Raw genomic sequence first — 56,913 nt, 5'->3', positions numbered from 1 at the left:
GCATTCCGTTCGTGATCAACACCAAGCTGGTGCGTGGCCTGGACTACTACAGCAAGACCGTTTTCGAATGGGTCACCGACAAGCTCGGCTCCCAGGGCACCGTGTGTGCCGGTGGCCGCTACGACGGCCTGGTCGAGCAGATGGGCGGCAAGCCGACCCCGGGCGTTGGTTTCGCCATGGGTATCGAGCGTCTGATCCTGCTGCTGGAAACCCTTGAGCAGGTGCCTGAGTCGATCAACCGTCAGGTTGACGTCTACCTGTGCGCCTTTGGCGAGCGGGCCGAGCTTGCCGGGCTGGCCCTGAGCGAGCGCCTGCGTGACCGTCTGCCGAACCTGCGCCTGCAGGTCAACGCCGGTGCTGGCAGCTTCAAGAGCCAGTTCAAGAAAGCCGACAAGAGCAACGCGCTGTTCGCCTTGATCCTGGGGGACGACGAGCTGGCGCAACAAGTGGTAGGTTTCAAACCCCTGCGCGGTCAGGGCGAACAACAAAACATTGCCTGGGATGCTCTGGCAGAGCACCTGGAAGCCTCGTTCGCGCAGGCGTGAGGCGAGTCAACAGCCGATTTGGTGAAAAGGAGTATTGGGGTGTCGAGTACCGATGATGAACAACTGGTCGCGATGAAGGACTGGTGGGACCGCAATGGCAAGCCGCTGGTAACCGGTGGCCTGCTGGCGCTGGTCGTGGTGTTCGGCTGGCAAGCCTGGCAGAAATACCAGACCAACCAGTCGCAAGGCGCCTCGAACCTTTACCAGGCCCTGCTGGAGACTACCCTGACGCCAAGCGGCGAGCCTGACGCGGCCAAGGTCGCCGAGCTGTCCGGCAAACTGAAGAACGAATTCGGCGGCTCGGCCTACGCCCAGTACGCCAGCCTGTTCGTGGCCAAGGTGGCGGTCGAGAGCGGCAAGCTCGATGACGCCGCTGCCGAGCTCAAGCTGGTAATGGACAAGCCGGCCGATGCGACCCTGGGCGAAATCGCCCGTCAGCGCCTGGCCCGTGTCCTGGCCGCGCAGAAGAAGGTCGACGAAGCGCTGAAGCTGCTTGAAGGCGATGCCGACAAGGCGTTCCTGGCCAGCCGCGAAGAGCTCAAGGGCGACCTGCTGGTGCAACTGGGCCGCGCTGGCGATGCCCATGCCGCTTACGAAAAAGCCAAGGCTGCGCTGTCTGACGACGCCGCGATCGGTGGCCTGCAACTCAAGCTCGACGACCTGGCCAAAGGGGATGCGTGACGTGATCGGTTGGAAACATGCAGCAGTGCTGACCCTGGCCCTTTTGGCCGTGGGTTGCAGCAGCAACAGCAAAAAGGAATTGCCACCGGCCGAACTCACCAAGTTCACCGAAGAAGTGGTCCTGAAGAAGCAGTGGAGCCGCTCGATCGGTGACGGTCAGGGCGAAACCTTCAACATGCTGGTCCCGGCGATCGAAAACGACCGCATCTACGCTGCCGATGTAACTGGCGTGGTGATGGCACTGGATCGCAGCAACGGCGACGTGGCCTGGAAGAAGGACCTCGAACTGCCGGTTTCCGGCGCCGTTGGCGTGGGTTACGGCATGGTCATGCTCGGTACCCTCAAGGGCGAAGTGATCGCCCTGGATGCCAGCACCGGTGAAGAACGCTGGCGCTCGCGCGTTACCAGTGAAGTGCTGGCGCCGCCAGCCACCAACGGTGACGTGGTAGTCGTGCAGACCCAGGACGACCGCGTGATTGGCCTGGACGCCAGCACCGGCGACCGTCGCTGGATCTACGAAAGCACCCCGGCGGTACTGACCCTGCGTGGTACCGGCGCACCGATCGTGACCAACCGTCTGGCCATTGCTGGTCTGTCGACCGGTAAGGTGGTTGCCCTCGACACCCAGAACGGCGTGCCGGTCTGGGAGCAGCGTGTGGCCATCCCGCAAGGTCGCTCGGAACTTGACCGGGTTGTGGATATCGACGGCGGCCTGCTGCTGTCCGGCGGTACCCTGTACGTTTCCAGCTACCAGGGCCGCGTTGCCGGCCTGGACCTGGAGAGCGGCCGGGTACTGTGGCAGCGTGATGCTTCCAGCTACACCGGTGTGGCCCAGGGCTTCGGTAACGTCTACGTGAGCCTGGCTTCGGGCACCGTGGAAGGCATCGACGAGCGCTCGTCCAGCGCCCTGTGGAGCAACGACTCGCTGGCACGCCGCCAGTTGTCGGCGCCGGAAGTGTTCTCCAGCTACGTAGCGGTGGGTGACCTGGAAGGCTACCTGCACCTGCTCAGCCAGGTCGATGGTCGTTTCGTCGGTCGTGAGCGTATCGACAGCGATGGCCTGCGCGCCCGTCCGCTGGTGGTGGGTGACACCATCTATGTGTACGGCAACAGCGGCAAGCTCGAGGCGCTGACCATCCGCTGAGGCTATGCTTGAGGCCATGCCGGCCTCGGGCTGCGGCACTTCGGGTGCCGCTCGAACTCCGGCCGCTGCAGTGCAGCGGCCTTTGTATTTTCTGAATTTATGAAGTGGAGAGCCGAATGGTTCCCGTAATCGCCCTGGTGGGCCGACCGAACGTCGGTAAATCCACCATGTTCAACCGCCTGACCAGGACTCGCGACGCTATCGTCGGCGACCTGTCCGGGCTGACCCGAGACCGCCAGTACGGTGAAGCGCGCTGGCAAGGCCGTTCGTACATCCTGATCGACACCGGTGGTATTTCCGGTGACGAACAAGGCATGGACGAGAAAATGGCCGAGCAGTCGCTGCTGGCCATCGAAGAAGCCGATGTGGTCTTGTTCCTGGTAGATGCCCGTGCCGGCCTGACCGCCGCCGACCAGATGATTTCCGAGCACCTGCGCAAGCGCAACAAACGCTCGTTCCTGGTCGCCAACAAGATCGACAACATCGATCCGCTGGCCGCCATCGCCGAATTCTCGCCACTGGGCATGGGTAACGCCATTGGTGTTGCCGGCGCCCAGGGCCGTGGCGTCAACAACCTGCTGGAAGCTGTGCTCAGCGACTTCCCGCGGGACAAGGACGAGGAAGAGATCGACACCGACGTCGCCGAAGGCGAGGAAGCGGTGCGCATCCCTGGCCCGAGCGAAAAAGACGGGATCAAGATCGCCATCATCGGCCGGCCGAACGTCGGCAAGTCGACCCTGGTCAACCGCATGCTCGGTGAAGAGCGGGTCATCGTCTACGACCAGCCCGGCACCACCCGCGACAGTATCTACATTCCCTTCGAGCGTAACGAAGAGAAGTACACCCTGATCGACACCGCCGGGGTGCGCAAGCGCGGCAAGATCCACGAAGAAGTCGAGAAGTTCTCCGTGGTCAAGACCCTGCAGGCGATCAAGGACGCCAACGTGGTGATCTTCGTCATGGATGCCCGCGAAGGCGTGGTCGACCATGACCTGAACCTGCTGGGCTTTGCCCTGGAAGCCGGTCGCGCCATCGTCATCGCCCTGAATAAGTGGGATGGCATGCAGCCGGGCGAGCGCGACTACGTGAAGACCGAGCTGGAACGCCGGCTGTTCTTCGTCGATTTCGCCGACATCCACTTCATTTCGGCGCTGCACGGCACTGGCGTGGGCAACCTGTACCAGTCGGTGCAGAACTCGTTCAAGTCGGCTGTCACCCGCTGGCCGACCAGCCGCCTGACCCAGATCCTCGAAGACGCGGTCAGCGAGCACCAGCCGCCGATGGTCAACAGCCGTCGGATCAAGCTGCGCTATGCCCACCTGGGTGGTGCCAACCCGCCGATCATCGTGATCCACGGCAACCAGGTCGAGAAGGTACCCAAGTCCTACTCGCGCTACCTGGAAAACACCTACCGCCGCGTACTCAAGCTGGTCGGTACGCCGATCCGTATCGAGTACAAGGGCAGTGACAACCCGTACGAAGGCAACAAGAACACCTTGACCGACCGCCAGGTCAACAAGAAGCGTCGCTTGATGTCGCACCACAAGAAAGCCGAGAAGAAGCGTAAAGACAAACGCTAACAAGGCTTGATGGCCTGATCGCAGGCAAGCCCAATCCCACCCGGTGGGAGCGGGCTTGCCCCGCGATTGGCCTGCGACCGTTACAACCTTTTTCCTGACCGATCAATCCGCTATGCTCGGTCACAGACCGCGCCGCCTCGAGCCGGATAGTGCTGCAGGAAAGAGGGCTCCATGATCAGTAGCAAGTTGCCGAACGTCGGCACGACCATCTTTACCACCATGTCCCAGCTCGCCGCGCAAACCGGCGCCTTGAACCTGTCCCAGGGTTTCCCCGATTTCAACGGCCCGCAAGAACTGCTCGATGCGGTCGGCCGGCATGTCAGTGCCGGGCACAACCAGTACAGCCCCATGACCGGCTTGCCAGCCTTGCGCCAGCAGGTGGCGAACAAGATCGCCCGCAGCTATGGCGTCAGCGTCGATGCCGAGCATGAAGTCACTATCACTCCCGGTGCCACCGAGGCGATCTTCTGTGCTATCCACGCGGTGATCCGTGCAGGCGATGAGGTCATCGTCTTCGACCCCAGTTACGACAGCTATGAGCCTTCGGTGGAGTTGGCCGGTGGGCGCTGCGTGCATGTGCAACTGACTGATGGCGAGTTTGCCATCGACTGGCAGAAGCTCACCGATGCCCTCAGCCCGCGTACGCGGATGATCATCCTCAACTCGCCGCACAACCCCAGCGGCGCCTTGATCAGCCGCGATGACCTGGACAAGCTGGCGCTGCTGGTCGCCGACCGCGATATCTACCTGATCAGCGACGAAGTCTATGAGCACCTGGTGTTCGACGGCGTACAGCACGCCAGCGTCCTGGCCCATGAAGCGCTGTATCAGCGCGCTTTCGTGGTCAGCTCGTTCGGCAAGACCTACCACGTCACCGGCTGGAAAACCGGTTATGTGGTCGCGCCACCAGCCCTGAGCGCCGAGCTGCGCAAGGTCCACCAGTACGTCAACTTCTGCGGCGTAACGCCGCTGCAATGGGCACTGGCCGATTTCATGGCGGCCCACCCGGAGCATGTCGAAGAGCTGCCTGCTTTCTATCAGGCCAAACGCGACCTGTTTTGCGAATTGCTGACGTCGTCGCGTTTTCAGTTCAAACCCACGCCGGGGACTTATTTCCAGTTGGTGGACTATTCGCAGATTCGCCCGGACCTTAACGACGTCGACATGTCGCTGTGGCTGACCCGTGAACATGGTGTGGCGACTATCCCGGTGTCGGTGTTCTACCAGCAACCCATCCCCGAGCAGCGCCTGGTGCGCCTGTGCTTTGCCAAACGCGAGGAGACGCTGCGTCAGGCAGCGGAGAAGCTATGCGCGATCTGAGTGAACTGCCCAACCTGAAAGTGGCCCTAGTACAAACCAGCCTGGCCTGGCAGGACCGCCTGGCCAACTACGAACATTTCGAAGCCCTGCTGGAGCAGGCCCGTGGCGCCGACCTGATCATCCTCCCGGAGATGTTCACCACCGGTTTTTCCATGGACTCCGAAAGCCTGGCCGAGCCCGAGAACGGCCCGACCTACAAGTGGCTCAAGAGCCAGGCCAAGAAGCTTGATGCCGTGGTGACCGGCAGCGTGATCATCCAGGCCGCCGACGGCAGCCACCGCAACCGTCTGCTGTGGGCGCGGCCCGATGGCGAGATTCTGTTCTACGACAAGCGCCACCTGTTTCGCATGGCCGGCGAGCACAAGCATTACACCCCGGGCGAGCGCCAGGTGCAGTTCGAGCTCAAGGGCTGGCGGGTACGGCCGTTGATCTGCTACGACCTGCGCTTCCCGGTGTGGAGCCGCGATGCCCAGGACACCGACCTGCTGCTGTACACCGCCAACTGGCCAGCGGCGCGCCGCCAGCACTGGAACCGGCTGTTGCCGGCGCGGGGTATCGAGAACCTGTGTTATGTGGCGGCAGTGAACCGCGTGGGCACTGACGGCAAGGGCTTTGCCTATACCGGTGACAGCCAGGTGCTGGACTTCCAGGGCGAGAGCCTGCTCAGCGCAGGAGAGGCGGACGGGGTGTTTACCGTGGTGCTGAGTGCGGCGGACCTTGCAGCCTATCGCACACGGTTCCCGGCCAATCTGGATGCTGATACCTTCGATCTGCATTGACCGCAATCGCTGGCAAACCCGTTCCCACACCAGACTTAATGGGAGCGGGCTTGACCCGCGATGAGGCCCTGAAGGCTAGTACACATCCCTCCGGTAACGCCCCAGCTCGATCAGCCGCTCAACGTGCGCAGCCCCCAGTACCTCGTTCAGCACTTCATCGACGCCACTGGCCATGCCCTGCAAGCTGCCGCAGATATAGATCGAGGCACCCTGGTCCAGCCAGCGTCGAAGCTCCCCCGCCTGTTCGCGCAAACGGTCCTGCACATAGACCTTGTGGCTCTGATCGCGAGAAAAAGCCAGGTCCAGTCGCGCCAGATCACCGCTGCGCTGCCAGCCCTGCAGCTCATCGGCGCAGAGGAAGTCATAGGCCTGGTTGCGTTCGCCGAACAACAACCAGTTAGGCTGCTCACCGGCCACGATCCGGCCTTTGAGCAGGCTGCGCAGGCCGGCAAGCCCGGTGCCGTTGCCGATCAGGATCATCGGCGTTGCCGGCGCCGGCAGGTGGAAACCACTGTTGCGACGCAGGCGCAGGCTGACGCTGTTATCCATAGCGAGGTATTCGGTCAGCCAGCCTGAACCCAGGCCCAGGCTGCCATCGGGGTGGCGTTCCTGGCGCACGATCAGTTCCAGCACGCCATCGCTGGCGATCGAGGCAATCGAGTATTCCCGAGCAGCCAGCGGAATCAGCGCATCGACCAGGGCCTGGGCGTGGAGGCCGACCAGGTGCTCGCGGCTCTTGGGCAGTTGGCGGCTGGCCAGGGCTTGCAACAGGCTCTCCTGCAGGCCGTCGACCTGCACGAGCGTTTCGCCATCAAGGCCCAGGCCTTTCAGGAACAGCGCAAGGCTCTGGGAGCTATTGCGCGGGAGTATCTCCACCAGGTCTCCGGCTTCCCACTGTGCAGGTTGCTCAGGGGTGAGGCCGAGCAGATAGACTGCCGAGCCCTGGCTGCCCGGGTTCATCAGTTGGCGATTGACCAGGGTCCAGTTGCCGAACTCGGGGGCCTGCCAGGCCGCTGGCGGTGCGCTGCCGGTCAGTTGTGCCAGTTGTTGTTGCCAGTGTTGCAGTGCTGCCGGGTCGGCGCTGTCGACTTCCACCGGAGCGAATGCGCTAGTCGCACCGCGCTCGCCAAGCCAGGCCTGCAAGCGCCGGGCAAAACCGCAGAAGTGCGGGTACTGACGGTCGCCCAGGGCGAGCAGGGCATAGTTCAGGTTACCCAGCGCCCAAGGCTGGCCAAGCACCTTGCGCTCGAACCCGCGGGCGCTGTCGGGGGCTTCGCCGTCGCCGAAGGTACTGACCACGAACAGGGCTTTTTGCGCCTGGTTCAGGTCCTGCTCGGTGAGCTCGGCCAAGGGCCGTACTTGCACCGGCAAACCTGCAGCCTGCAGTTGCCCGGCGCTTTGCCAGGCCAGTTGCTCAGCAAAACCGCTCTGGCTGGCAAAGCCCACCAGCCAACCGCCATCCTGCTCATTCGAAGGCGCGAAATTGCCCCGTGCAGCGCGAACCTGGCGTTTTTTGCGGCGCCGGTCCAAGTACAACAGCCAGCCGGTGACGAAGAACAGCGGCATGGTCAAACTGGCGATGGTCACCACGATCCGCCCGGTCAGGCCGAAGTAGCTGCCCACATGCAGGGCATAGACACTGGCCAGCAACTGCGCCTTGAACGATTTGTCGGCGTAGCGATCGTTTTTCTTTACCTGTCCGCTGGCCGGGTCGATGCTCAGGGTGTTGAGCGCGCGTTCGTGTTCGGCGCCTTCAAGCAGATAGAAGATCATCGCCGGTTGCCCGCCAGCCGGCGGCAGGCGCAGGTTGTAGCTGGTCATGCCGGGGCCTGCGGCCGATTGCAGGCTGGCCCAGACCGCGTCGTAATCGACCACCAGGGGGGGGGCGTCTCTACCCGCAGCACCACCGGGGCGCCCGCCGCGGCCTTCACCACGCTTGTGTTGCTGGCCCGCGGCCGGGCTGCCGGCCAGCAGTTTGTTCAGGCCTTCGCGGTACCACTCATAGCTCCAGAACAAGCCGGTCAGGGCAAACAGCAGATAGAACAGCAGGCACCAGGTACCGGCCACGGCATGCAGGTCCCAGTTGAACGCACGACCTTTTTTGGCCCAGTCCAGAGTCAGCCAGGTCCGCCAGTTCAGCGCCTTGCGCGGCCAGCGCAGGTACAGCCCAGACAGGCAGAAGAAAATCAGCATCAAGGTACAGGCACCGGTGATCTGCCGGCCGGTATCGCCCATGGCCAGGAAGCGGTGCAGTTGCAGCATCAGGTCGAAAAAGCCCTGGCCGGCCACCTCGCCCTGCAGCTTGCCGGTGTAGGGGTCGGCATAGCGCAGCAAGCCGCGACGCTCGCCGGGAGGAGGGGTGAAGAATACCCGCGCGGCCCGGTCGCTACGCGGCTGGACCCAAAGCATGGCGACCTTGTCGCCCTGTTCGGCTTCGACCCTGCGCACCAGCTCCGGCATCGGCAGCACGCCTTCCTGGCGCACTTGGACGGTGAGCACGTCAGGATTGGACAATTCCAGCAGCTCATCCTGGAACGACCAGATGGCACCGGTAATGCCCATCAACGCCAGCACCAGGCCTGCGGTAATACCGAAGAACCAGTGCAGTTGAAACAGGGATTTCTTCAACACATCAATCACCTTGTCGTGTCGCAAATGCGAATGCGACGCACATTATGCCTTGATACACAAAAGCCCCGTTCACCTAAATGAACGGGGCTTGCTACACGCACGTATCAGAAGTGGAAGTTCGCACTCATCAGAGCAGTACGTCCGGGGGCAACGTGCGCATAGTGAGTTTGGAACACCTGATCGAAGTAACGTTTGTCTGTCAGGTTTTGCAGGTTCAGTTGCAGATCCACATTTTTGCTCAGGCGGTAGGTAGCCATTGCGTCGTACCGCCAGTACGAGGGCACCTCGACCGAGTTGGCTTCATCGCCGAAGCGCGAATCAACAAAGGTCGCGCCAGCACCAACGGTCAGCTGTGGCACGACATCGTAGGTCGACCAGAAGGTGAAGTTGTTCCGTGGGGTGCTCGGCATGTGGTTGCCTTTGTTGGCTGCGGTGGTGGTCTTGACGATCTCGCTTTCCATGTAGGTGTAGCCGCCGTAGACCTTCCACTTCTGGGTCAGGTTGCCAGAGTAGGTCAGTTCCAGGCCCTGGACGCGTTGCTCACCCTCGAGCACCTGGTAGGTCGCGTTGTCCGGGTCGGTGACCCGTGCATTGGTTTTGTCGGTGCGAAACAGCGCGGCGGTCAACGACAGGTTTTCGTCGAAGAAGTCCCACTTGGTGCCCAGTTCGTAGTTGCGATTGCGCTCCGGCTCAAGGTCGGCGTTGTTCAGCGCAAGTTCCAGCCCGCCGTTACCGCTGGTTTCACCCGTCGGGTTGCTGGACGTCGACCAGGCCGCATAGATACTGCCGTTTGCAGCAGGCTTGTAGACGATACCCAACTGATAGTTCCAAAGGTGGGCATTGTTCTCACGCGAGAAGCTACCTGCCGGAGCCCCGCGTCCGCCGGTGCTGTAACCGCTGGATTTGGTCTGGTAATCGTCATAACGCAGGCCCAGGTTAAGCGACCACTGATCATTGAGTGTCAGAGTGTCAAAGACGTAAGCAGCACTGGTTTTGGTATCGGTATCGGTAAATGCCGGGCTGTCCGTGATCGAGCCTGACCAGTTGTCGTCCGGCGATGGGTCGTAGAGGCTGGTGCAGTCGCCGGAGGCCAGCAGGGCAGGGTTGCAGGTAGTACCGGTGCCGGCATCCGACGTCACTACATAACCACGGTTGTGAGTATCGGCGTAGGTGAACTCAAGGCCTGTCACCAGGCGGTGTTCAATGAAGCCGGTGTTGAATTTGGCACTCAGGTCGGTCTGGTTGACCCAGCCCTTGGTGGTCGAGTTGCGGTTTTTGGTCGATCGATAGACTTGCCCATTGGCAACGTTGCCCTTGCTGTCGTCAGGGTTGGTGACGATGTAATCCAGCGTGGAGCGCGACATACGGAAACTGTTGGACAGGGTCAGGTTATCGTTGAGGTCGTGCTCGATGCTGATGGTGCCGCTGTCGTTGGTAGTCTTGCGGTAGTCACGCCCGTTCAAACCGTAGAAGTTGTCACGGCCAACATGTGCGGGTTTGTCGACATTGTATTTGCTGCGGTTTGCGCTGCGAGTCAGCGGTATTCCGTAGTCCGGCATGTCATCGGTGTTCAGGTGGTAGTAGCCAACGGTTACCCGGGTGTCGGTGCCCAGGCCGAAGGCAAAGGAGGGCGCCACACCCCAACGGCTGACATCCACATCGTCGCGGCCGGCGACATTGGCCTCATGCTTCATCAGGTTCAGGCGAAATGCCGATGTGTCGGTCAGTTGCTTGTTCACATCCAGGGTTGTGCGCTTGGTCTGGTCCGAACCCCAAGTGAAACCCCCGTTGTAGGCGTCACCGAGCTTGGCGGTTTTACTCACCAGGTTGAGGCTGCCACCTGTGGATCCTGCACCGGTGAAGGCAGAGCCTGGGCCTTTGCTCACTTCCACCGACTCAACGTTGAAAATCTCCCGGCTCTGCGAAGCAACGTCGCGCATGCCGTCGACGAAAACATCACTTTCGGCGTTGAAGCCGCGAATGATTGGGCGGTCACCTGCAGGGTTACCGCCTTCACCGGCGCCGAAGGTAATGCCCGGGGTGGTACGCAAGGCATCTACCAAGCTGGTTGCGCCAGTATCACGAATGACCTGCTGAGGAATGACAGTCACGCTCTTGGGCGTTTCACGCAGCGGGGCGGTGTATTTTTTCGAAGTCGCGCTGTCGGTTTTGTAACTGGTTTCGTCCTGGACGCCTTCAATACTGGTAGCGTCCAAGGAAATGACGTTGTCGTTGGCCGGGGCGGAATCTGCTGCGAGAGCCATTTGCGGCGCAGAAGTTGCCGTAATCGCGACACCAATGGCGCAGGTGAGCAAGCGTGGTGAACTGACAGCGGTTGGCACGTAGTGACGCGGCATTGTGGTCCCCTTCCCCAGGTTTTTAGGCCGCGAAATATAATGTAAACAAATATGAGTAACAATTGAGAAGGATTGCTATTCATGCTGAATTTACAATCTTTACAATTTGTTTCTGGCGGTTTTTTTCTGCTGAAACGTCCCACCCGCCGAAAGGGCTTGTAGAGAGTCAATGGGAATCAATACCATTGACGTCTTTTCGCCTTCAGGTGCCCGCGCCATGCTGCTACATATTTCCGGCCTGTTCTCCACCGAGGAGGTCCAACGCATTCGCGAGGCGCTGGAGCAAACCGAATGGGCCGACGGCAAGCTCACCGCGGGCTACCAGTCGGCCAAGGCCAAGCACAACCTGCAATTGCCCGAAGGCCACCCGCTGGCCAAGGAGATCGGCACGGCGCTGATCGAGCGCCTATGGCAGCATCCGCAGTTCATGTCGGCGGCGCTTCCACACAAGGTTTTCCCGCCGCTGATCAACTGCTACCGCGAGGGCGGCAATTTCGGCTTCCATATCGATAACGCCTTGCGCCAGCCCCGCGGCAGCCACGAGCGGGTGCGTACCGACCTGTCCTCGACGCTGTTCCTGAGCAACCCCGAGGACTACGACGGTGGCGAGCTGGTGATCCAGGACACCTTCGGCGTGCAGCAGGTGAAGCTGGCGGCGGGGGATCTGGTGTTGTACCCGGGTACCAGCCTGCACAAGGTCAACCCGGTGACCCGTGGTGCACGTTATGCGGCGTTCTTCTGGACTCAGAGTCTGGTGCGCGAAGACAGCCAGCGTGCGTTGCTGTTCGAGATGGACAATGCCATCCAGCAACTGGGCGCCGATGTGCCTGATCATCCGGCGCTGATCCAGCTGACCGGCACCTACCATAACCTGCTGCGCCGCTGGGTCGAGGTCTGAGCCATGACCTTTGCGTTACGCAATCGCCAGGAACTGGACAGCGAACAGTTCGCCCAGATGCTCCAACACAGCCCGGCCAAGGCTGCCCAGGCATTGTTGGCCGCCGCAGGGCAGGACATCGTTGAGGCGCAGTTGCTGCTCGGGCAGATTCTCCTCGACGGTCGCGGTATCGAGCAGGATCCGGCCCTGGCCCGGCGTTGGTTCAGCATTGCCGCCAGCCGTGGCAGTGCCATGGCGCACAACATGCTCGGGCGTTGTCTGGAGCATGGCTGGGGTGGGGCAGAGGATCTTACGGCGGCAGCTGATCGTTATCGTCAGGCGGCCCGCGCCGGCCTCGATTGGGGGATGTACAACTTCGCCAATCTGCTTGCCACTGGTCGCGGCGTGACAGAGGACAGTGCTGCAGCCCTGGTTCTATATCGCCAGGCGGCCGAACTCGGTCATGCCAAGTCGATGAACCTTTTGGGGCGTTATCTGGAAGAAGGGTTGCATTGCCCGCGTGATGAAGGCGGCGCGCAAGGTTGGTATCAGCGCTCGGCAGAGGCTGGGGATTTCCGCGGGCAGTTCAGCCATGCCGGGGTGCTGGCCGCCAAAGGGCAGACGCACGAGGCCCTGGTTTGGCTGGAGCAGGCATTGGCCATTGGTAACGTGAACTTCCTGAGGGTTGCAGGACCTGCGCTGGAGCAGGCCGGGCAAGCCGAAATCCGCGCCCTGGCGCCGGCCTACCGGGCCCGTTTGCTGCAACTGCAAACGGGCCCCGAAGGGGCTGCCGGGCAGCCTGATACGACGCTTACAGGTAGTAAGCCTTCAGCGGCGGGAAGCCGTTGAATTCCACCGCGCTGTAGCTGGTGGTGTAGGCGCCGGTCGACAGCCAGTACAGGCGGTCACCGATGGCCAGGTTCAGCGGCAGGCCGTACTTGTAGTGCTCGTACATGATGTCGGCGCTGTCGCAGGTCGGGCCGGCAATCACCACTTCTTCCATCTCGCCTTTTTTCTCGGTCCAGATCGGGAACTTGATGGACTCGTCCATGGTTTCGATCAGGCCGGAGAATTTGCCCACATCGGTGTACACCCAGCGCTCGACGGCGGTACGCGACTTGCGCGCCACCAGCACCACTTCGCTGACCAGGATGCCGGCGTTGGCGATCAGCGAACGGCCTGGCTCGAGGATGATTTCCGGCAGGTCATCGCCGAAGTCTTCCTTGAGGAAGCGGATGATCTCTTCGGCATAGGTTTCCAGGCTGTTGGTGCGGGTGATGTAGTTGGCCGGGAAGCCGCCACCCATGTTGATCAGCTTGAGCTCGATGCCGTCTTCTTCTTTCAGGCGTTCGAAGATCACCTTCACTTTGGCAATCGCCGCATCCCAGACGCTGATGTCGCGCTGTTGCGAGCCCACGTGGAACGACACGCCGTAAGGCACCAGGCCCAGGTCGCGGGCGAGGATCAAAAGGTCCATGGCCATGTCGGTCTGGCAGCCGAACTTGCGCGACAGTGGCCAGTCGGCGGTGGTCGAGCCTTCGGTGAGGATGCGTACATAGACCTTCGAGCCTGGGGCGGCCTTGGCGATGTTGCGCAGGTCGGCTTCAGAGTCGGTGGCGTACAGGCGCACGCCCTTCTCGTAGAAGTAGCGGATGTCCTTGGACTTCTTGATGGTGTTGCCGTAGCTGATGCGATCGGCGCTGACACCGCGGCCCATCACTTTGTCCAGCTCGTAGATCGAGGCGATGTCGAAGCTCGAGCCCTTTTCCTTGAGCAGGTCGATGATCTCCACGGCCGGGTTGGCCTTGACCGCGTAGTAGACCTTGGCGAATTCGAAACCGGCGCGCAGGTCGTCATAGGCCTGGCTGATCATCTGGGTGTCGATGAGCACGAACGGGGTTTCTTGCTTGTCGGCGAAGGCCTTCATTTTCTGGAAGGTATCGCGCGCGAAGTAGTCTTCGACCTGAATCGACATGCTTAGGGACTCCATGGGCAAACTGAAAAAATAAGTGGCTGCAACTGAACGTCCTCCGTATCCCCACTTTGGTTCGCCTACTTCCCAAGGCATGTCGCCGAAAGCAAAAAGGTCAACCGTGCGTGATGAAGCGAGCTACGGGTGACCTTGCTGTCTCGTCGTCAGTACTTGAGCCGGATGGATCGTTTCCAGCATGGACGTTCGGCGCGAACTTTAGGACCTGAGGGGCTTGAGATCAACAAAAAATGTCGCGTTTTTGCACACGTCCGTCGCCCTGAATTGGCTAGCCACTTTTTAACCGACCCAGGTAAACAGTAGATGTTCAATTTGATGACAAAAGCGTTAAAAATACCCGTATACGCCGGGATCTTTCGTAGAACACGCAAATGGATGCAATCGTCGAAGTTGGTGGCGAAAGTGCGGTAAATGTCGGGAATTTTGAGGCGCAATGAGGTTACGTCTGAATGTGAGATTGGAGGGCGACCGTTCATATTTTTTTCCGCTCTGACCGCCGGTCATCGACATGTTTTTTTGCGGATTTTTTTCCCTTCAGGCGCTTCGTCGGCAGGGATGATCTTCGATTGCCGGCCTTAATAAGAAACATTACTATTCGCGCCATTCATTATCGCCTGTGAAGACCCGCCCCGTGTCGCGACACAAAGGCTTCCTTGACCACTACCACGAGCTGATCGGCACTTGGACGCGCAAACTGCGTAGTCGTCAACAGGCCGAGGACCTGGCGCATGACGCATTTGTGCGGGTCCTGGAAAACGACCAGGCCGGGGTCGAGCAGCCGCGGGCCTATTTGCACCAGATCGCACGCAACATTGCCGTGGACGGCTATCGCCGCGAAGACCGCCGCCAGGCCTTGGAGCAGGACGCTTTCGAGCTTGGCAGTGACGCCAGTGGCGATCCGGAGGCCTATATGAATGCCGTGGAACTGGCCGACAGCGTCGAGCGTGCCCTGGCCGAGTTGCCGCTTAATTGCCGGCGGGTGTTCATCTGGCAGAAGCTCGAAGGCTTGACCCAGGCCGAGATCGCCGCGCGCATGGGCTTGACCAAGAACATGGTCGAAAAGTATATGATCCGCACGCTCCGGCATCTGCGTGAGCACCTGGATGTGTCGACGAGATGAGTCAGGCGAATGTATTCATGAATCAGCACGCATGCCGTTGCGGCAGCGAGACCGTGCGCGAGCAGGCGGCCCAGTGGTTTGCCCGCAGCCGCGATGGCGCCCTGGCGCCGGCGCAACAGGGCGAGCTGCAGCGCTGGCTGGCCGAGCACCCGCAGCATCAATACGAATTCGATCTGCTTGGCACGCTCTGGGGTGCTGCCGGGCAGGTGCCGCGCGCGCGTCTTGAGGCCCTGTGTCAGCCTGATCCGGTCAGCCAGTTGCCCCGTCGGCGTTTTGTTCGCCAGGCGCTGGCGGCCGGCATCGCGACCCTGGCGCTGGGCTTGGGCTTGGGCTGGTCTGGCTGGCAGCAGCATCAGCTCAATTACCAGGGCCAGGTGCAGACCGCCCTGGGCGAGCGTCGCCAGCTCGACTTGCCGGATGGCTCACAGCTTGAAGTCAATGGTCGTACGCAACTGGTCGTACAGTTCAGCGCCGGTCAGCGGCGTATCGAATTGCGTGAGGGCGAGGTGATGTTCAGCGTCGCCCACGACAGCGAGCGGCCCTTTGTGGTCAGCACCGGCAACGGCACGGTGACTGTGACCGGTACCCGTTTCGATGTACGTCAGGACCCTGAGCAAACCCGCGTGGCGGTCGAGAACGGCTCGGTGCGGGTTGAAGGCCGCGATGCTTCCAGGGCGTTGCTGACAGCCGGGCTGGGTTCGTACATTGATGCCCGCGGCCAGGTGGCGGCGCCCTACGCGGTGGATGCCGCAGCAGTGACCGCCTGGCGCAAGGGCAAGCTGGTGTTCAACGATGCGCCGCTCAGCGAGGTGGTCAAGGAAGTCTCGCGCTACCGCGAGCAGCCGTTGCGTGTGGCCCCCGGCAAGATCGCCGCGCTGCGCCTGAGCAGCACCTTCAATGCCGACGATACCGACGCCTTGCTGCGGGCGCTGCCAAGCATCCTGCCGGTGGCGATCAAGGCCCATGCCGATGGCTCCCGCGAAATAATCGCAAAATAAATTCAGGTTTTTTTTCAGTTGTTCGTCTTCCTGCCCAACTGCAACTGCCAAGCATTTCCATTTGCATGGCATTGACATCTATTTGGACCCTCAGGACCTCTCGACGACGTGAACAACAACAAAGTTTCCCCGCGTTCTTCTCGCTGGTTGCCCCTGGCCTTGGCCCTGGCTGTCAGCGGCGGTATCGCCAGCAGCTATGCCGCCCCGGCGCCTGCGAGCATCCAGATCCAGGCCCAGCCCCTGGCTTCGGCGTTGAGCCAGCTGGGTCAGCAGACTTCGCTGCAACTGTTCTTCAGCCCGGAACTGGTGGCGGGCAAGCAGGCGCCAGCGGTGTCCGGCAACCTGCAACCGGAAGAGGCCCTGCGCGCGTTGCTTGAAGGCAGTGGCCTGACCTACGAAATTTCCCAGGGAACCGTCGTCCTGCACCCTGCGCAGACGGCCGGCACTCTGAGCTCCGGCAGCCTTGAATTGGCGCCCACCGACGTCAAGGTCGTCGGTGACTGGCTTGGCAGCGCCGAAGAAACCGTGGTCCATAACCATCCCGGTGCGCGCACCGTGGTACGCCGCGAAGCGATGGTCGAGCAGGGCGCATTGAACGTGCGCGATGTGCTGCGCGGTGTGCCAGGTGTCCAGGTGCAGGATTCCAACGGCACCGGCGGCAGCGACATCGCCTTGAACGTCGGTGTGCGCGGCCTGACCTCGCGGTTGTCGCCACGCTCCACGGTGTTGATCGATGGCATCCCGGCGGCGTTTGCGCCCTATGGCCAGCCACAACTGTCGATGGCGCCGATTTCCTCCGGCAACCTCGACAGCATCGACGTGGTCCGTGGCGCCGGCTCCGTGCGCTATGGCCCGCAGAACGTCGGCGGGGTGATCAACTTCGTTACCCGGGCGATCCCCGAGAAAGCCACCGGCGAACTGTCGACCACTATGGAAACTTCCCGCCACGGCGGTTGGAAGCACATCGAGTCGGCGTTTCTCGGCGGCACTGCCGACAATGGCCTGGGTGCGGCCTTGCTCTACTCCGGGGTCAACGGCAATGGCTATCGCAGCAGCAACAACGACAACGATATCGATGACGTGTTGCTCAAGACCCATTGGGCGGTCACCGACAGCGACGAGTTCTGGCTCAACTTCCACTACTATGACGCCAAGGCCGACATGCCCGGTGGCCTGACCCAGGCCCAGTTCGACGACGACCCGTACCAGTCCGACCGCGACTACGACACCTTCAGCGGACGGCGCAAGGATGTGTCCTTCAAGTACCTGCGCCAGATCGACGACGTCACCCAGTTCGAAGTGCAGACCTACTACACCGACAGCTTCCGCGGCAGCAGCATTGCGGCCCGCGACCAGAAAACCCTGTCGTCGTACCCGCGCAGCTACCGCACCTTCGCCATTGAGCCGCGGGTTTCGCGGATCTTCTTCGCCGGCCCCACCACTCAGGAAGTCAGCGTCGGTTACCGCTACCTGAAAGAAGCGATGCACGAGCAGTCGACCCGCCTGGCGCTGATCAACAACGTGCCGACCGTGACCCCGAGTTCCGATGGCCATGTATTCCAGGACCGCACCGGCGGTACCGAAGCCAGCGCTTACTACATCGATGACAAGATCGATGTCGGCAACTGGACCATCACCCCGGGAATCCGCTTCGAGCACATCAACACCGACTGGCATGAGCGCCCGGTGCGCGGTACCAACGGCGTGCCGGTGCAGGAAAAGAACCGCAGCGTGACCAGCAACGAACCGTTGCCGGCGCTGAGCGTGATGTATCACCTGTCTGATGAGTGGAAGCTGTTCGCCAACTACGAGACCTCGTTCGGCAGCCTGCAGTACTTCCAGCTTGGCCAGGGCGGCAGCGGCGACCAGACCGCCAACGGCCTGCAGGCCGAAAAGGCCAAGACCTACGAAGTGGGTACCCGCTTCAACAACGGTACCTGGGGGGGCGAGCTGACCGCGTTCTACATCGACTTCGATGACGAGCTGCAGTACATCAGCAACGACATCGGCTGGACCAACCTCGGTGCGACCAAACACCAGGGCATCGAAGCCTCGATGCATTACGACCTGTCGGGGCTCGATCCGCGTCTGCAGGGCCTGAGTGCCAATGCCGGGTTCACCTACACCCGCGCCACCTATGAAGGTGAGATCCCGGGATTCAAGGGTCGTGACTTGCCGTTTTACTCGCGGCAGATCGTCAACGCCGGGCTGCGTTATGAGATCAATCGCTGGACCTGGAACCTGGATGCCTACGCCCAATCGAAACAGCGCGCACCGGGTACCGGCATGAATGCCGATGGCAGTTTCAACGGCAACTACATCACCGAGCCGAGCGCCGATGGCCAGTACGGTGATATTCCGGGCTACGTGACCTGGGCGGCACGCGGTGGCTATGACTTCGGCAAGGAACTGTCGAACCTCAAGCTCGCGGCCGGGGTGAAGAACATCTTCGACAAGCAGTACTTCACCCGCTCCAGCGATAACAACTCGGGGATCTACCTGGGTGAACCGCGCACCTTCTATGTGCAGGCCAGTGTAGGCTTCTGAGGCCTGATCGCGGGGCAAGCCCGCTCCCACATGTAGGAGCGGGCTTGCCCCGCGATGCTTTTCAGCGTTACGCGACCGCTTCTGCCGGCGACACAATGCTGGTCTTGCCCCCACGCGAACGCCCCGAACTCAGGTAGGCGGCAATCGATTCCTGGGTCACTTCGCCGAGGAACACCTGCTCGGCATCCAGCACCGGCAGCCACGAGCGATTGAACTCGTACATCCGCGACAGGAGGATGCGCAGGTGTTCATCGTGCGATGCGGTGGCGTTGAAGGTGCGCAGAAAATCAGCGCAGCTGCCGTGCTGGCGATGCAGGTCGCGACGGCGCACATACCCCATGGCCTTGTTCTGCCCGTCGGTGACTACCACATACCGGCGATCATGTTCGTCCATCAGTTCCACGGCCTCGTTGGCCGGCGTTTCCGGGCTCACCGACGGCGCGTTGTCGGCGGCGTCTTCGGCTCGCACCAGCAACAGGCGCTTGAGGGTGCTGTCCTGGCCAACGAAGTTGCTGACAAAGTCGTCGGCAGGATGGGCCAGCAGGGTGTCCGGGTGGTCGATCTGGATCAGCTTGCCGGCGCGGAAAATCGCAATCTTGTCACCCAGCTTGATCGCTTCGTCGATGTCGTGGCTGACCATGATCACGGTCTTGTTCAGCGCCCGCTGCATCTCGAAGAATTCGTTCTGGATCATCTCGCGGTTGATCGGGTCGACCGCACCGAACGGCTCGTCCATCAGCAGCAATGGTGCATCGGCGGCCAGGGCGCGGATCACGCCGATGCGCTGTTGCTGGCCCCCGGACAGTTCACGCGGGTAGCGTTGCAGGTACTGCTTGGGCTCAAGCTTGATCATGCTCATCAACTCGCGGGCACGCTCGTGGCATTTCTGTTTATCCCAGCCGAGCAGGCGCGGGACCACGGTGATGTTCTCCTCGATGGTCATGTTCGGGAACAGACCGATCTGCTGGATCACATAGCCGATGCGCCGACGCAGGGTCACTTCATCAAGGCCGGTGGTGTCTTCGCCGTTGATCAGCACCTTGCCCGAGGTGGGCGTGATCAGGCGGTTGATCATTTTCAGCGTGGTGCTCTTGCCGCAACCGGACGGGCCGAGGAACACGCAGATCTCGCCTTCGTTGACGGTCAGGCTGACGGAGTCGACGGCTTTGACGTCTTTACCGTTGGCGTGAAAGGTCTTGCTGAGGTTCTGAAGTTCGATCATGGGCGCAGTCCTTTTGGAGTCAGGGAGCGTTGCAGGGCTTGCAGCAGCAGGTCGGCGAAGATGGCCAGCAGGCTCACCAGCACGGCACCGACCAGCAGCATCGACATGTCGCTGCGGCTGATGGAGGTGAGGATGAGCACGCCCAGGCCACCGGCGCCGATGGTCGCGGCGATGGTCATGACGCCGATGTTCATGACCACGGCGGTACGCACGCCAGCGAGGATCACCGGCACGGCGATAGGCAGCTCGACCATGCGCAGGCGCTGGCCGAAGGTCATGCCGATGCCGCGGGCAGCTTCACGGATGCCCGGCTCGACGTTGGTCAGGGCCAGGTAGGTGTTGCGCAGGATCGGCAACAGCGAATAGAGGAATACCGCGGTGATCGCCGGCAGCGGCCCCAGGCCCTGGCCGAACTTGGAATAGAACGGCAGCAACAGGCCGAACAGGGCGATCGAGGGAATGGTCAGCAGCACCGTGGCGCTGGCCTGCAAGGGGCCTGCGAGGGCCGGGAAGCGGGTCATGAGGATGCCCAGCGGCACGCCGAACAGAATTGCCAGGCTGACGGCGATGCCGACCAGGGTGATGTGCTGCCAGGTCAGGTGCAGTACCTGGGCCCAGTCGAGGTGGGTAAAGGTATCGAGCATGTTATGGCTGCTCCTGTGCAGGTGGATGCTGGCGCAGGTACTCGGCGGCGACTTTGCCCGGGCTCTGGTGTTCGACATCGACCTTGGCGTTGAGCTGACGCATGGTCTCGTCGTCGAGTTGCTCGGCCAGCGGTTTGAGCAGGCTGGCCAGTTGTGGGTTGGCGTCGAGCACGGCCTTGCGCACCACCGGGGCGGCGGTGTAGTCGGGGAAGTAGTGCTTGTCGTCTTCCAGCAGCTTGAGGTCGAACGCGCTCAGGCGCCCGTCGGTGGTGTACACCAGGCCACTGAACACCTGGCCGTTGCGCAGCGCGGTGTAGACCAGGCCAGCGTCCATCTGGCGGATGTCGCGGCGGGTCAGTTGCAGGTCGTAGGTTTCGGTCAGGCCCACCAGGCCATCGGGACGGTTGGCGAACTCGGTGTCCAGGGCCACCACGTGGGTGCGGTCCTTTTCATCGCGCAGCACCTGGTTCAGTTCGCTGATGCTGTTCACCTGCGGGTACTGATCGGCGACCTTGCGCGGCAGGGCCAGGGCGTAGGTGTTGCTGAACTTCGACGGCGTCAGCCAGATCAGGTCTTTCCTGGCATCCAGTTCCTTGACCCTGGCGTAGGTCGCGGCGGCGCTGGGCATGCGCTCGTCGATATGGTTGTAGGACACCAGCGAGACGCCGGTGTATTCCCAGACCATGTCCAGCTGGCCGGTTTCGTGGGCGCTGCGGGCCAGGTTACTGCCCAGGCCGCCGGTGATGCGCACGTCAAAACCATGCTGGTTGAGGTACTGAGCGGTGATTTCCGCCAGCACCGTTTGTTCGGTAAAGACCCGCGCGCCAAGGCGGATCACAGGTTTGCTCGCGGCCTGGGCAAATCCTGCGAACAGCAGGGCCGCGCCCAGCAACAAGGCGATTCTTTTCATTGGAGTTCCTTCGCTTAGTGAGCCAGGCCGCGTTCAAGCCAACGGCGGCTGGACTGCGCCACCAGGGCGTCGAGCAGCAGGGCGAGCAGGGCGGTGCAGGCAGCGCCGAGCAGCAGTTGCGGCTGATTGTTCAGGGCGATGCCGGGGAAAATCAGGCTGCCCAGACTGTTGGCGCCGATCAGGAACGACAGTGGTGCGGTACCGACGTTGATCGCCAGGGCCACCCGCACACCGCCGATGATAATCGGCACGGCGTTGGGCAGCTCGACCCGCCAGAGTGTCTGGCGCGGGGTCATGCCGATGCCGGTAGCGGCTTCCTTGAGCGAGGCGGGAACGTTTTTAAGGCCTTCGTAGGTGTTGCGTACGATCGGCAGGAGGGAGGCGAGGAACAGCGCGAAGATCGCGGGACCGGCGCCAATGCCCAGGAAACTCAGGGCAATGGTCAGAACGGCCAGAGGGGGGATGGTGTTGCCAATGTTGAAAAACTGCATGAAACGTTCGGCGCGGTCGACCCGATGCGGTCGACTCAAGGCAATCCCAGCGGGTATGCCCACGGCTAACGCCGCCACCATCGACAGCAACACCAGCATCAGGTGCGCTTGCAGGTAGAACCACAGATCGGCGCGGTAGTGCGCGATCGTATCGATGCCGATCCAGTGGATCAGCAGGGCCAGGATGACGAGCACGAAGGCACATCCCATCAGCCCCTTGCCATAGCTTTTAGCCACAGGCGGACTCCTTTTGTTGTCGGCGAACACACTCCCGTGGCGGCCACCATTCCAGGCGGCAGGCAGTGTGATCGCGATAAGCAGCGCGTTGTCCGAAATCGGAGCTGAACACGCCATAAGCGAAGCCTCGTCAGGCTCGTAGTGCCGGTGAAACCAACCCTGACGAACGGTCATGACCGATTGCATATCAGGGGAGTGGACGCCTCCACAGCCGTAAAGGTTCCCATCTGAAGCGGCATTTGGCCAGCGCCGATTAACCCAACGGTTCAGTTTGGGGGTAAATTTGGGCTATAATCGCCGCCCTTTTTTGAATCACCTGCCAGGCGATTTCCCATGACCAACCAGGCCGCCGAAGTCGCGAAACGCCGCACCTTCGCCATTATTTCCCACCCCGATGCGGGTAAGACCACCATCACCGAGAAGCTGTTGCTGATGGGCAAGGCGATTGCCGTTGCCGGTACGGTGAAATCGCGAAAGTCCGACCGCCATGCCACCTCCGACTGGATGGAAATGGAGAAGCAGCGTGGTATCTCCATCACGACCTCGGTGATGCAGTTCCCCTATCGCGAGCACATGATCAACCTGCTCGACACCCCGGGCCACGAAGACTTCTCGGAAGATACCTACCGTACCCTCACCGCCGTCGACTCGGCGCTGATGGTGCTCGACGGCGGTAAGGGCGTCGAGCCACGGACCATCGCCCTGATGGACGTCTGCCGCCTGCGTGATACGCCGATCGTCAGCTTCATCAACAAACTCGACCGTGACATCCGCGACCCGATCGAACTGCTCGACGAAATCGAAGCGGTACTGAAGATCAAGGCCGCGCCGATCACCTGGCCGATCGGTTGCTACCGCGATTTCAAGGGCGTGTACCACCTGGCGGGCGACTACATCATCGTCTACACCCCAGGCCACGGCCACGAGCGCACCGAGGTGAAGATCATCGAGAAGCTCGACTCCGATGAAGCCCGCGCCCACCTGGGTGACGAGTACGAGCGCTTCCTCGAGCAGTTGGAGCTGGTGCAGGGTGCCTGCCACGAGTTCGACCAGGGCGAGTTCATGCGCGGCGAGCTGACCCCGGTGTTCTTCGGTACCGCACTGGGCAACTTCGGTGTCGACCATGTGCTCGATGCCGTTGTCGACTGGGCGCCACGCCCGCTGCCGCGCGAGGCCAACGAGCGCGCCGTCGAGCCGACCGAAGAGAAGTTCAGCGGTTTCGTGTTCAAGATCCAGGCGAACATGGACCCCAAGCACCGCGACCGTATCGCCTTCATGCGTATCTGCTCCGGCCGATACGAGAAGGGCATGAAAATGCGCCACGTGCGTACCGGCAAGGACCTGCGTATCGGTGACGCGCTGACGTTCTTCTCCTCCGAACGCGAGCAACTGGAAGAGGCCTGGGCCGGCGACATCATCGGCTTGCACAACCACGGCACCATCCAGATCGGCGATACCTTCACCGAAGGTGAGGCCCTGGGCTTCACCGGTATTCCGCACTTCGCCCCGGAGCTGTTCCGCCGCGTTCGCCTGAAAGACCCGCTCAAGTCCAAGCAACTGCGCCAGGGCCTGCAGCAGCTGGCCGAAGAGGGCGCGACCCAGGTGTTCTTCCCCGAGCGCAGCAACGACATCATCCTCGGCGCCGTCGGTGTGCTGCAGTTCGATGTGGTCGCCAGCCGCCTGAAGGAAGAGTACAAGGTCGAATGCGCCTACGAGCCGATCACCGTCTGGTCGGCCCGCTGGATCAGCTGCGACGACAAGAAGAAGCTCGAGGAATTCAAGAACAAGGCGGTGGAAAACCTGGCCATCGACGGCGGTGGTCACCTGACCTACCTGGCCCCGACCCGGGTCAACCTGGCATTGATGGAAGAGCGCTGGCCGGATGTGAAATTCCGCGCTACCCGCGAGCATCACTGATTTAAGCCGCAAGCTGTAAGCTTCTAGCGGCAAGAAAGAGCAGACCGCACACACTCCGCTCTTTCTTGCCGCTAAAAACTTGCAGCTTACAGCTGGCCGAAGGCCTAGTTCCCCGCTTTGATACTGGTCCAGATCCGCGTGCGAATGCGGTCGATCTTGGCCGGCATCGCCTCCAGCGCATACAGATTGCCGAGCATCTCGTCACTCGGGTAGATCATGGTGTTGGCCTTGAGCGCCGGGTCGACCAGGGTGTCGGCCTTGAGGTTGCCGTTGGCGTACTGCACATGGTTGCTGATGTTGGCCATCACCTCAGGCTGCAGCAGGTAGTTCATGTAGGCGTAGCCGGCTTTTTCGTTCGGCGCATCAGCTGGCATGGCGACCATGTCGAACCACATCGGCGCACCTTCCTTGGGAATCGAGTAACCCACCTTCACGCCGTTGTTGGCTTCTTCGGCGCGGTTCCTGGCCTGCAGCACGTCGCCGGAAAAGCCCACCACCACACAGATATCGCCATTGGCCAGGTCACCGGTGTACTTGGAGGAATGGAAGTAGCTGATGTACGGGCGCACCTTCATCAGCAGTTCCTTGGCCCTGTCGTAATCCTCGGGCTTTTGGCTGTGGTGCGGCAGGCCCAGGTAGTTGAGGGCAATTGGCAACAGTTCCGGGCCGTTGTCGAGCACCGCCACGCCGCAGCTTTTCAGCTTGCTGATGTACTCGGGCTTGAAGATCAGGTCCCAGGAGTCCACCGGCGCGTTGTCGCCCAGTACCGCCTTGACCTTGTCGATGTTGTAGCCGATCCCGGTGCTGCCCCACAGGTAGGGGAAGCCGTATTGGTTGCCCGGGTCGTTGACCTCCAGAGCCTTGAGCAGCACCGGGTTGAGGTTCTTCCAGTTGGGCAACTGGCGCTTGTCCAGTTGCTTGAGCGCCTTGCCCTGGATCTGCCGGGCCATGAAGTGGTTGGACGGGAACACCACGTCATAGCCGGAGTTGCCGGTCATCAGCTTGCCGTCGAGGGTTTCGTTACTGTCGAACACGTCGTAGGTCGGCACGATACCGCTGGCCTGTTGGAAGTTCTTCAGGGTGTCGGGGGCGATATAGCTGGACCAGTTGTAGATTTTCACCGAATCGGCCGCCTGGGCGATGGAGGCGGCGAGCAACAAGGGTGCGAAGAGCAATGGGCGCATGTCTGGATTCCTTGCTTGGTCTGTTTTTTATCGAAGGAGGCAGGCGATCAAATGATCAGAAAATCAGCACATAGGTCTTGCGCACGGTCTCCTGGATATCCCAGATGCCGGTGCTGTTGGCCGGCAGCATGATGGCGTCGCCGGCTTCGATGGTCAGCGGTTCGCCGCCATCGGGAGTGAAGGTGCAGCGGCCCTTGATGAAGTGGCAGAACTCCTGCTGGACGATCTGCCGGCGCCAGCGCCCCGGGGTGCATTCCCAGATGCCGGTTTCAACGCCATCGCTGCGCTCGACGCTGGTTACCGAGGCGATCGAGACCGGCTCGCCGAGCGGTACGGCCACTGGGTTGGATTCGGCCAGGGTGACGCTGTCGGTGTTCTTGAACTGGGTAATGCTCATCGCGGTGAATCCTGTGCAGGGGGAACGAAAAGTCAGCGCATGAAACCTTCCATGAAGTCCGCTACGCCGCTGGCCAGGCGTCGGCGCCAGGGGGCGCTGGCCGGGTTGGCGAGGGTCTGGTCTTCATGGACGAAACTCTTGATGATCGCGTTGTAGCCCAGCCAGCGGCAGGGTTCCGGCTCCCAGCCGGGCAGACTGTGCAGGGCCCGGTCGTGACTGGCCCAGGGTTGTTCGGTGAGTACGCCGCGCCGCTCAAGGATCAGTTCGGCCAGGGTCCTCCCGCCCAGGTTGCTGGCGCCAACGCCTTCGCCGCCGTAGCCGCCGGCCAGGGCGATGCCCTGTTTGCGGTCGCAGAACATGTGCGGCGCAAAGCGCCGGGCCATGCCCAGGTTGCCGCCCCAGGCGTGGGTGATGTTGACGTTCTTCAGTTGCGGGAAGAGTTCGCCGAACAAGTAGCGGCGCAGCTCGATTTCGCTGTTGGTGAGGTCGAAGTTCTCGCGCAGGCGTCCGCCGAATCGGTACCCTCCGCGCGCGCCAAACACCAGGCGGTTGTCAGCGCTGCGCTGGCCGTAAGTCACCTGGCGACTGTTCTCGCTGAATGCCTGGCCATGGCTCAGGCCAATCTGCGCCCAGGTGTCGTCAGACAGCGGTTCGGTGGCCACCAACAGGCTTTGCACCGGCATTTGGTAGCGGCCCAGCGGCGGCAGGTTGACCGAATAACCCTCGACCGCTGGTACCAGCCACTGGCATTTGACCCGTGCCTGTAGCGTGCGAACTTCACCGCTACGCCACGCGGTGACCGGGCTGTTCTCGTAAAGGTTGACGCCCATGGCCTCGACCGCACGGGCCAGGCCGCGCACCAGTTTGGCCGGTTGGATGGTGGCGACATTGGGATTGAAAATTGCGCCATAGGGGCGGTTGATACGCAGCTGGGATTCCAGCTCATTGGGGCTCAGCCAGCGATAGTCGGCTTCGTTCAGGCCCTGTTTGTAGAGTTTGTTCAGGTACGCGCGCAGGCTGGTTTCCTGTTCGGGGTAGCGCGCTGCGCAATACAGCACGCCGCTTTTGCGGTAGTCGCAATCGATGCCTTCGCGTTCGAGCACCTGGGCAACTTCATCGGGGATGCCGTGCAGCAGGTCGTAGGCGGCGCGCCGCTGTTCGGGCGTGCAGCCGGCGAGCAGGCGGTCTTCGCCCAGCAGGTTGCCCATCAGCCAGCCGCCATTGCGCCCGGAGGCGCCAAAGCCGGCTATCTGCGCTTCGACGATGGCGATGTTCAGCGTTGGCGCCAGGCGCTTGAGGTAGTAGGCGGTCCACAGCCCGGTGTAGCCGGCGCCGATGATACAGACGTCGACGTCCAGGTCCTGTTGCAGCGCGGGGCGTGCGCTCAACGGCTCATCGAGTTGGTCCATCCACAGGCTGATACTGCGCCATGCCAGCATTGTTCGGCTCCACATCGGTAACGGTCTGTGGCGATCCTAGAAGCTTGCGGGGCGCTGTGTCTTACGTGCGTGCACGCAGAGAATTCTGTTTCACATAGGCCTTGGGCGACAGGCCGGTGTGCTGGCGAAAACACTTGTAGAACGCCGACAGCGAGTTGAAGCCGGCGGCAAAGGCCAGCTCGTCGATGCGCGCAACCGTGGAGGTGGCCCCCAGGCTGGTCAGCAAGTGCTGCAGGCGCGCCTGGTTGACGTAGCGGTAGAAGCTCTGGCCGAGCACCTGGTTGAGCAGGTAGGAGATCTGGTTGCGACTGTAGCCGCTTTCGCGGGCTACCCGTTGCAGGTCCAGCTCCGGGTCGAGGTAGGGTTGCTGGCGCTGGAAGTACTGCTCCAGGTCCTGGGCCATGAAGCTCAGCTGGCGCGGTGACAGGCCCAGGCGGCTGACGGCCGGGCGCAGGTCGTTGTGGCCGGTGTCCTGGCTGGGGGCACGGACCAGCGAGGCGTACTCGTTGACCCGCCAGATCAGCCCGTCGCGCACGGTAATCGCTTCGCTGGCCTGAAACGCCACCAGGCCCTCGCCACCGCGCAGGGTGACCTGGTACTGAATGAAGGCGGTGCAGCCGTCGACCCGGATGCGATCGCTGTGGACGATATCTTCATCGGCTTCGCGGGGCATGCTCACGCGCACGTATTCGCGCAGCTCATCGAGGTGCAGGACACGGTTCTGGAAGTAGTCGTTGTACTGGATATCGGGGTGATACAAGGCCATGACCCCGTCGAGGTCGCGATGCTTCCAGCACAGGTGATAGCGCAGGACGGTGGCGGCGGTTTCCGGGGTTTGTTCCGGGCCGTCGGGGATTGGGTCTGGGGTCATTGCGCGATAGTGATGGAGGGGCCAATCGCGGGTCAAGCCCGCTCCCACAGGGTGGACTGTGGGAGCGGGCTTGACCCGCGATGCGGTTAAAGGAACTGCTCGGCGTAATGGCACGCTACCTGCCGCGTCCCCACCTGCCTGAACGCCGGTTCCTCGCAAGCGCAACGTTCAGTGGCATACGGGCAACGCTTGTGGAAAGCGCAGCCAGGCGGCGGGTTCAGCGGGTTGGGCAACTCGCCGGAAATCTTGATCTTCGGCTTGAGCGGGTCCGGATGAATGGTTGGTGTGGCCGACAGCAAGGCCTGGGTATATGGGTGCAACGGCTTGCTGTAGATATCCTCCTTGGGCCCCATTTCCGCTGGCCGCCCCAGGTACATCACCAGCACCTGGTCCGCCACGTGGCGCACCACCGCCAGGTTGTGGGAGATGAACACGTAGGCGGTGTTGAACTCCTTCTGCAGGTCCATGAACAGGTTCAGCACCTGGGCCTGGATCGATACGTCGAGGGCCGAAGTCGGCTCATCGGCCACCAGCACTTTCGGTTGCAGCATCATTGCCCGGGCCAGGGCGATACGCTGGCGCTGACCACCGGAGAACATGTGCGGGTAGCGCTGGTAATGCTCGGGGCGCAGGCCGACCTGCTGCATCATCGCCTGGACCTTCGCGCGGCGTTCGGCCTTGGACAGGTTGGTGTTGATCAGTAGCGGTTCGCCCAACTGGTCGCCGATCTTCTGCCGCGGATTGAGCGAGGCGTAGGGGCTCTGGAACACCATCTGCACGTCCTTGCGCAGTTGCTTGCGCTCGGCCTTGTTGGCCCCGGCAACTTCCTGGCCGGCAATTTTCAGCGAGCCGGACGAGGGCTCTTCGATCAGGGTCAGGGCGCGGGCCAGGGTCGACTTGCCACAGCCGGACTCGCCAACCACGGCCAGGGTCTTGCCGGCTTCCAGTTCAAAGGACACACCGTTGAGTGCGCGCACCAGGGCATGGCCTTTGAACAGGCCACGGGAAACTTCGTAGTGACGGGTCAGTTCACGGGCGGTAAGGACGACGGTCATTACGCCACCTCCTGGTTCAGCGGGTAGAAACAACGCACCTGGCTATGGGCCTGAGGATCGAGGGTTGGTCGCTGCCGGCGGCAGCTTTCCTGCACATACGGACAGCGTGGCGATAGCAGGCAGCCTTCAGGGCGGTCGTAGCGGCCGGGGACGATACCCGGCAGGGTCGCCAGGCGCTCGGCACCTTCACTGTGTTCGGGGATCGCCGCCAGCAGCGCTTCGCTGTAGGGGTGTGCCGGCACGTCGAACAGTTCCGGTACCTGGCCGACTTCCACGGCTTGGCCTGCGTACATCACGCACACGCGCTTGGCGGTTTCGGCGACCACGGCGAGGTCGTGGGTGATCAGGATCAGGGCCATGTTCTGCTCTTTTTGCAGGTTGAGCAGCAGCTCCATGATCTGCGCCTGGATGGTCACATCGAGGGCGGTGGTCGGTTCGTCGGCGATCAGCAGCTTGGGTTCGCCGGCAATGGCCATGGCGATCGCCACCCGCTGGCTCATGCCACCGGAAAGCTGATGCGGGTAGGCATCCAGGCGGCTTTCGGCGCCGGGGATTTCTACCTTCTTGAGCAGTTCCAGGGCACGCTGGCGGGCAGCCTTGCCGCGCAGACCCAGGTGCTGGCGCAGCACTTCCTCGATCTGGAAGCCCACGGTGTAGCTGGGGTTGAGGGCGGTCATTGGGTCCTGGAAGACCATGGCCATATCCTTGCCCACCACCTTGCGCCGTTGCCGGCCGCTGAGCTTGAGCATGTTGGTGCCGTCGAAGGTCAGGGCATCGGCGGTGATCCGCCCCGGGGCGTCGATCAGGCCCATCAGCGCCATCATGGTCACCGATTTGCCCGAGCCCGACTCGCCGACGATGGCCAGGACTTCACCTTCATCGACCGAGAGGTCCAGGCCGTCGACCACCGGTACCGCGTTGGCGTCGCCAAAGCGCACATTCAGATTGTTGATTTGCAGAAGTGACATGGCGATCTCCTCAGGCGGCATTCTTGAGTTTGGGGTCCAGCGCATCGCGCAGTCCGTCACCCATCAGGTTGATTGCCAGCACGCTGAGCAAAATGGTCAGGCCAGGCAGGCTCACTACCCACCAGGCGCGTTCGATGTAGTCGCGGGCCGAGGCCAGCATGGTGCCCCACTCGGGGGTTGGCGGCTGTACGCCGAGGCCAAGGAAGCCCAGGGCGGCAGCGTCGAGGATCGCCGAAGAGAAGCTCAAGGTGGCCTGGACGATCAGTGGCGCCATGCAGTTGGGCAGCACGGTGACGAACATCAGCCGTGGCAGGCCGGCACCGGCCAGGCGCGCAGCGGTGACGTAGTCGCGGTTCAGTTCACCCATGACTGCGGCGCGGGTCAGGCGCACATAGGACGGCAGCGAGACGATGGCGATGGCGATCACCGTATTGATCAGGCCAGGGCCGAGGATGGCGACAATCGCCACGGCCAGCAGTAGCGAGGGCAGGGCCAGCATTACGTCCATCAGGCGCATGATCGACGGTCCGAGGATGCGCGGGAAGAACCCGGCCAGCAGACCGAGGAAGATCCCCGGGATCAGCGAGATTACCACCGACGACAAGCCGATCAGCAGCGACAGGCGTGAGCCCTGGATCAGCCGCGAGAGCAGGTCGCGACCCAGTTCGTCGGTGCCGAGGATGAACTGCCAGTTGCCGCCTTCAAGCCACACCGGCGGGGTCAGCAGAAAATCACGGTACTGCTCGCTGGGGCTGTGCGGTGCGACCCAGGGCGCGAACAGCGCGCAGAACACGATCAGGCTCATGAACATCAGCCCGGCGACCGCGCCTTTGTTGCGCGAGAAGGCCTGCCAGAATTCCTTGTATGGCGAAGGGTAGAGCAGGCTCTGGTCGACGGCGGTGGCTGGAGTGGTAACAGCTTTCGGAAGTGGGGTAGTCATGACGAGGCCCTCAGCGCTGATGACGGATGCGTGGGTTGGCCAGGCCGTAGAGGATGTCCACGACGAAGTTGACCAGGATCACCAGGCAGGCAATCAACAGGATGCCGTTCTGTACCACGGGGTAGTCACGGGCGCCGATGGCTTCGATCAGCCACTTGCCGATGCCCGGCCAGGAAAAGATGGTTTCGGTCAGTACGGCACCGGCGAGCAAGGTGCCGACCTGCAGGCCGAACACCGTCAGCACCGGGATCAGTGCGTTGCGCAGGCCATGCACGAACACCACACGGGCTGGCGACAGGCCCTTGGCGCGGGCGGTGCGGATGTAGTCTTCGCGCAGCACTTCGAGCATCGAGGAACGGGTCATCCGCGCGATCACCGCCAGCGGAATGGTGCCCAGGACGATGGCCGGCAGAATCAGGTGCATCAGTGCGTCCTTGAAGGCGCCTTCTTCATCGCTGAGCAGGGTGTCGATGAGCATGAAGCCGGTTTTCGGCTCGATGTCGTAGAGCAGGTCGATACGTCCGGAAACCGGGGTCCAGCCCAGGCTCACGGAGAAGAACATGATCAGGATCAGGCCCCACCAGAAGATCGGCATCGAGTAGCCGGCCAGCGAGATGCCCATGACCCCATGATCGAACAGCGAACCGCGCTTGAGCGCGGCGATTACCCCGGCCAGCAAGCCGATCACCCCGGCGAAAAACAGGGCCGCCATGGCCAGTTCCAGGGTGGCCGGGAACAGCGCGAGGAACTCGGTCCAGACGCTTTCGCGAGTGCGTAGCGACTCGCCGAGGTCACCCTGGGCGAGCTTGCTGACGTAGTCCAGGTACTGTTCGGGCAGTGGTTTGTTCAGGCCAAGGCGCTCCATGGCCTGGGCGTGCATTTCCGGGTCGACCCGGCGCTCGCCCATCATGACCTCCACCGGATCACCGGGTATCAGCCGTATGAGCGCAAACGTCAGCAAGGTGATGCCGAAGAAGGTCGGGATCAGCAATCCCAGTCGCCGGGCAATAAAACTAAACATCTTCTGGAGTACCTCATCAGCCGGTAAGGCATGCCCACCGGCACCCGTCTAGGGCGCCGGCGGTCGTTCTTGTTCTACTTCACCTGGGTAGTGGCGAAGTTGTTATTGGTGAGGGGGTTGATGTGGTACCCCTCAACGTTGTCGCGCATGGCGGTGAACATCTGCGGATGGGCCATGCTGATCCACGGTTGATCTTCATCGTACACCGCCAGAGCCTTTACATAGAGCGCTGCGCGCTCATTGTTGTCGGTGACTTCGCGGGCCTTGCTGATCAACTGCTGGAAGGTTTGATTGCACCAGCGGGCATAGTTCTCGCCACTTTTCACCGCATCGCAGCTGAGCAGCGGGCTGAGGAAATTGTCCGGGTCGCCGTTGTCGCTGGCCCAGCCGGTTGAAACCATATCGGCTTCACCCTTCTTGGCCCGGCGCAGCATTTCGGCCCACTCCATCACGCGGATATCGACGGTCAGGCCGATCTTGGCCAGGTCCGCCTGGAGCATTTCGGCGCTCAGGCGCGGGTTGGGGTTGGTCGGGCCGCCGCCATTGCGGGTGAACAAGGTCAGCACGGTGCCTTCGGGCACGCCGGCTTCCTTGAGCAGGGCGCGGGCCTTGTCGAGATCGCGGGGCGGGTTCTTGTTGTCGGTGTTGTAGCCAATCATGCTCGGCGGGTAAGGGTTGACGGCGACGAGCGCGTTGCCCTTGCCGAACAGTTGATCGACGTGGGTCTGGCGGTCGAAGGCGATGTTGATCGCTTTACGCACGCGCACATCGCTCAGGTACTTGTGTTCGGTGTTGAGCGAGATGTAGCCGGTGGTCAGGGCTTCCATCTCGGCCACTTTCAACTTGGGGTCGGCCTTGATGCTGGGGATGTCATCGGGCTTGGGATACAGCGCCACCTGGCATTCGTTGGCCCTGAGCTTTTGCAGGCGCACGTTGTTGTCGTTGGCGATGGCGAAGATCAGTGCATCGGCTGGTGGCTTGCCGCGGAAATAGTCCGGGTTGGCCTTGTAGCGCACCTGCGCGTCCTTGTTGTAGCGCTGGAAGATGAACGGGCCGGTGCCGATCGGCTTGCTGTTGAGCTCTGCGGTCTTGTCGGCCTTGAGCAACTGGTCACCGTACTCGGCGGAATAGATCGAGGTGAAGGCCATGGCCAGGTCACGCAGGAAGGGCGCTTCGGGGCGGGTCAGGGTGAAGACCACGGTGTGCTCGTCGGTCTTCTCGACGCTTTTGAGCAGGTCCTTGAAGCCCATGCTTTCGAAATAGGGGAAGCCGATGCTGGTCTTGTTGTGCCACGGGTGATTGGGGTCCAGCTGTCGTTGGAAACTCCACAGCACGTCGTCGGCATTCATCTCTCGGGTGGGGGTGAAATAGTCGGTGGTGTGGAACTTGACCCCCGGGCGCAGATGGAAAGTGTAGGTCAGGCCGTCATCGCTGATGTCCCAGCGCTCGGCCAGGGCCGGCTGGATATCAGTGGTGCCCGGCTTGAAGTCGACCAGGCGGTTGAAGATGGCCTCGGCCGAGGCGTCGGCGGTCACGGCGGTGGTGTACTGGACGATATCGAAGCCTTCCGGGCTGGCCTCGGTACACACCACCAGCGGCTTGGCCGCCAGGCCCGCCGCGGTACTCAACAGGACGGCTGCCAGGGCAGCCTGTAGTGGTAACAGTTTCATGAAACCTCCTGCAATCGATTAACCAGAGTAGCCGTCCCGGTCGATTCGGCGAACCGACCGGGAGACCGCGTTCTAGAGGAAATTGAAAGGAATGGTGGTGACAATCCGCAGCTCGTCCAGGCTACCGTCGGCCTGGGCCTTGCTGGCCCGGTGCGCGGTGTAGGTCGCGCGGATGGTGGTGTCCTTGAGGGTGCCGCTCTGCACCGCGTAGGTGGTGCCGATACCCCACTCGTAGTGGTTCTCGCCGTCCAGGCCGCGGACGTCGTAACCGGTGCTCTTGTAGTGGGTGCCGTCGATGTCCCAGCCGCGAGCGTTGTACAGGTTGAACTTCAGGCCAGGCACGCCGTACTGGGCCATGTTCAGCACGTAGGCGATCTGCATCGACTTCTCGTTCGGGCCGTTGAAGTCCGAGAGCAGGGAGTTGGCCAGGAAGATCGCGTTGGTGTCGTGCAGGTAGTCGAAGTACTCGTTGCCGTTGACCTGCTGGTAGGAGAAGGTCAGGTTGTGCGCCTGGTGGGTCAGGCCGAGCGACAGACTGTAAGTGTCGTTGTCGATGTCGCCGAGTTTGCTTTTGCCTTCATCCTTGGTCTTGTAGTAGTTCAGGCCGGTGGTCAGGCTCAGTACCGCGCTGTCGCCCAGTTCATGGCTGGCGCCGAAGTAGTACTGGTTCCACAGGTCTTCGACGTTGGACACGTAGAAGCTGGTTTTCAGGCTCTTCAGTGGCTGGTAGTTCACACCGGCGATGTTGACGTGGTCGGCTTCAAAGGCGCGATCGCCGTACTCGGCAACGAATTTGCTGGTGCCCTGTTCGGTCCGGGTCGAGAGCCGGTCGAAGGTGCCGATGTCAAAGGACAGGTTGTCGAACTCTTCGCTGTGCAGGCTCACACCCTCGAAGCTCGAGGGCAAGGCCCGGTTGCCGATATAGGCAAGCACCGGGGTGTCCATCGATTGGCGGCCGGCAGTCAGGGTGGTGTTGGAGACCCGTGCCTTGACGTTGGCCAGGCCCATCTTGCTCCACTGGCCGATGACGTCGCCATCGCTGTGGGTCAGGGTCCGGTTGTTCGGCCCGGCGACTGCGGCGCGTCCCCGCTCCAGGGCAATGGCGTTGTAGGCAGCGACTTCGGTGGCGAAGCCGATGGTGCCTTCAGTGAAGCCCGAGCTGTAGTTGAGGATGGTGCCCTGCACCCAGTTGTCACGGCTGTGGGTGTCGTGTTGGGTACCGTCGCTCTTGTAGTACTTCCACATCGGCGCACGGGTGGCGCGTTCGCGGGCATACCAGTTGCGGGTCGAGCCGGACAGGCTCTGGCCTTCAATGAAACCCTTGGCTTCACTCTGGGCGTTGGTGGATTTGACGCTGACCGGAACGAAGTCCTGGCTGGCAGGTTCGGCTTGGGCCATGACTGGCAGACCACTGAGGGACAATGCCAGTACTGCGGTTTTGGTTCGTCTCAAGGTAAAGCTCCCTTTTCTTTTCTTTTTTTTAGTTACCGCCTGGCCTTGTGAGCTGGGCGTCTTGCCGGTTGGAACAAGGGTTGCAAACGTTTGCTGCAAGGCAATCGGGCATATTCAGGCTGAAGTCGGTCGCGAGGGTGGTGTTCACCCCCGTGGCCGCTGCAGTGATTTATTCGGTACTGACGCCTGAGAAGTTGTTGCGCCCGAAAGGACTTACCTTGAAATCCACGACCTTGGCACTGAGCGGCTGGTTGACCGTCGAGTGGGCGATCGGGGTGATGGGCAACTGTTGCTTGAGGCGCTGCTGCGCCTGTTGGTAGAGCGTGGTGCGTTGCTCGCGGTCGGTGACGGTTTTGGCCTTTTTGACCAGGGCGTCGTACTGCGGGTCGCACCACATCGAGTAGTTGTTGCTGCCAATCGCGTCGCAGCTGTACAGGGTGCCGAGCCAGTTGTCCGGATCACCGTTGTCGCCGGTCCAGCCGATCAGCGAGATGTCGTGTTCACCGTCCTTGGTGCGCTTGAGATATTCGCCCCATTCATAGCTGACGATTTTCACTTTCAGGCCGACCTTGCCCCAGTCGGCCTGGAGCATTTCGGCCATCAGCTTGGCATTGGGGTTGTACGGGCGTTGCACGGGCATGGCCCAGAGGGTGATTTCAGTGCCTTCCTTGACCCCGGCGGCCTTGAGCAGTTCGCGGGCCTTGTCCGGGTTGTAGCCGGCATCCTTGATGGTTTCGTCGTAGGACCACTGGGTCGGCGGCATGCTGCCGACTGCCAGTTGCCCGGCTTCCTGGTACACCGCTTTGACAATGGCCGGCTTGTTCACCGCCATGTCCATGGCCTGGCGTACTTCAAGTTGATCGAAGGGTTTGTGCTGCACGTTGTAGGCGATGTAACCGAGGTTGAAACCGGGCTTTTCGATGACCTGCAGCTTGGGGTCGTTTTTGAGTGCATCGAGGTCAGCCGGGCGCGGGTGCAAGGTGATCTGGCATTCGTTCTTGCGCAGCTTCTGAATGCGCACCGAGGGGTCGGTATTGATCGAGAAGATCAACTGCTCGATCTTCACCTGGCTCGGGTCCCAGTAGTCCTTGTTGCCGCGATAGCGGATCTGCGAGTCCTTCTGGTAGCGCTGGAATACGAACGGGCCGGTGCCGATGGGCTTCTGGTTGATGTCGCTGGGGCGCCCGGAGCTCATCAACTGCTCGGCGTATTGCGCCGAGAGCACGGCGGCAAAGCTCATCGCCAGGTTCTGCACGAAGGCGGCATCAACGCTGTTGAGGGTGAAGACCACGGTCATCGGCGCGGTTTTTTCGATCCGGGCGATGTTCTTGTCCAGGCTCATGCTGACGAAATAGGGGAACTCGGTGGGGTAGGCTTTGCGGAACGGATGTTCGCGATCGAGCATGCGATTGAAGGTGAAGAGCACGTCGTCGGCATTGAAGTCGCGACTGGGGGTGAACGCCTTGTTGCTGTGAAACTTGACCCCTTCGCGCAAGTGGAAGGTATAGGTCAGGCCGTCGTCGGAAACCTCCCAGCTTTTAGCCAGGGCCGGCTTGACCGCGGTAGCGCCGCGTTCGAATTCCACCAGGCGGTTGTAGATCGGCTCGGCGGCGTCGTTGTCGGTGGCGCTGGTGTATTGGGCGGTATCAAAACCGCCGGGGCTGCCTTCGGAGCAGAACACCAGGTTCTTGGCCAGGCTCATGGGGGCCTGGGCGAGCAGGCCGAGGCCCAGCAATGCCGCATACATTGGGGTGTGGCGCATGACGATCCCTTCTCTCTTGTTGTTTTTCACGCGGTCCATAGCGCACAGCCATACGAATCACGCCGACCGCGGTGCATCCTTGACGTTAGGAGCATCAAGGCGCTGCAGATAGGTGCAATTACGCAGAGGTGTGTAGGAGGTGTCCGATAGGGCGGGCGACGATTCCGTGTCGATGCGCTAGCGGTTGACCTGCCAGGCCATCCGGGTACGGCCCCGGGTGCCGTATGGCGTCGCGGGGCCGATCCGGTTGGCTGCTATTTGGTCACGCTGACCCCATAGAAGGAGTTCAAGCCAAATGGGCTGATCTTGAAGTCCTGTACGGTTGAACGCATAGGTTGATACACCGTCGAGTGCGCGATAGGTGTCATCGGAACCTGTTGTTTGAGGATATGTTGCGCTTGCTTGTACAACTCGGTGCGCTTGGCCTGGTCGGAAGTGGCCTTGGCTTGCTTGACCAGGTCGTCGTACGGCTTGTAGCACCACTTGGAGAAGTTGTTGCCTTCCAGGGCGTCGCAGCCGAACAGGGTGCCCAGCCAGTTGTCCGGGTCACCGTTGTCGCCGCTCCAGCCAATCAGCATGGCGCCGTTCTCGCCGCCTTTGGAGCGCTTGATGTACTCACCCCATTCGTAGCTGATGATCTTGGCCTTGATGCCGATCTTGGCCCAGTCCGATTGCAGCATCTCGGCCATCAGCTTGGCATTGGGGTTGTACGGACGTTGCACCGGCATGGCCCAGAGGTTGATCTCGGTGCCTTCCTTGATGCCGGCTTCCTTGAGCAGTTGCTTGGCTTTCTCCGGATCGTACTTGGCGTCCTTGATGGTGGTGTCGTAGGACCACTGGGTTGGCGGCATGGCATTGACTGCCAGCTGGCCGGCGCCCTGGTACACCGAGTCGATGATCTGCTGCTTGTTCACCGCCATGTCCAGCGCTTCACGGACCTTGAGCTGGGCCATCGGGTTGGGCTCGTTGCTGCCCTTGATCTTGTCCATCACGTTGTAGGCGATGTAGCCGAGGTTGAAGCCGGCCTGGTCAGGCATCTTCAGGTTCGGGTCGCTCTTCAGAGGCTTGATGTCGGCCGGGCGCGGGAACAGGGTGACCTGGCACTCGTTCTTTTTCAGCTTCTGCATGCGCACCGAGGCATCGGTGGTAATGGCGAAGATCAGGTTGTCGATCTTCACATCATCCGGCTTCCAGTAGTCCTTGTTGCCCTTGAAGCGGATCTGCGCGTCTTTCTGGTACTTGCTGAATACGAACGGGCCGGTGCCGATCGGCTTCTGGTTGATGTCGGCAGGCTTGCCCTGTTTGAGCAGTTGGTCGGCATATTCGGCGGACTGGATCGAGGCGAAGCTCATCGCCAGGTTCTGGATGAACGCAGCATCGACGCCATTGAGGGTGAACTTGACCGTGTGATCGTCGATTTTTTCGACCTTGGCGATGTTCTTGTCCATGCCCATGTCGGTGAAGTACGGGAACTCGGTGGGGTACGCCTTGCGGAACGGCATGTCCTTGTCGAGCATCCGATTGAAGGTGAACAGCACGTCGTCGGCGTTAAAAGCTCGGGTCGGCTTGAAAAAAACGGTGGTGTGGAACTTGACCCCTTCACGCAGGTGGAAGGTGTAGGTCAGGCCATCTTCGGAAATGTCCCAGCTGGTCGCCAGGCCCGGGATGACTGCGGTGCCGCCACGCTCGAACTGGCTCAGGCGGTTGAAGACGGTCTCGGCTGAAGCATCGAAGTCGGTTCCGGTGGTGTACTGGCCGGGGTCGAAGCCCGCGGGACTGCCTTCGGAGCAGAACACCAGGTTAGTCGCCGCAAGGGCGGAAGGTGCGCTGGCAAGCAAGCCTGCGCCGACCAGAAACGGAATGACCGCGTGTTTGAGCATGGTGGCCTCATTGTTGTCATTTTTGATTTGAGGGGGCCTTGTGAGCCGACCTGCGGATACTTATGCAGGCCCCATACCCAATGCAACACTCAAAGGGATGTGTGGCGAAAAACTGTGGGACGAACGTACAGGAATGTCGCATCCGTATAATTTTTTACGGAGTTGATCGTTTGCGAGGGGGTGTTTCAGGTTATTTCGAAGACGTTGTCTCGCTATCGAGTCAGTCTTTGCACTAATTTGGGGCGCGAGGTGCTACACGTAACAGGGGGCGCGGCAGCCGAAGCTGCCGCGAAACAGCAGAAAAGTAACGTTGCTTACGGCATCTGGACTTCGATGGTGCCATCGGCGCTGAGGGTTACCTGGCTGGTACCCGCTTCGATTTCCGGGGCAGGTGCGGCGTCTTCGGCCATTCCTGCTTTCATCATCATCGGCGCGCTGCGCGCATAAGGATGTGGGTAGCCGCTGCTGTTGAGGTTGAGGTTGACCACTTTGTAGCCTTTGCCGCCCAGGGCTTCGGTGGCCAGTTGGGCGCGGGCCTTGAAGGCGTTGACCGCATCCTTGAGCAGGTCGTCTTCGCTGGTCTTGCGCGTGGCCGGGGCGATGGAGAAGTCCATGCCACCCATTTTCAGGTCCTGCAGCAGGGTACCGGTGAGTTGCGACAGGGCCGGGAAGTCGGCGCTTTCCAGGCGCAGTTCGGCGCGCTCACGCCAGCCGGTGATCTTCTGGCCCTTGTTGTCGTAGATCGGGTAGCTATTGCGGCTGCCCTGACTGATCTTTACTTCCTTGACCTCACGCGCCTGTTTCACCGCCTTGTTCATGGTTTCGGTGATTTGCGTGGCCAACTTGCCCGGGTCGGTATTCTGCGCTTCGCTGTACAGGGTCACGACCATCAGGTCGCGGGCCACTTCCTTGCTGACTTCGGCGCGCAGCGAAATCTGGTTGTAGCGCGGGGCTTCTTCGGCCAGGGCCGGAAGGCTGGCGAGCAAGCTGGTGGCCATGACCAGGGCGGCGCTGCTGCGGGTGATAGACATGTATGACTCCTTGAAAATTGAGGCGTGGACGCTGATGTATCCATTCCACGTTGGCCCATGAGACTGGCAACAGTGTAGTGAGGTTCAAAATGGCCATCATTGTTATGTAAAAAAGTGTGGCGCTTTGCCGCATCACTGCAGACCAGGCCGCCGCTTCGGTATACTCGCGACGATTCGCCTGGAGCACTCATCAGGAGAGCTCATGCTCGCCCCCGTACAAATGCTGTCTGCCACCCGTCAGAACCTCTGGCGCCTGACCTTCATCCGCATCCTGGTGCTTGCCGCCCAGGCCGGCTCGGTCGGTGTCGCCTACTGGACCGAACTGCTGCCGCTGCCGTGGCTGTCGCTGGTCATCACCCTCGGCCTGTCGATGCTGCTGTGCGTCTTCACGGCCCTGCGCCTGCGCCTGACATTGCCGGTCACCGAGCTTGAGTATGCCTTCCAGCTGGCCTGTGACCTGCTGATACATAGCGCCTTGCTTTACTACTCGGGCGGTTCGACCAACCCCTTCGTGTCCTATTACCTGGTGCCCCTGGCCATCGCTGCGGTGACTTTGCCCTGGGTCTACTCGCTGATCCTCTCCGGCATCGCCCTGGCGGCCTATAGCCTGCTGCTGGTGCAGTTCTATCCGCTGGAGACCTTCCCCATGGCCCGGGAGAAGATGCAGGTCTACGGCATGTGGCTGAGTATCGCCCTGGCCGCTGCGGTGATTACCTTCTTTGCCGCGAAGATGGCCGAAGAGCTGCGCCGCCAGGAGCAACTGCGCGCCGAACGCCGCGAGGAGGGCTTGCGCGACCAGCAACTGCTGGCCGTGGCCACCCAGGCGGCTGGTGCCGCCCATGAACTGGGTACGCCGCTGGCGACCATGAGTGTGTTGATCAAGGAAATGCGTCAGGACCACAGCGACCCTTTGTTGCAGGAAGACCTGGCGGTGCTGCAGGACCAGGTCAAGCTGTGTAAAGAGACCCTGCAGAATTTGGTCCGCGCCGCTGAAGCCAACCGACGCCTGGCGGTCGAGAACCAGGAAGTGACCTTCTGGCTTGATGAGGCGCTCAACCGCTGGCACCTGATGCGCCCCGAGGCCAGCTACCGCTTCCAGCGCCTGGGCCAGGGCGCCGTGCCGCGTCTGGCACCGCCGCCGGACCTGACCCAGGCCCTGCTGAACCTGTTGAACAATGCAGCCGATGCCTGCCCGGACGACCTCGAGATACGTCTGGACTGGGACGCCCAGGACATGGTCATCAGCATCCGCGACCACGGCCCGGGCGTGCCGGCGGCCATTGCCGAATCGATCGGCAAACCCTTCTTTACCACCAAGGGCAAAGGCTTCGGCCTGGGCCTGTTCTTGAGCAAGGCCAGCGTGACCCGTGCTGGCGGCTCGGTAAAACTCTATAGTCATGAGGAAGGCGGTACGCTCACCGAGCTGCGCCTGCCGCGTGACGCGCGAGGAGATGTGTGATGAGTGATGAAATCCAGGTTGAAGGCGAAGAGCTGCCGCACCTGCTGCTGGTCGACGACGACGCTACCTTTACCCGGGTAATGGCCCGGGCCATGAGTCGCCGCGGCTTTCGCGTGAGCACTGCAGGCTCCGCCGAAGAGGGCTTGAAAATAGCCCAGGACGACGTGCCGGACTACGCCACGCTGGACTTGAAGATGGATGGCGATTCAGGCCTGGTGCTGCTGCCCAAGCTGCTGGAGCTGGACCCGGAAATGCGCGTGGTAATCCTCACCGGTTACTCGAGCATCGCCACAGCGGTCGAGGCGATCAAGCGCGGTGCCTGCAACTACCTGTGCAAGCCGGCCGATGCCGACGACGTACTGGCTGCGTTGCTGTCCGAGCACGCCGACCTCGACAGCCTGGTGCCGGAAAACCCGATGTCGGTGGACCGCCTGCAGTGGGAGCACATTCAGCGTGTGCTGACCGAGCATGAAGGCAATATCTCCGCCACGGCCCGGGCCTTGGGCATGCACCGGCGGACCTTGCAGCGCAAGCTGCAGAAGCGCCCGGTTCGGCGCTGAGCGATCTCAGATGGCCAGGCCCTGCTGAGCCAGAGCCTGGCGGATCAGCCCCAGTACCTGATCGGGATGTACCGCGCGCCGTCGAATGGCGGCGCAGTCGGGCAGTGGTTTACCGACGAAGTAATCGATACAGATAAAGTCGTCGACCAACCCTTGCTGGAACACGCGAAAGTCCGCTTGCCCGTCGCCAACCATGAGCACCGGTCCTTTGAGCTGGCCGCGCCTGCGCCAATCACGAATGATCGCGCCTTTGCCCTGTGCTGTGCTGAGCAAGGGGGATGGGCGTATGGTCAGGGCCCGTGAACCGAACCAGAAAAACCGATTGGCTACTACATGGCGTGCCTCGATTCCCCATGCCTGAGCCAGTGGCACAATCCATTCCATGTAGCCGCCAGAGATAATATGGATGCCAACCTGGCGCTGCTGTAGGTAGTGCAGTGCCTGGCCAAGGGCGTGCGGCAACTGCGTAAGGCGTTGTTCGACATAGAGCTGGATATGCTTGCGGCGAATGCTCGGCACCATGCTCAGCAGGGTTATCAACTCTTTTGCGCTGGCATTGCCGGCCAGGGCCCGGGGCGCGATGCTGGCGAGTTTTTGCAGGCGCTGTGCGGCATTGCCCTGATACTGCAGGCCCAGCTCCAGCACCTGTACTGTGCTTTCCCCCGGTAGTAACGTCTGATCGAAGTCGAAGATCACATGGGCTTTCATCCGCGCAAACCCTGCTCATTGCGAAAGCGGTACTTGTCTTCACGCGTCCATTGTGTGGCGGGGATCTGCAGTTGTTGGGCGATGCACGCCTGCACCTGATCTGCAAATGCCTGGTCGGGCTGGCCCGGGGCAGGAACCTGGCGGTCGAGAAAGTTCAACTCGAACTCCAGCCACGGCATTGATAACAGGCGCAGGAATTTCATCGGCCCAGCGCCGTGCAGCGGATTGGGATTGAGCGAGAGGGGTGCCTTTAGCCGCATGGCCAGTGGAACGACCGGCAACCCACGAACGAGAAACTCCGGGCGGAAACGAAACAGCCCCAGCCCATTGTTGATGGTCGCCTCTGGCGTGGTGTAAAGCGTTGTGCCCAGAGGGGACCGCCGCCATTGCCGGAGTCGTCGGGCCAGTTGGCGCTTGTCGGCAATCTTCCAGTAGCGAGCACCTGAGCATTGGAACAGCAGGTGACCGGTGAGTTTGCCGAGCAGGCTGTCAGTTCGCACCACTATCAAAGTGGCATGTGGCATGGCCAGCACCGGGTAATGGTCGAACACACTGATGTGGTTACTGGCGATCACGCATCCGTCGGTATGTGCCGCGACCTGTCGCAAGCTCATCGGGCACCTGACGCGAATATTCAAGATCCACAGCAGAGTACGGTACAGCGCCGGCTTTACCCTCGAGGGCATGGCGCTGGCTGCCAGGCTCATCAACAAGATCGCAGACAGCCTGAACAGCACCAGCACCAGCCCCACCGGCAGGTACAGGTAACGCAGCAAGCGTGCCCGGGTATTCACGTTGCGCCACACGTACATATCGCAAATTTTATCGATTGGCACCGTGCTATCGGGCTCAGGGTTGTTACGCATCTGCTGACTCGCTCGGTTGAAGGGCTTGCTGCCTGACGAATACTGACTTTGAGTGGCGTCGATAGGCACTTTTAAGGCGTGCTGCGTTGTGTGACGTAATGCTGCGGAAGTACTCCCTGGTGATATCAATTTTCAAGTGCGAGCCGAACGGCGTTTCAATAATTGTATCGGGGAGTTTATTCAACTGCAGGAAACGCTTGTTCATGTTTAATGCAGCGCGGTGGCCGAGGTTGGTCAATGTGTGCACGTGGCTGAAACCCAGGGTTTCGAATCCGTGGGTCAGCGCGAGTTGTGCGGTAGTGAAGGGGGAAAGTGTGCCCCAATAATCTTTAAGAAAGCGCATGCCGAAATTGATGCCCAGCGGTTTTTTGGCAAAACCGGCATAGCCGATGAAGGGGCCGTTGGGGCCAAGACTTACAGCCCAGCGAGACCAGCCCTGTTGTTGCTGTTCCCGGTCGAACTGGGCGATTTCGTCGTGCGCCTGGGTGTGGCTGCGGGTCGCGCCGGAGGAGATGTAGCGCATGGTTTGCGCGTCACCAATCAAATTGGCGTAGCCTGGAATATCGGCCGATTGCCAGGTTCGAATGACAATACCGTGTAACGTTGCTATTTCCATGGGGCACTATCTTCGGTGGTTAATGATGTCCGCCGTTTTAGAGAGATAGTGAGGGCTGCACAATAGGCGCGCTGGGAGCAGCAACGAACTAAGGTAATTCGAAGCCGGGCGGTTATATTTTCCTATTTGTATTGAGGTAGGGACGGGAAGAGAAGAAGTAGAGCGTAACACTGAAGGCTGTCAGCTAAAACCTTCAGTGTTAACGTCTGCGCGAGTGTCGACGTTGCCGGGTTTACAGGGCTTTTATGATACTGCGGTCAATCCGTACGGCCAACTGCCCAGGGGCCATGTTGGCATTGAATGTGGCCTGGCCATTTTCGGCGATTAGCGCCCGGCCGATCACGACGCCATCGCACAGCAGTTCCAGCGGTACATCCTTGAGTGACTGGCCCGACGCCAGTTCAATGTTCAGGGTAATGCTCATGAGTGATTTCCTTATCACGGCTGTTGATCGATATAGGTCGCAGTGCCCGCATCCAGCGAGGCGATCAGTTCCGGCGAGCCGCCGCGGAACTGGCGGAACAGGTTGCGCGAAACCGACTTGCCGGAGGTGTCCACCGGCACCGTCAGGGTCGGCTGGAAGCGCTCGGTCAGTTCGGCATAGTCGCTCCACGGGCCGATGTAGGACTCGTTAAAACCGTTGACCACACTGACCGCATACCGCACGGCATGGCCCGGTAGCCAGTTCGGCTGGCTCGGTACCTGGGTCTGCCAGCCGTCGGCGCGAACACTCGGGGCACTGGTGGGGGCCTCGAGGTAGCCGGTGGGTTTGTTCGGCGTGTAGTCCTTGAGCAGCAGGTAAGTGCTCCAGCCCCACCAGTTGTCGATTTGCGCCGGGTCATTGAGGTTATTGACGTCGGCGCGGCGCATCAGCTTGCCGTTGCGCAGGGCAAACAGTGGCGCGAAGTTGCCCGGCACCTGTCCTTCTACGGCGGCTTGCAGGTCGGCGGCGATGCGCAGTGCACCGTAGGCTGAAGGCGCAGGCAGATTACCGGTGTCGAAAGCCTGGAAGATCTCATCGGCAGACTTCTGCACGGCCAGGCCCACCTGCTTGCGGTTGGCCACGTCGATGCTATCGAAGTAGCGCTTGTCGCCATAACCACGCCAGGTATCGCCCTGGGCGTTGCGCAGCACCAGGCCGTACTTGCTGTCTTCATCGTGCATGAAGCGCGAGATCAGCGAACCGAGGTCGCCCGGGGTGACGTTGTCCTTGATCGCTTTTCGCGGCACCCGCACATGGCCGGCCGAGAACAGGTCGGTGAGGAAGTGATCAGCGAAGGCGTTCATCGCATAGGCCAGCTCCAGCGGCCTGTCATCGCCGCTGGCCCGTGCTTTCACGGCCTGAAGCAGGGCTGCGGTGTGGCCGGCGACGTAGGCCAGCAACGCCCATTCACCGAAGTGATCCCAGTTGCTGGCGGCGAGCTTGAGGTAGCGGCCCAGAGGGAACATCGGCGAGACGAAGCTGCCGCCGCCAGTAATCTTGTTCCACTCCTCCGAGAGTGTGTCGCCCAATTGGTCGTAGGCTTCGTGGGGCTGGCGACCGTCTTTGATCGCCTGGTTGGCGGCGGCGATTTCCCGCTGCATGACCGCGAGGATCTTGCCGGCTTCTTCCCGGGAGGCGGGCAGCACGGCCAAGGTGTCAAAGGCTGCAACGAAGCGTTCGATGCGCTCTTGCGCGGTGGCGCCATCGGCAATCGGCCGCTCGGGAATGCCATAGAAGTCGCCGCCCAGGGCGACGATCTGGCCGTAGCTGAGGGTCAGGCCGTTGGGCAGGTGCAGGGCGACTTTCCAGGCAGGGATCGGCGCGCCGTCCTGGCTGAAGCGCAGCAGGGTGTTGTCGCCGATGGCGGTGTGTTCGCCGCCTTCAAAGCGCAGCACCGGCTTGCCGCTGGCCGGCGGTTTTGCCGGCAGGCCCAGGCGGTGGTACTTGATCGTGTGATGACCGTCGAGCACCAGCACGATGCGGGTGTCGGGGCCGGGAATGTTGATGCCGTTGACGCTGAAGAGGGCGTCGAGGTCGGCGACCACGGTGGTGGCAAGCGCCTGTTGGGCGTGCAGTCCTGTTTGCATACCTGACATATTCAACTCCTTTGAGATGTCATGGATTCTTGTAGTTAACTGTATATATGTACAGTTGTTTTGATCATATCCAAACCATTTCCTACGTCAACAATTCTTTTTTCTTACGCCAGAATGCGATTCATCAACTGGTGGCTGACGTATCATTAGCCCCCTAACGACAGCCATCGGGACCACCCTGCATGCTCGCCCTTTTTATCCAGACGCTGAACATCACGGCGCCGGTGTTCGCCATGCTGTTCATGGGCGTGCTGCTCAAGCGCATCAAGGCCATCAACGACGGCTTCATCCACACCGCCTCGTCGCTGGTGTTCAACGTGTGCATGCCGGCGTTGCTGTTTCTGGGGATCTATCACGCCGACCTGACGGCGGCGGTCAAACCTGGGCTGCTGGTGTTTTTCGTGGTCGCCACCCTGGGCAGTTTTGCCCTGGCCTGGGGCTTTGCTCTGTGGCGCTGCCCGCGCGAAGATCGCGGCATCTACACCCAAGGCGGCTTTCGCGGCAACAACGGGGTCATCGGCCTGGCGCTGGCGGCGAGCATGTATGGCGACTACGGTATCTCGCTGGGGGCGATCCTCGCCGGCCTGGTGATCCTGCTGTACAACTCGCTGTCGTCGGTGGTGCTGGCGGTGTACAGCCCGAGCATGAAGTCCGACCCCTGGAGCATCTTCAAGAGTATCCTGCGCAACCCGCTGATCATCAGCGTACTGCTGGCTACGCCCATGGCCTACGGGCAAGTGCCGCTGCCGAACTGGTTGCTGACCTCCGGCGATTACCTGGCACAGATGACCCTGCCGCTGGCGTTGATCTGCATTGGCGGTACCCTGTCGCTGGCTTCGTTGCGTGAGAGCGGCGGCCTGGCGGTCAGCGCCAGCCTGGTGAAGATGATCTGGTTGCCGGTGATCGGCACACTGGCCGCCTGGCTTTGCGGCTTTCGCGCAGCGGAACTGGGCATCCTGTTCCTGTACATCGGCAGCCCGACCGCCGCTGCCAGTTATGTCATGGCTCGGGCGGCCAACGGTAACCATGAACTGGCCGCCTCGATTATCGTGATTACCACGCTGATGGCTGCAATAACCACGAATATCGGCATTTTCTTCTTGCAGTGGGGCGGCTGGATCTAGATTCTGTGCCGACAATAAAGCCAACATTGCCTTCCACCTTCAAGGATACTTCATGCAAGAACAGACCCCCCCGGAGCGATTACAGCGCGGGTTGAAAAATCGCCATATCCAGTTGATTGCCCTGGGTGGCGCCATCGGTACCGGCCTGTTTCTGGGCATTGCCCAGACCATTCAAATGGCCGGCCCGGCCGTGCTGCTGGGGTACGCGATTGCCGGCCTGATGGCTTTCTTCATCATGCGCCAGTTGGGCGAGATGGTGGTCGACGAGCCGGTTGCCGGCAGCTTCAGCCACTTTGCCCACCGCTACTGGAATGAGTTCGCCGGTTTCGTTTCCGGTTGGAACTACTGGGTGGTCTATGTGCTGGTCGGCATGGCCGAGCTGACGGCCGTGGGCATCTATGTGCAGTACTGGTGGCCGGACTTCCCGACCTGGGCGACGGCGGCGATCTTCTTCGTGGCGATCAACCTGATCAACCTCACCCAGGTGAAGGTCTACGGCGAGATGGAATTCTGGTTCGCCCTGGTCAAGGTCATCGCCATCGTCAGCATGATCGGCTTTGGTGCCTGGCTGCTGGCCAGCGGCAATGGCGGGCCGGACGCCAGCGTGGCCAACCTCTGGCAGTACGGTGGCTTCTTCCCCAATGGCTTTACCGGTTTGTTGATGGCCATGGCGGTCATCATGTTCTCCTTCGGTGGCCTGGAGCTGGTCGGTATCACCGCCGCCGAAGCCGACAACCCGCGCCACAGCATTCCACGCGCCACCAACCAGGTGGTCTATCGCATCCTGATTTTCTACATCGGCGCCCTGGCAGTGCTGCTGTCGCTGTACCCGTGGCAGAAGGTAGTACAGGGCGGCAGCCCGTTCGTGATGATCTTCCACAACCTGGACAGCAACCTGGTGGCGACCATCCTCAACGTGGTGGTACTGACCGCCGCGCTGTCGGTGTACAACAGCTGCGTGTACTGCAACAGCCGCATGCTGTTCGGCCTGGCCAGCCAGGGTGACGCGCCGCGTGCCTTGCTCAAGGTCAACCGCCGTGGCGTACCGCTGACCGCCTTGGGCGTTTCGGCCCTGGCCACCGGCCTGTGTGTGCTGATCAACTACCTGATGCCGGGCGAAGCCTTTGGCCTGCTGATGGCCCTGGCGGTATCGGCGCTGGTGATCAACTGGGCGAGCATCAGTATCACCCACCTGAAGTTCCGCCGCGCCAAGCAGGCGTCGGGTGAGTCGACGTTCTACAAGAGCTGGGGCCACCCGGTGACCAACTACCTGTGCCTGGCGTTCATCGGGCTGATTCTGGTGGTGATGTACCTGACTCCGCCGATCCGCATTTCGGTGATGCTGATCCCGGCCTGGATCGCCACCCTGGGCGTGGCTTTCTGGCTGAAGAAGAAGGGTCAGAAGGCCGCCGTCGTCAGCAACTGACGGCCTTGCCCGAAGTGATCGATCAGCTCTGCTGGTAGCTGTCGATCACTTCCTGGGCGGCGCGGAAGGCGTCGACCGCCGCCGGTACGCCGGCGTACACCGCGCAGTGCAGCAGCGCCTCACGAATCTCCTCGACCGTACAACCGTTGTTCAGCGCGCCGCGCACGTGGCCCTTGAGCTCTTGTGGGCACTTGAGCGCGGTGAGGGCGGCGAGGGTGATCAGGCTGCGGGTTTTCAGCGGCAGGCCTTCGCGGCTCCAGACGCTGCCCCAGGCATGCTCATTGACGAAGTCCTGCAGCGGCTGGCTGAAGTCGGTGGCGTTGTTCAGTGCGCGATCGACGAAAGCATCGCCCATGACCTGGCGGCGAACTTGTTCGCCGGATTTGTTGTTGTCGCCCATGTTGTTTTCCTTAGTGTTGGCGGCGCCAGGCACGCAGGGTGGTGTACAGCAGCAACGCCCCCAGTGCTGGCAATGCGTAGAACAGCATCAGTTTTTCAAGTCGGCTGGCTAGTGGCATGCCGGTGGTGAAGGCCACCACGTGCAGACCATAAGCCAAGTACAGGCAGAGGAATACCAGCCCTTCGGCGCGCGTCACCCGGTAACCGGAGTAGAACACCGGCAACGCCAGCACTGCGACCCCGAGCATCACTGGCAGGTCGAAGTCCAGGGCATTGGGCGAGATCGACAACGGCTCGGGGGCGACCAGCGCGGTCAGGCCGAGCACTGCCAGCAGGTTGAACAGATTGCTGCCAATCACGTTGCCCACGGCAATTTCGCGCTCACCGCGCAGGGCGGCGATCAGCGAGGTGGCCAGCTCCGGCAGCGAAGTACAGACGGCAACCACCGTCAGGCCGATGACCCGTTCCGACAGGCCCAGGTCCTGAGCCACCTCTACCGCAGCCTCCAGCAGCAGGTGGCCGGCCAGGCTGAGCAGGCCGAGCCCGGTCAGCATCAGCAGCACGCTAGCCAGCCAGAAGCGGCCGCCGCGCTGCGGGCGCGGGCCTGGGGCAGGGTAGGTGCGGGCGTGGTGCCGGGACTGGTGCCAGAGTATCGCCAGGTAGCCGAACAGGCCGGACAACAGCAGGGCGCCCTCCAGCCGGCCCAGCAGTTCATTGAAGGCCAACAGGTACACCGCGAGGCTCGCGGCGATCATCAGTGGGATGTCCAGGCGCACTAGCTGACGCGAGACCCGCAGCGGGATGATCAGCGCGGCCAGGCCCAGGGTCACCAGGATATTGAAGATGTTGCTGCCGATTACGCTGCCGACGGCGACATCCGGCGCGCCGGTATAAGCCGCCTGCAGGCTGACGGTCAGTTGCGGCGCGCTGCTGCCGAATGCCACCAGGCTCAGGCCGATGATCAGTGGCCGCACTTGCAGGCTGGCGGCCAGGCGCAGGGCGGCACGCACCAGCAGCTCGGCGCCGGCGATCAGCAACAGCAGGCCGATGCACAGTTGCAGCAGGCTGAAAGTGGGTAAAGCGGCCAGGTCGAAAATGATCGTGCTCCGGGGTCAGGTCAGTCGCTGAGACTTTGTACCCGGACGCGCGCGGTTCCGCTACGGATCATCCCGAGTTTTTCTGCGGCGGCGCGCGACAGGTCGATCAGCCGGCCACGGGTATGCGGGCCGCGGTCGTTGATACGCACGACCACGCTGCGTTCGTTGTTGAGGTTGGTGACCTTGACCCGCGTGCCGAAGGGCAGGCTGCGGTGGGCGGCGGTCATGCCGTGCTGATTGAAGGGCTCGCCACTGGCGGTACGTTTGCCATGGTGACGGGAGCCGTAATAGGAGGCGGTGCCGGTCTTGTCGTAACCGCGGGGGTCGATATCGTGGCTGGCGCAGCCGGCCAGCAGAGTGAAGAGCGCGAGTGCGCTGAGGGGACGCCACATGTATGCAGATGCTCCGTGGGGTGGCCATCGCGGGTCAAGTCGGGTCGCCGCACCGCCGCTCCCACAGGGTTATCATCAATCCTGTGGGAGCGGGCTTGACCCGCGATTAAGCAGGCGACGCGAATTACCCTTCGAGCTTGCTCTTGAGCAATTGGTTCACTTGCTGCGGGTTGGCCTTGCCCTTGGAGGCTTTCATGGCCTGGCCGACGAAGAAGCCGAACATCTTGCCGCGCTTGGCCTCATCGGCGGCGCGGTACTGCTCGACCTGCTCGGCGTTGGCTGCCAGCACTTCGTCCAGGACCTTCTCGATCGCGCCGCTGTCGGTGACCTGTTTCAGGCCCTGGGCTTCGATGATCTGGTCGGCATCGCCGTCGCCGGCGGCCATCTTCTCGAACACCACCTTGGCAATCTTGCCGCTGATGGTGTTGTCGAGGATGCGCTTGAGCATGCCACCCAGGTGCTCGGCACTGACCGGTGACTGGTCGATTTCCAGGCCCAGCTTGTTGAGCAGGCTGCCCAGCTCAACCATGACCCAGTTGGCGGCAAGCTTGGCGTCGCCGCACACGCCGACCACCTGTTCGAAGTAGTCGGCCTGCTCGCGGCTGGTCGCCAGCACGTTGGCGTCGTAGGCCGAGAGGCCGAACTGGCTTTGGAAACGCTCGCGCTTTTGCGGTGGCAGCTCCGGCAGGGTCGCACGGATGTCTTCGAGGAAGGCGCTCTCGATGACCACCGGCAGCAGGTCCGGGTCGGGGAAGTAACGGTAGTCGTTGGCTTCCTCCTTGCTGCGCATGGAGCGGGTCTCGTCCTTGTTCGGGTCGTACAGGCGGGTTTCCTGGATGACCCGGCCGCCGTCTTCGATCAGTTCGATCTGGCGCTGGACTTCAGTGTTGATGGCGCGCTCGATGAAGCGGAACGAGTTGACGTTCTTGATCTCGCAGCGGGTACCGAACTCGGTCTGGCCTTTGGGGCGTACCGAGACGTTGCAGTCGCAACGCAGCGAGCCTTCGGCCATGTTGCCATCGCAGATGCCTAGGTAGCGCACCAGGGCATGGATGGCCTTGACGTAGGCAACGGCTTCTTTGGCGCTGCGCAGGTCCGGCTCGGAGACGATCTCCAGCAGCGGCGTACCGGCGCGGTTGAGGTCGATACCGGTGGAGCCGCTGAAGTCTTCGTGCAGGCTTTTGCCGGCGTCTTCTTCAAGGTGCGCACGGGTGATGCCGATGCGCTTGACCGTGCCGTCCTCGAGGGCGATGTCCAGGTGGCCCTTGCCGACGATCGGCAGTTCCATCTGGCTGATCTGGTAGCCCTTGGGCAGGTCAGGGTAGAAGTAGTTCTTGCGCGCAAACACGTTGTGCTGGCCGATTTCGGCATCGATGGCCAGGCCGAACATGCAGGCCATGCGCACCGCTTCCTGGTTGAGCACCGGCAGTACGCCGGGCATCCCCAGGTCGATCAGGCTGGCCTGGGTGTTCGGCTCGGAACCGAAGGTGGTGGCGCTGCCGGAGAAAATCTTCGACTGGGTGGCGAGCTGGGTGTGAATCTCCAGCCCGATGACAACTTCCCATTGCATGTGGTGGTCCCTCAGAAGCCGTTAGGTGCGCGAGTGTGCCAGTCAGTCACTTGCTGATAGCGGTGCGCGACGTTGAGCAGGCGGCCTTCGTGGAAATACGGTGCGAGCAGTTGCACGCCAACCGGCAGCCCATCGACGAAACCGGCCGGCATCGACAGGCCTGGCAGGCCGGCGAGGTTGGCGGTGATGGTGTAGACGTCTTCCAGGTATTCAGCGACCGGGTCGTTGTTCTTGGCGCCGATCTTCCAGGCCAGGTTTGGCGTGGTCGGGCCGAGGATCACGTCGACGCCTTCGAAGGCCGCCATGAAATCGTTCTTGATCAGGCGGCGAATTTTTTGTGCCTGCAGGTAGTAGGCATCGTAGTAACCAGCCGACAGGGCGTAGGCACCGACCATGATCCGGCGCTGTACTTCGGCACCGAAGCCTTCGCCACGGGAGCGCTTGTACAGGTCGGTGAGGTCGGCCGGGTTCTCGCAGCGGTAGCCAAAGCGCACGCCGTCGAAACGCGACAGGTTGGACGAGGCTTCAGCCGGGGCGATCACGTAGTAGGCCGGAATGGCGTGCTGCATGTTCGGCAGGCTGATTTCCTTGATCACCGCGCCGAGCTTTTCCAGCTCCTTGACGCTGGCCTGGACCAGGTCGGCGATGCGCGGGTCGAGGCCGGCACCGAAGTATTCCTTCGGCAGGCCGATGCGCAGGCCTTCGAGCGAGCTATTGAGGCTGGCGCTGTAGTCCGGCACCGGTTCATCGATGCTGGTGGAGTCCTTGGCGTCGAAGCCGGCCATGCCTTGCAGCAGCAGCGCACAGTCTTCGGCGGTGCGCGCCAGCGGGCCGGCCTGGTCGAGGCTCGAGGCGTAGGCGATCATGCCCCAGCGCGAAACACGACCGTAGGTCGGTTTCAGGCCGGTCAGGCTGGTCAGTGCTGCCGGCTGTCGGATCGAGCCACCGGTGTCGGTGGCGGTGGCGGCAGGCAGCAGGCGCGCGGCAACCGCGGCCGCCGAACCACCCGACGAGCCGCCAGGCACGTGCTCGAGGCTCCACGGGTTTTTCACCGCGCCGTAGTAGCTGCTCTCGTTGGCCGAACCCATGGCGAACTCGTCCATGTTGGTCTTGCCCAGCGTGACTGCACCGGCTTCGGCCAGCTTGCTGACCACGGTGGCGTCGTACGGCGCCTTGAAGTTGTCGAGCATCTTCGAGCCGCAGCTGGTACGGATGCCTTGGGTGCAGAACAGGTCCTTGTGGCCGATCGGCGCGCCGAGCAGGGCGCCGCTCTCGCCGGCGGCGCGGCGGGCGTCGGCGGCACGGGCCTGGCTGATGGCCAGGTCTTCGGTGACGCTGATGAAGCTGTTGATTTGCGGGTCGAGCTGGTTGATCCGCGCCAGCAGGGCACGGGTCAGCTCTTCGGAAGAAAACTTCTTGTCGGCGAGTCCGCGGGCGATCTCGGCCAGGGTCAATTGATGCATGGCAGGCTCTATTCCCTTACTCGATGACTTTCGGAACCAGGTACAGGCCGTTTTCCGTCGCCGGGGCGATGGCCTGGTAGCTGTCACGGTGGTTACTTTCTGTTACCACATCGGCGCGCAGGCGCTGAGTGGCTTCCAGAGGGTGGGCCAGTGGCTCGATGCCAGTGGTGTCGACTGCTTGCATCTGGTCGACCAGTCCCAGAATACTGTTCAGGGCATCGGTAGTGCGTGGCAGATCGCTTTCATTCAAGCCAAGTCGGGCCAGATGAGCGATCTTTTCCACGTCGCAGCGTTCAAGCGCCATGGGGATCTCCTGGGGAAACAAAAACGGATTTGGTCCGCGATGAGGAACATGCTGGCAGTATTACGGTCATAAGGCCGCGATCATGTGCAGGCTTGCTCGGAAAAACCACCAATTTAACATATTGGTGCCTTGCCCAAAATCCCCGCCGTTGTTAGAGTTTGCCGCACTTTTTTACCCACGCGTTGCCTAGGGTCACTTTCCCATGTTCAAGAAACTGCGTGGCATGTTTTCCAGCGATCTTTCCATCGACCTGGGCACTGCCAACACCCTTATTTACGTGCGTGAGCGCGGTATCGTCCTGAATGAGCCATCGGTTGTGGCCATTCGTACACACGGTAACCAGAAAAGTGTCGTCGCTGTCGGTACTGAAGCCAAGCGCATGCTGGGCCGTACGCCTGGCAACATTGCTGCCATTCGTCCGATGAAAGACGGCGTGATCGCCGACTTCAGCGTTTGTGAAAAAATGCTGCAGTACTTCATCAACAAGGTTCACGAGAACAGCTTCCTGCAGCCAAGCCCGCGGGTGCTGATCTGCGTGCCGTGCAAATCGACCCAGGTCGAGCGCCGGGCCATTCGTGAGTCGGCGCTGGGCGCCGGTGCCCGCGAAGTGTTCCTGATCGAAGAGCCGATGGCCGCCGCCATCGGTGCCGGCCTGCCGGTTGAAGAAGCCCGTGGTTCGATGGTCGTCGATATCGGTGGTGGTACCACTGAAATCGCGCTGATCTCCCTGAACGGTGTGGTTTACGCCGAATCCGTCCGGGTCGGTGGCGACCGTTTCGACGAAGCTATCGTCACCTACGTGCGCCGTAACTACGGCAGCCTGATCGGTGAATCCACCGCTGAGCGCATCAAGCAGGAAATCGGTACCGCCTATCCGGGCGGCGAAGTCCGTGAAGTCGATGTCCGCGGCCGCAACCTGGCCGAGGGCGTGCCACGTGCCTTCACCCTGAACTCCAACGAAGTGCTTGAAGCCCTGCAGGAATCCCTGGCGACCATCGTCCAGGCGGTCAAGAGCGCCCTGGAGCAATCGCCACCGGAGCTGGCTTCGGACATCGCCGAGCGTGGCCTGGTGCTGACCGGTGGTGGTGCCCTGCTGCGCGACCTCGACAAGCTGCTGGCACAGGAAACCGGCCTGCCGGTAATCGTTGCCGAAGACCCGCTGACCTGCGTGGCTCGCGGTGGTGGCCGTGCCCTGGAAATGATGGACAAACACACCATGGACCTGCTCTCCAGCGAATAAGCCGGAGCCTGCAGTTCACGCCGCCCGGTTTACAGGTAGTGCCCACAGTGCTACCTGTATGTGCTGGGCTGACGTCCGTGTGGGCGTCGTTTTCCGTCAATCCGCAAGCAGGCCGGTGCGTTGCCGTATGAATGACCTCTTGAATCGTCGTCCACGAGGAGCGGCCCATTAAACCGCTTTTCGCCAAGGGCCCTTCGTTGGGCGTACGCCTGCTCGTGCTGGTTGTGCTGTCGATCACCCTGATGGTGGTCGATGCGCGCTTCACCCTGCTCAAGCCAATGCGTAGCCAGATGGGCCTGGTACTGATGCCATCCTACCTGGTTACCGATCTGCCCCAGCGCTTGTGGCAGGGGGTTGCCAGCCAGTTTGGCAGCCGTACCGAACTCGCAGCTGAAAACGAGAAACTCAAGACCGAAGCCTTGCTCCTGCAAGGTCGCCTGCAGAAGCTGGCGGCCCTGACCGAGCAGAACGTGCGCCTGCGCGAGTTGCTCAACTCCTCGGCACTGGTCAACGAGAAGGTCGAAGTTGCCGAGCTGATCGGCGTCGATCCCAATCCTTTCACCCACCGGATCCTGATCAACAAGGGCGAACGCGATGGCGTGGTCCTCGGTCAGCCGGTGCTAGACGCACGTGGCCTGATGGGCCAGGTGGTCGAACTGATGCCCTACACCTCGCGGGTCCTGTTGCTGACCGACACTACCCACAGCATTCCGGTGCAGGTCAACCGCAATGGCCTGCGGGCGATTGCCAGCGGTACCGGCAACCCCGAGCGCCTCGAGTTGCGCCACGTTGCCGATACCGCCGACATCAAGGAAGGCGACCTGCTGGTCAGCTCCGGCCTCGGTCAGCGCTTCCCGGCCGGTTACCCGGTGGCTACGGTCAAGGAAGTGATCCACGACTCCGGCCAGCCGTTTGCCATCGTCCGGGCGATTCCGACCGCTGCGCTCAACCGCAGCCGCTACCTGCTGCTGGTGTTCACCGACAGCCGTTCGCCCGAGCAACGGGCCAGCGATGCCGCGATTGCCCAGGAAGAAGCTGATCGTCAGGGCCTGCCCGCTTCGGCGCCAGGTGTTGGGCCGGCCACGGCTCCGGCCGCACCAGCGCCTGCTGCTCCCGCCGCACCGGCAACCAGTGCCCATCCGCCCGCCACGGCAGCCCCTGCAGCACCTGCTGCCGTACCGGGCGCGCCAGTCATTTCCCGGGAGAGACACTGATGGTAAGCACCCGCAGCCGTAATGGCTGGGTCGTCTGGCTGACCTTTCTGATCGGCATGCTGCTCAGCGTGTCGCCGATGCCGCCGTTCGCCGAAGTGTTCCGGCCGATGTGGCTGGCACTGCTGCTGGCCTTCTGGACCCTGGCCCTGCCACATCGGGTCGGCATGACCACCGCATTCGTCCTGGGCTTGGCCGAGGATGTGCTGTATGGCACTTTGCTTGGGCAGAACGCCCTGGTGCTGACCCTGATCACCTTCCTGGTACTGTCGTTGCAACAGCGCCTGCGGATGTTCCCGATGTGGCAGCAGAGCCTGGTGATCCTGGTGATCTTCGGCCTGGCCCAACTGATCCAGCTGTGGCTCAGCGCCCTGACCGGTAATCGCCTGCCAACCCTGGCGTTGATCTGGTCGGCAGTCATCAGCGCCTTGCTCTGGCCGTGGATCAGCTATGGCCTGCGTGGTCTGCGCCGACGCCTGAGCATCAACTGAGCACTCACCTTCGACGCTGACAGGGAGACGTCTAGATGACCCTGCTGTACCTGGCCTCTGGCTCGCCACGCCGCCGTGAGTTGCTGACCCAGATCGGTATTCCTTTTACTTCGCTCAGTGCTGAGATCGACGAAACGCCGCTGCCCGCCGAGGCTGCGGCGGCGTACGTCGAGCGTCTGGCGCGGGAGAAAGCCTGCGCAGGCCTTGCGTCGTTGCCCCAGGGCGGCGACAGCCCGGTAGCGGTGCTT

Annotated in this window: 51 protein-coding genes (2 of these 51 only partly in view); 20 read left to right on the top strand and 31 right to left on the bottom strand. The window is 61.8% G+C overall.

Translation table 11 applies throughout. The annotated features are described in order from the left end of the window. From hisS to F8N82_RS20260, 6 genes are all read left to right on the top strand, one after another. Positions 1-545, top strand: the 3' portion of a protein-coding gene (gene hisS, locus F8N82_RS20285) for a histidine--tRNA ligase (protein ID WP_038997013.1). 745 nt of this gene lie to the left of the window's left edge; only the last 545 of its 1,290 coding nucleotides appear in the window; its start codon lies off the left edge, out of view; its stop codon occupies positions 543-545. Between the two features lie 72 nt (positions 546-617). Further along, positions 618-1,226, top strand: coding sequence for a tetratricopeptide repeat protein (locus tag F8N82_RS20280; RefSeq protein ID WP_176470444.1), 609 nt, complete (start codon positions 618-620; stop codon positions 1,224-1,226). Next, positions 1,219-2,370, top strand: a complete 1,152-nt coding sequence (bamB, locus tag F8N82_RS20275) for an outer membrane protein assembly factor BamB (RefSeq protein ID WP_038997010.1) — start codon at positions 1,219-1,221, stop codon at positions 2,368-2,370. Before F8N82_RS20280 ends, bamB begins: the two co-directional genes overlap by 8 nt. Before the next feature lie 116 nt (positions 2,371-2,486). Next, positions 2,487-3,950: a ribosome biogenesis GTPase Der gene (gene der / locus F8N82_RS20270; protein WP_038997008.1), complete on the top strand. Its 1,464-nt coding sequence runs from the start codon at positions 2,487-2,489 to the stop codon at positions 3,948-3,950. Between the two features lie 171 nt (positions 3,951-4,121). Next, the gene (locus tag F8N82_RS20265; protein WP_038997007.1) at positions 4,122-5,270 is read left to right on the top strand and encodes a pyridoxal phosphate-dependent aminotransferase; all 1,149 of its coding nucleotides are present in this window, start codon (positions 4,122-4,124) and stop codon (positions 5,268-5,270) included. Beyond that, positions 5,258-6,049, top strand: a complete 792-nt coding sequence (locus tag F8N82_RS20260) for an amidohydrolase (RefSeq protein WP_038997006.1) — start codon at positions 5,258-5,260, stop codon at positions 6,047-6,049. The genes F8N82_RS20265 and F8N82_RS20260 overlap by 13 nt, the downstream gene beginning before the upstream one ends. A 75-nt stretch (positions 6,050-6,124) precedes the next feature. Here F8N82_RS20260 and F8N82_RS20255 read toward each other — a convergent pair whose 3' ends face one another. Next, positions 6,125-8,680 (bottom strand): PepSY domain-containing protein, encoded by a 2,556-nt coding sequence (locus F8N82_RS20255; RefSeq protein WP_150776875.1) that lies wholly within the window; start codon positions 8,678-8,680, stop codon positions 6,125-6,127. A 104-nt stretch (positions 8,681-8,784) separates the two neighbouring features. Continuing rightward, positions 8,785-11,037, bottom strand: a complete 2,253-nt coding sequence (locus F8N82_RS20250) for a TonB-dependent receptor (protein ID WP_038997003.1) — start codon at positions 11,035-11,037, stop codon at positions 8,785-8,787. A gap of 217 nt (positions 11,038-11,254) precedes the next feature. On the opposite strand from F8N82_RS20250, the gene F8N82_RS20245 reads away from it, so the two are divergent. Further along, entirely contained in the window at positions 11,255-11,935 is a 681-nt protein-coding gene (locus tag F8N82_RS20245) for a Fe2+-dependent dioxygenase (protein ID WP_038997001.1), read from the top strand. Positions 11,936-11,938: 3 nt separating this feature from the next. Next, a complete protein-coding gene (locus F8N82_RS20240) occupies positions 11,939-12,763 on the top strand; it encodes a tetratricopeptide repeat protein (protein WP_080764800.1) in 825 nt (274 codons plus the stop codon). Here the strand turns inward: F8N82_RS20240 and F8N82_RS20235 are convergent. Beyond that, a complete protein-coding gene (locus F8N82_RS20235) occupies positions 12,726-13,889 on the bottom strand; it encodes a type III PLP-dependent enzyme (protein ID WP_036993923.1) in 1,164 nt (387 codons plus the stop codon). The genes F8N82_RS20240 and F8N82_RS20235 overlap by 38 nt on opposite strands. A gap of 646 nt (positions 13,890-14,535) precedes the next feature. Here F8N82_RS20235 and F8N82_RS20230 point away from each other — a divergent pair. The 3 genes from F8N82_RS20230 (at position 14,536) to F8N82_RS20220 (ending at position 18,569) form a co-directional block, all read left to right on the top strand. Then, a complete protein-coding gene (locus F8N82_RS20230) occupies positions 14,536-15,024 on the top strand; it encodes an RNA polymerase sigma factor (RefSeq protein ID WP_038997000.1) in 489 nt (162 codons plus the stop codon). Positions 15,025-15,041: 17 nt separating this feature from the next. Beyond that, positions 15,042-16,022, top strand: a complete 981-nt coding sequence (locus F8N82_RS20225) for a FecR family protein (RefSeq protein WP_038996998.1) — start codon at positions 15,042-15,044, stop codon at positions 16,020-16,022. Positions 16,023-16,130: 108 nt separating this feature from the next. After that, positions 16,131-18,569 carry a TonB-dependent siderophore receptor gene (locus F8N82_RS20220; protein WP_038996996.1) on the top strand — a complete coding sequence of 813 codons (2,439 nt, stop codon included), beginning with the start codon at positions 16,131-16,133 and terminating at the stop codon, positions 18,567-18,569. 67 nt (positions 18,570-18,636) lie between these two features. Here F8N82_RS20220 and F8N82_RS20215 read toward each other — a convergent pair whose 3' ends face one another. Genes F8N82_RS20215 through F8N82_RS20200 form a run of 4 tightly spaced genes read right to left on the bottom strand, consistent with a single transcriptional unit; the run spans position 18,637 to position 22,073 of the window. Beyond that, the gene (locus F8N82_RS20215) at positions 18,637-19,791 is read right to left on the bottom strand and encodes a betaine/proline/choline family ABC transporter ATP-binding protein (protein WP_038996995.1); all 1,155 of its coding nucleotides are present in this window, start codon (positions 19,789-19,791) and stop codon (positions 18,637-18,639) included. Next, entirely contained in the window at positions 19,788-20,435 is a 648-nt protein-coding gene (locus tag F8N82_RS20210; RefSeq protein ID WP_038996994.1) for an ABC transporter permease, read from the bottom strand. Before F8N82_RS20210 ends, F8N82_RS20215 begins: the two co-directional genes overlap by 4 nt. A 1-nt stretch (position 20,436) precedes the next feature. After that, positions 20,437-21,345 (bottom strand): glycine betaine ABC transporter substrate-binding protein, encoded by a 909-nt coding sequence (locus F8N82_RS20205; protein ID WP_038996992.1) that lies wholly within the window; start codon positions 21,343-21,345, stop codon positions 20,437-20,439. A 14-nt stretch (positions 21,346-21,359) separates the two neighbouring features. Continuing rightward, positions 21,360-22,073, bottom strand: a complete 714-nt coding sequence (locus F8N82_RS20200) for an ABC transporter permease (RefSeq protein WP_038996991.1) — start codon at positions 22,071-22,073, stop codon at positions 21,360-21,362. Between the two features lie 333 nt (positions 22,074-22,406). Between F8N82_RS20200 and F8N82_RS20195 the strand changes: the two genes are divergently transcribed. Beyond that, positions 22,407-23,990, top strand: coding sequence for a peptide chain release factor 3 (locus F8N82_RS20195; RefSeq protein WP_010223431.1), 1,584 nt, complete (start codon positions 22,407-22,409; stop codon positions 23,988-23,990). A 104-nt stretch (positions 23,991-24,094) separates the two neighbouring features. Here F8N82_RS20195 and F8N82_RS20190 read toward each other — a convergent pair whose 3' ends face one another. From F8N82_RS20190 to F8N82_RS20130, 13 genes are all read right to left on the bottom strand, one after another. After that, a complete protein-coding gene (locus F8N82_RS20190) occupies positions 24,095-25,174 on the bottom strand; it encodes a polyamine ABC transporter substrate-binding protein (RefSeq protein ID WP_038996989.1) in 1,080 nt (359 codons plus the stop codon). 55 nt (positions 25,175-25,229) lie between these two features. Continuing rightward, on the bottom strand, positions 25,230-25,571 hold the full coding sequence (locus F8N82_RS20185) for a cupin domain-containing protein (protein ID WP_038996988.1): 342 nt from the start codon (positions 25,569-25,571) through the stop codon (positions 25,230-25,232). 32 nt (positions 25,572-25,603) lie between these two features. After that, positions 25,604-27,010 carry an NAD(P)/FAD-dependent oxidoreductase gene (locus tag F8N82_RS20180; RefSeq protein WP_038996986.1) on the bottom strand — a complete coding sequence of 469 codons (1,407 nt, stop codon included), beginning with the start codon at positions 27,008-27,010 and terminating at the stop codon, positions 25,604-25,606. Positions 27,011-27,071: 61 nt separating this feature from the next. After that, positions 27,072-27,881, bottom strand: coding sequence for an AraC family transcriptional regulator (locus tag F8N82_RS20175; RefSeq protein ID WP_038996985.1), 810 nt, complete (start codon positions 27,879-27,881; stop codon positions 27,072-27,074). 86 nt (positions 27,882-27,967) lie between these two features. Next, complete coding sequence (locus tag F8N82_RS20170) at positions 27,968-28,936, bottom strand: peptide ABC transporter ATP-binding protein (protein WP_038996983.1); 969 nt, start codon at positions 28,934-28,936, stop codon at positions 27,968-27,970. Further along, entirely contained in the window at positions 28,936-29,904 is a 969-nt protein-coding gene (locus tag F8N82_RS20165; RefSeq protein ID WP_038996982.1) for an ABC transporter ATP-binding protein, read from the bottom strand. The genes F8N82_RS20170 and F8N82_RS20165 overlap by 1 nt, the downstream gene beginning before the upstream one ends. 10 nt (positions 29,905-29,914) lie before the next feature. Then, entirely contained in the window at positions 29,915-30,844 is a 930-nt protein-coding gene (locus F8N82_RS20160) for an ABC transporter permease subunit (protein ID WP_038996981.1), read from the bottom strand. Between the two features lie 10 nt (positions 30,845-30,854). Next, positions 30,855-31,865, bottom strand: a complete 1,011-nt coding sequence (locus F8N82_RS20155) for an ABC transporter permease subunit (RefSeq protein ID WP_036993941.1) — start codon at positions 31,863-31,865, stop codon at positions 30,855-30,857. Between the two features lie 74 nt (positions 31,866-31,939). Beyond that, positions 31,940-33,535 (bottom strand): ABC transporter substrate-binding protein, encoded by a 1,596-nt coding sequence (locus F8N82_RS20150; protein WP_038996978.1) that lies wholly within the window; start codon positions 33,533-33,535, stop codon positions 31,940-31,942. A gap of 72 nt (positions 33,536-33,607) precedes the next feature. Then, entirely contained in the window at positions 33,608-34,933 is a 1,326-nt protein-coding gene (locus tag F8N82_RS20145) for an OprD family porin (protein WP_052251583.1), read from the bottom strand. A gap of 223 nt (positions 34,934-35,156) precedes the next feature. Beyond that, a complete protein-coding gene (locus F8N82_RS20140; protein WP_038999607.1) occupies positions 35,157-36,749 on the bottom strand; it encodes an ABC transporter substrate-binding protein in 1,593 nt (530 codons plus the stop codon). A gap of 254 nt (positions 36,750-37,003) precedes the next feature. Further along, positions 37,004-38,629 (bottom strand): ABC transporter substrate-binding protein, encoded by a 1,626-nt coding sequence (locus tag F8N82_RS20135; protein ID WP_038996976.1) that lies wholly within the window; start codon positions 38,627-38,629, stop codon positions 37,004-37,006. A 314-nt stretch (positions 38,630-38,943) separates the two neighbouring features. Continuing rightward, positions 38,944-39,660, bottom strand: a complete 717-nt coding sequence (locus F8N82_RS20130; RefSeq protein ID WP_038996975.1) for an SIMPL domain-containing protein — start codon at positions 39,658-39,660, stop codon at positions 38,944-38,946. A 202-nt stretch (positions 39,661-39,862) separates the two neighbouring features. Here F8N82_RS20130 and F8N82_RS20125 point away from each other — a divergent pair, with 202 nt between their 5' ends. Together F8N82_RS20125 and F8N82_RS20120 are read left to right on the top strand one after the other, a co-directional pair. Further along, a complete protein-coding gene (locus F8N82_RS20125; protein ID WP_038996974.1) occupies positions 39,863-41,119 on the top strand; it encodes an ATP-binding protein in 1,257 nt (418 codons plus the stop codon). Next, a complete protein-coding gene (locus F8N82_RS20120) occupies positions 41,119-41,679 on the top strand; it encodes a response regulator transcription factor (RefSeq protein ID WP_010223415.1) in 561 nt (186 codons plus the stop codon). Before F8N82_RS20125 ends, F8N82_RS20120 begins: the two co-directional genes overlap by 1 nt. Positions 41,680-41,685: 6 nt before the next feature. Here the strand turns inward: F8N82_RS20120 and F8N82_RS20115 are convergent, their stop codons facing one another. The 5 genes from F8N82_RS20115 to F8N82_RS20095 all read right to left on the bottom strand — a co-directional run bounded on the left by F8N82_RS20115 (position 41,686) and on the right by F8N82_RS20095 (position 45,948). Continuing rightward, positions 41,686-42,387 carry an HAD family hydrolase gene (locus F8N82_RS20115; protein WP_052251582.1) on the bottom strand — a complete coding sequence of 234 codons (702 nt, stop codon included), beginning with the start codon at positions 42,385-42,387 and terminating at the stop codon, positions 41,686-41,688. Further along, complete coding sequence (locus tag F8N82_RS20110) at positions 42,384-43,253, bottom strand: hypothetical protein (protein WP_052251581.1); 870 nt, start codon at positions 43,251-43,253, stop codon at positions 42,384-42,386. Before F8N82_RS20110 ends, F8N82_RS20115 begins: the two co-directional genes overlap by 4 nt. Further along, positions 43,246-43,869, bottom strand: coding sequence for a GNAT family N-acetyltransferase (locus tag F8N82_RS20105; protein ID WP_052251580.1), 624 nt, complete (start codon positions 43,867-43,869; stop codon positions 43,246-43,248). Before F8N82_RS20105 ends, F8N82_RS20110 begins: the two co-directional genes overlap by 8 nt. A gap of 232 nt (positions 43,870-44,101) precedes the next feature. Beyond that, positions 44,102-44,293 carry a hypothetical protein gene (locus F8N82_RS20100; protein ID WP_038996973.1) on the bottom strand — a complete coding sequence of 64 codons (192 nt, stop codon included), beginning with the start codon at positions 44,291-44,293 and terminating at the stop codon, positions 44,102-44,104. A gap of 14 nt (positions 44,294-44,307) precedes the next feature. Beyond that, positions 44,308-45,948: a hypothetical protein gene (locus F8N82_RS20095; protein WP_038996972.1), complete on the bottom strand. Its 1,641-nt coding sequence runs from the start codon at positions 45,946-45,948 to the stop codon at positions 44,308-44,310. 182 nt (positions 45,949-46,130) lie between these two features. Here F8N82_RS20095 and F8N82_RS20090 point away from each other — a divergent pair, with 182 nt between their 5' ends. Beyond that, a complete protein-coding gene (locus tag F8N82_RS20090; protein WP_038996971.1) occupies positions 46,131-47,072 on the top strand; it encodes an AEC family transporter in 942 nt (313 codons plus the stop codon). A 52-nt stretch (positions 47,073-47,124) separates the two neighbouring features. Further along, positions 47,125-48,498, top strand: a complete 1,374-nt coding sequence (locus tag F8N82_RS20085) for an amino acid permease (RefSeq protein ID WP_038996970.1) — start codon at positions 47,125-47,127, stop codon at positions 48,496-48,498. Positions 48,499-48,520: 22 nt separating this feature from the next. Here F8N82_RS20085 and F8N82_RS20080 read toward each other — a convergent pair whose 3' ends face one another. The 6 genes from F8N82_RS20080 to gatC all read right to left on the bottom strand — a co-directional run bounded on the left by F8N82_RS20080 (position 48,521) and on the right by gatC (position 53,723). Next, on the bottom strand, positions 48,521-48,898 hold the full coding sequence (locus tag F8N82_RS20080; RefSeq protein ID WP_038996969.1) for a carboxymuconolactone decarboxylase family protein: 378 nt from the start codon (positions 48,896-48,898) through the stop codon (positions 48,521-48,523). A gap of 10 nt (positions 48,899-48,908) precedes the next feature. After that, the gene (locus F8N82_RS20075) at positions 48,909-49,952 is read right to left on the bottom strand and encodes a calcium/sodium antiporter (protein ID WP_038996968.1); all 1,044 of its coding nucleotides are present in this window, start codon (positions 49,950-49,952) and stop codon (positions 48,909-48,911) included. A 62-nt stretch (positions 49,953-50,014) separates the two neighbouring features. After that, on the bottom strand, positions 50,015-50,386 hold the full coding sequence (locus F8N82_RS20070) for a septal ring lytic transglycosylase RlpA family protein (RefSeq protein WP_038996967.1): 372 nt from the start codon (positions 50,384-50,386) through the stop codon (positions 50,015-50,017). A gap of 124 nt (positions 50,387-50,510) precedes the next feature. After that, positions 50,511-51,956, bottom strand: a complete 1,446-nt coding sequence (gatB, locus tag F8N82_RS20065; RefSeq protein ID WP_038996966.1) for an Asp-tRNA(Asn)/Glu-tRNA(Gln) amidotransferase subunit GatB — start codon at positions 51,954-51,956, stop codon at positions 50,511-50,513. 11 nt (positions 51,957-51,967) lie between these two features. Then, a complete protein-coding gene (gene gatA, locus F8N82_RS20060) occupies positions 51,968-53,419 on the bottom strand; it encodes an Asp-tRNA(Asn)/Glu-tRNA(Gln) amidotransferase subunit GatA (RefSeq protein ID WP_038996965.1) in 1,452 nt (483 codons plus the stop codon). Positions 53,420-53,435: 16 nt separating this feature from the next. Continuing rightward, a complete protein-coding gene (gatC, locus tag F8N82_RS20055) occupies positions 53,436-53,723 on the bottom strand; it encodes an Asp-tRNA(Asn)/Glu-tRNA(Gln) amidotransferase subunit GatC (protein WP_010223404.1) in 288 nt (95 codons plus the stop codon). A gap of 202 nt (positions 53,724-53,925) precedes the next feature. Between gatC and mreB the strand changes: the two genes are divergently transcribed. The 4 genes from mreB to F8N82_RS20035 form a co-directional block, all read left to right on the top strand. Beyond that, entirely contained in the window at positions 53,926-54,963 is a 1,038-nt protein-coding gene (gene mreB / locus F8N82_RS20050) for a rod shape-determining protein MreB (RefSeq protein WP_008371426.1), read from the top strand. A 167-nt stretch (positions 54,964-55,130) separates the two neighbouring features. Continuing rightward, positions 55,131-56,177, top strand: a complete 1,047-nt coding sequence (gene mreC, locus F8N82_RS20045; RefSeq protein WP_080764799.1) for a rod shape-determining protein MreC — start codon at positions 55,131-55,133, stop codon at positions 56,175-56,177. After that, positions 56,177-56,665: a rod shape-determining protein MreD gene (mreD, locus tag F8N82_RS20040; RefSeq protein ID WP_038996963.1), complete on the top strand. Its 489-nt coding sequence runs from the start codon at positions 56,177-56,179 to the stop codon at positions 56,663-56,665. The genes mreC and mreD overlap by 1 nt, the downstream gene beginning before the upstream one ends. Positions 56,666-56,700: 35 nt before the next feature. Further along, positions 56,701-56,913, top strand: partial view of a Maf family protein gene (locus F8N82_RS20035; protein ID WP_038996962.1) — the start only. It continues 390 nt past the right edge of the window; the window shows 213 of its 603 coding nt (coding positions 1-213); the start codon lies at positions 56,701-56,703; the stop codon falls past the right edge of the window.

This window comes from Pseudomonas fluorescens (assembly GCF_902497775.2).
GTDB lineage: Bacteria > Pseudomonadota > Gammaproteobacteria > Pseudomonadales > Pseudomonadaceae > Aquipseudomonas > Aquipseudomonas putida_F.
This window is presented reverse-complemented; position numbering and strand designations above follow the sequence as displayed.

Excerpts from the sequence above, each read along its gene's own strand:
- F8N82_RS20280 (WP_176470444.1), top strand. The coding sequence starts at position 618 with ATGAAGGACTGGTGGGACCGCAATGGCAAGCCGCTGGTAACCGGTGGC.
- der (WP_038997008.1), top strand. The coding sequence starts at position 2,487 with ATGGTTCCCGTAATCGCCCTGGTGGGCCGACCGAACGTCGGTAAATCC.
- F8N82_RS20105 (WP_052251580.1), bottom strand. The coding sequence starts at position 43,869 with ATGGAAATAGCAACGTTACACGGTATTGTCATTCGAACCTGGCAATCG.
- gatC (WP_010223404.1), bottom strand. The coding sequence starts at position 53,723 with ATGGCGCTTGAACGCTGCGACGTGGAAAAGATCGCTCATCTGGCCCGA.
- F8N82_RS20120 (WP_010223415.1), top strand. The coding sequence starts at position 41,119 with ATGAGTGATGAAATCCAGGTTGAAGGCGAAGAGCTGCCGCACCTGCTG.
- F8N82_RS20140 (WP_038999607.1), bottom strand. The coding sequence starts at position 36,749 with ATGCGCCACACCCCAATGTATGCGGCATTGCTGGGCCTCGGCCTGCTC.
- F8N82_RS20235 (WP_036993923.1), bottom strand. The coding sequence starts at position 13,889 with ATGTCGATTCAGGTCGAAGACTACTTCGCGCGCGATACCTTCCAGAAA.
- F8N82_RS20085 (WP_038996970.1), top strand. The coding sequence starts at position 47,125 with ATGCAAGAACAGACCCCCCCGGAGCGATTACAGCGCGGGTTGAAAAAT.
- F8N82_RS20225 (WP_038996998.1), top strand. The coding sequence starts at position 15,042 with ATGAATCAGCACGCATGCCGTTGCGGCAGCGAGACCGTGCGCGAGCAG.
- F8N82_RS20170 (WP_038996983.1), bottom strand. The coding sequence starts at position 28,936 with ATGACCGTCGTCCTTACCGCCCGTGAACTGACCCGTCACTACGAAGTT.
- F8N82_RS20160 (WP_038996981.1), bottom strand. The coding sequence starts at position 30,844 with ATGACTACCCCACTTCCGAAAGCTGTTACCACTCCAGCCACCGCCGTC.
- mreB (WP_008371426.1), top strand. The coding sequence starts at position 53,926 with ATGTTCAAGAAACTGCGTGGCATGTTTTCCAGCGATCTTTCCATCGAC.
- F8N82_RS20165 (WP_038996982.1), bottom strand. The coding sequence starts at position 29,904 with ATGTCACTTCTGCAAATCAACAATCTGAATGTGCGCTTTGGCGACGCC.
- F8N82_RS20115 (WP_052251582.1), bottom strand. The coding sequence starts at position 42,387 with ATGAAAGCCCATGTGATCTTCGACTTCGATCAGACGTTACTACCGGGG.
- F8N82_RS20095 (WP_038996972.1), bottom strand. The coding sequence starts at position 45,948 with ATGTCAGGTATGCAAACAGGACTGCACGCCCAACAGGCGCTTGCCACC.
- F8N82_RS20180 (WP_038996986.1), bottom strand. The coding sequence starts at position 27,010 with ATGCTGGCATGGCGCAGTATCAGCCTGTGGATGGACCAACTCGATGAG.
- F8N82_RS20260 (WP_038997006.1), top strand. The coding sequence starts at position 5,258 with ATGCGCGATCTGAGTGAACTGCCCAACCTGAAAGTGGCCCTAGTACAA.
- gatB (WP_038996966.1), bottom strand. The coding sequence starts at position 51,956 with ATGCAATGGGAAGTTGTCATCGGGCTGGAGATTCACACCCAGCTCGCC.
- F8N82_RS20250 (WP_038997003.1), bottom strand. The coding sequence starts at position 11,037 with ATGCCGCGTCACTACGTGCCAACCGCTGTCAGTTCACCACGCTTGCTC.
- F8N82_RS20155 (WP_036993941.1), bottom strand. The coding sequence starts at position 31,865 with ATGTTTAGTTTTATTGCCCGGCGACTGGGATTGCTGATCCCGACCTTC.
- bamB (WP_038997010.1), top strand. The coding sequence starts at position 1,219 with ATGCGTGACGTGATCGGTTGGAAACATGCAGCAGTGCTGACCCTGGCC.
- gatA (WP_038996965.1), bottom strand. The coding sequence starts at position 53,419 with ATGCATCAATTGACCCTGGCCGAGATCGCCCGCGGACTCGCCGACAAG.
- F8N82_RS20130 (WP_038996975.1), bottom strand. The coding sequence starts at position 39,660 with ATGTCTATCACCCGCAGCAGCGCCGCCCTGGTCATGGCCACCAGCTTG.
- mreD (WP_038996963.1), top strand. The coding sequence starts at position 56,177 with ATGGTAAGCACCCGCAGCCGTAATGGCTGGGTCGTCTGGCTGACCTTT.
- F8N82_RS20150 (WP_038996978.1), bottom strand. The coding sequence starts at position 33,535 with ATGAAACTGTTACCACTACAGGCTGCCCTGGCAGCCGTCCTGTTGAGT.
- F8N82_RS20175 (WP_038996985.1), bottom strand. The coding sequence starts at position 27,881 with ATGACCCCAGACCCAATCCCCGACGGCCCGGAACAAACCCCGGAAACC.
- F8N82_RS20265 (WP_038997007.1), top strand. The coding sequence starts at position 4,122 with ATGATCAGTAGCAAGTTGCCGAACGTCGGCACGACCATCTTTACCACC.
- F8N82_RS20245 (WP_038997001.1), top strand. The coding sequence starts at position 11,255 with ATGCTGCTACATATTTCCGGCCTGTTCTCCACCGAGGAGGTCCAACGC.
- F8N82_RS20210 (WP_038996994.1), bottom strand. The coding sequence starts at position 20,435 with ATGCTCGATACCTTTACCCACCTCGACTGGGCCCAGGTACTGCACCTG.
- F8N82_RS20145 (WP_052251583.1), bottom strand. The coding sequence starts at position 34,933 with ATGGCCCAAGCCGAACCTGCCAGCCAGGACTTCGTTCCGGTCAGCGTC.
- F8N82_RS20070 (WP_038996967.1), bottom strand. The coding sequence starts at position 50,386 with ATGTGGCGTCCCCTCAGCGCACTCGCGCTCTTCACTCTGCTGGCCGGC.
- F8N82_RS20185 (WP_038996988.1), bottom strand. The coding sequence starts at position 25,571 with ATGAGCATTACCCAGTTCAAGAACACCGACAGCGTCACCCTGGCCGAA.
- F8N82_RS20110 (WP_052251581.1), bottom strand. The coding sequence starts at position 43,253 with ATGCGTAACAACCCTGAGCCCGATAGCACGGTGCCAATCGATAAAATT.
- F8N82_RS20135 (WP_038996976.1), bottom strand. The coding sequence starts at position 38,629 with ATGCTCAAACACGCGGTCATTCCGTTTCTGGTCGGCGCAGGCTTGCTT.
- F8N82_RS20080 (WP_038996969.1), bottom strand. The coding sequence starts at position 48,898 with ATGGGCGACAACAACAAATCCGGCGAACAAGTTCGCCGCCAGGTCATG.
- F8N82_RS20090 (WP_038996971.1), top strand. The coding sequence starts at position 46,131 with ATGCTCGCCCTTTTTATCCAGACGCTGAACATCACGGCGCCGGTGTTC.
- F8N82_RS20125 (WP_038996974.1), top strand. The coding sequence starts at position 39,863 with ATGCTCGCCCCCGTACAAATGCTGTCTGCCACCCGTCAGAACCTCTGG.
- F8N82_RS20195 (WP_010223431.1), top strand. The coding sequence starts at position 22,407 with ATGACCAACCAGGCCGCCGAAGTCGCGAAACGCCGCACCTTCGCCATT.
- F8N82_RS20215 (WP_038996995.1), bottom strand. The coding sequence starts at position 19,791 with ATGATCGAACTTCAGAACCTCAGCAAGACCTTTCACGCCAACGGTAAA.
- F8N82_RS20100 (WP_038996973.1), bottom strand. The coding sequence starts at position 44,293 with ATGAGCATTACCCTGAACATTGAACTGGCGTCGGGCCAGTCACTCAAG.
- F8N82_RS20240 (WP_080764800.1), top strand. The coding sequence starts at position 11,939 with ATGACCTTTGCGTTACGCAATCGCCAGGAACTGGACAGCGAACAGTTC.
- F8N82_RS20190 (WP_038996989.1), bottom strand. The coding sequence starts at position 25,174 with ATGCGCCCATTGCTCTTCGCACCCTTGTTGCTCGCCGCCTCCATCGCC.
- F8N82_RS20205 (WP_038996992.1), bottom strand. The coding sequence starts at position 21,345 with ATGAAAAGAATCGCCTTGTTGCTGGGCGCGGCCCTGCTGTTCGCAGGA.